The sequence below is a fragment of the Coprococcus sp. AF102-57 genome (assembly GCF_027686195.1).
GTDB lineage: Bacteria > Bacillota > Clostridia > Lachnospirales > Lachnospiraceae > Allocoprococcus > Allocoprococcus comes.
Genome location: NZ_JAQCSY010000003.1, coordinates 141,598 through 199,268, shown reverse-complemented (window position 1 = coordinate 199,268; position 57,671 = coordinate 141,598). Strand labels below are relative to the sequence as shown.

Genomic DNA, 57,671 nt, shown 5'->3' with positions numbered 1-57,671 from the left:
ATACGGACTGCAAACAGATCATAGATCTGATCCACCGTCTTATCCTGGTTCACCATCTTCTTATAAATGCTGAAGAAATGCTTCACACGTCCGTTCACTTCTGCATCAATGTTCGCATTCTTCATATGCGTGGAAACCTCATCCACAATCTGCTGGACAAATTCTTCCCTTTCCGTTTTTCTTGCATTGATCTGCTTTACTAGATCGTTAAAAACCTCCGGCTGGGAATATTTGAGTGCCAGATCATCAAGCTCTGTCTTGATCTTGGAAATACCAAGCCGTTGTGCGATCGGAGCATAGATATCCATGGTTTCTTTTGCTTTTTCCAACTGCTTCTCCGGTCGCATATACTGCAGGGTACGCATATTGTGCAGACGGTCGGCAAGCTTGATGATGATAACACGGATATCTTTTGCCATCGCAAGGAACATCTTACGAAGATTCTCAGCCTGGACCTCCAACTTATCCGCTGAATAGGAAAGCTGTCCCAGCTTTGTGACACCGTCTACCAGAAGCGCCACCTCATCTCCGAATTCCTGACGGATTTCTTCGTCCGTCATCACCGTGTCTTCTACCACATCATGAAGGATGCCGGCAACGATCGTCTCTTTGTCCATCTCCAGTTGTGCCAGAATGATTCCTACCCACAGAGGATGGATAATATACTCTTCTCCGGATTTCCGTGTCTGCCCTTTATGCGCATCTCTTGCAATATGATATGCTTTTTCGATCATAGAGACGTCCGCCGAAGGATGGTACTTTCTGACTCGCTCGATCAGACTTTTATAGAGCAGTTCCGGATTCTGATAATCTTCCACATCCTTTACCGCATGACCATCTACGATCTCCAGTTTTTTATGTGTTGGTTCGATCAGCATCTCCTGCTGGATTCCGATATCGTCTGCCATAGCCTTCCCTTCTTTCTCATTAGTTTCCCGGATACTGGATTACGGAATCTACTTTGTATCCTTTCAGTTTTTCCCGTCCTTTTAATCCCATCAGTTCGATCAGGCAGAGAACTTCTACAACCTCACCGCCAAGTCCTTCGATCAGTTTGATCATTGCTTCTGCCGTACCGCCTGTTGCCATCAGGTCATCTACAATCACAACCTTGTCTCCCGGTTTGATCGAACGCTTGTGGATCTCGATCTCTGCACTTCCATATTCCAGATCATACTTGATCGATGCTGTCTCGCAAGGAAGCTTTCCTTTTTTACGGATCGGCACAAATGCTTTTTGCAGATTATATGCAATCGGCATTCCAAAAATAAATCCTCTGGACTCCGGTCCGATCACGATGTTGAAATCCATGCCTTCAAGCTTATCCTGCAGTTCCCGAATGGAAAGCTGAAGCCCTTCCGGATCTTCAAGAATGCTGGTTACATCTCTGAAAATAATTCCTTTTTCCGGATAATCCGGAATGCTGACAACATATTCTTCAAGTTTTTTCATCTTTCTTCTCCACCTTACCTACAAATATATGCAATATTTATTAGTATAGCATAAAATTGCTGTTTTTCAAATTATTTATAATTTTGGATCACAATCTGTGGCGTACGGACTCCCTGATACTCATTGATATCAGGATAATAGGTAAATGCCATAACAATTCCATGCCCATGTCCGTGCAGTAGACACTCACAGGCAACATCTCCAAATTTTTCACGCACATATTCCACAAAGGTATTCACATCTCCAAAATACATGGCATCCATCCTTGTACCGTGAAGATCCTTCACCTGCAACTTCAGCACATTTTTATTCTTGCCAAGGATTCTCGCACTTTCCACCTGTACCTGTCTTTCTGCAAAGACCGGACGTGCATTTCCTTTGCCAAATGGTTCCAGAACCGCAAGCTCTCCGATAAATTTTTCATTGACACATTCAAACGGGAGCTGCATATCTATGGCAATCTTTTCATTCAGATCCTCTGGTGTGATCCCGGATTTTTCGTTAATCTCCTTACGGAACTGTTCCAGATTCTCCTCTGGCATGGAGAGACCTGCCGCCATCTTATGCCCGCCAAATTTTGACAACAGATGCTTTACCCGGTTCAGTCCTTCATACATGTGCCAGGTCTCGATCGATCTTCCTGAGCCCTTTAAACCTTCCGCGCCCTTCGTCAGCACAAAGACCGGACGGTAATATTTTTCCCGGATCCTTCCTGCCACAATCCCGGCAAGGCTTTCATGACATTCCGGCAGGTAGACCACCAGCACGTCTGCATCCTTAAGTTCACTGTTCTCCACCTGGATAAACGCCTCTTCTACCGCCTGCGCCGTCATATCCTTCCGGCTGTCATTGAGTGCTTTCAGATCACCTGCCAGCAGATCCGCCTCCGCCACTTTCTTTGCCTCCAGAAGCTCCAGGGCACGCTTTGCTGTATCCAGTCTTCCACTGGCATTCATACACGGGCCGATCACAAATCCAATGTGATACGGAGACAGCTTATCTACATTCACACCAGTACATTCCATCAGCGCCTTCAGTCCCAGATTCTCCGTCCGTTTCAGCATATCCAGTCCCTGTTTAACAAAAATACGGTTTTCGTCCACCAGATCCATAACATCACCGATCGTTGCGATTGCCACATTTTCCATCAGATAATCTGCATCTTCCGCATCTTTTCCCATGGCTTCCATCAGAGCCTCCACCAGCTTGTAAGCAACCGCAGCCCCGCACAGCCCTTTGAACGGATAAGTACAGTCCTCCTGCTTCGGATCCACAACCGCATCTGCCTCCGGCAAAATATATCTTCGTTCCCCGCCAATTTCCGTATACGGGACCTCATGATGATCCGTCACCACAACCGTCATTCCCATACTTTTTGCATAGGCGATCTCCTCTGCCGCCGCAATCCCGTTATCACAGGTAATGATCGTATCCACGTCGGCCTCCAGCGCCCGGTCGATCAGGTTCCGGTTTAGACCATACCCGTCCTTCATACGATCCGGAATGTCACTGTCCACATCAGCTCCGAGCATCCGGAATCCCTCCAGAAGAATATAGGTCGACTGGATTCCATCAATATCATAGTCTCCAATGATCCTGATTTTTGCATTTTCTTTTATCTTTTCTCCAAGAACCGCTACTGCCTTGTCCATATCCTTCATCAGCATTCCATCGTACAGATCGGCGATCGTACCGTTTAAATATTTCTCGATCGCATCATCCCCGATCACATCCCGGTTTCTTATCAGGGAAGCCACTCGCGGACTGATATGGAATTTCTCACTGATATGCTGAAAATCCGCTCCTTTTCTCAGAAGTACCCAGTTCTCCATTTTCTCTTTTCCTTTCTTTGGTAGTCAGATAATACAAAGATGCCGGAGGATTCTCCTCCGACACCTCATTTTCTGTCAGTTATTTCTTTTTCGCTGCTTTTTTGCCGCCGATTTTTGTTTTCATTACATACCATAATGCACCGGTGATACATACAGATGAATATCCGCCCCCTGCAATACCAACCATAAGAGGTGCTGCAAATTCTTTAATAGAGCTTACACCCATGATATAAAGAACCGCTACCATGACAAATGTAGTAAATGTTGTGTAAATACTTCTTGTCAGTGTATAAGTGATACTTCTGTTTACAAGCGCTTTCAGATCATCGTTTCTCTTCATGACCCGAAGCTCTTCACGGATACGGTCGAAAATAACGATCGTCGCATTGATAGAATATCCAAGGATTGTCAGCATACATGCGATAAATGTATTACCGACAGATGTTCTTGCAAGTGCATAGAATGTAAGCACAAATAACAAATCGTGTAAAAGAGCAAGAACCGCACTTGATGCGAAACGTACATCTTTGAACCGGAACCAGATATAGATCAGCATACAGATCGCTGAAATGATAACTGCAATGATCGCATCCTGTCTCATCTCGGAGCTTACCGTAGAACTGATATTTTCTGCTGTAATTGTTGATGTGTCTACACCAAATTTATCAGCAAGCGCATTGTTAAGTGCTTCTCTTTCGTCAAGATTCAGCGTCTGTGTCTTGATGATGATCTGATTGCTGTCTTTTACTTTCTGTGCCTGTACATTGTGATCTCCGGTCACATCTTCTACAACCGGAACGATCTTTGAATCAATCTCTTTGATCGAGTAATCTTTATCAAATGTTACGGTTGTAGCCGTACCGCCCTTGAATTCCAGGCTGTAGTTCAGCGCACCTTCACCTTTTCCCGACTGGACTCCCATTGTCACAAAACCTGCTGCGATCACAGCAATTGATATTGCAAAGAAAATGGCTTTCTTTCCGAGGAAGTCGATAATTTTTCTTTCTTTTTTGAATTTCTTCGCATAAAATTTCACATCACGAAGACCAATCGCATACAGAGAGAAAATGATGATTCTGGTAATAACAAGTGCCGTAAACATTGACACAACAATACCAAGTGCCAGTGTCTGTGCAAATCCTTTTACAGAACCTGAACCCTTGAACCAGAGAATAGCTGCAGCGATCAGAGTTGTTACGTTACCGTCAACGATCGCAGACAGTGCTTTGTGGAAACCATTCTTCAGGGAAGTCTTAACACTGATACCTGTTGTCACTTCTTCACGCACACGGGCGAAAATGATAACGTTGGCATCGACTGCCATACCGATTCCAAGAATGATACCTGCAATTCCCGGAAGGGTAAGCGTGATATTAAATGCATTTAAAAGCACCAGGATCAGTCCTGTGTAGATCAGAAGTGCTAGACCTGCTGCAAGTCCCGGAATCAGATATACGAAGCACATAAATACGAAGATGATGGCAAGTCCGATGGCACCAGCCATTAAGCTTGTGCTGATTGCTTCTTCTCCGAGCTGTGCAGCTACTACATTAGAGCGAAGTTCTTCCAGTTCCAGAGAAAGTCCACCGATTCGGATGGTAGCTGCAAGATTGTCTGCTTCTTCATAGCTTGACATCCCTGTGATAACGGCTTCTCCGCCTTCGATCGCCTGATTAACTCTTGGTGAACTGATTGTCTGTCCATCATAAATAATGGAAATCTGTTTTCCTACATTTGCTGCTGTTGCTTCTGCAAATTTGGTTGTTCCTTCTTTGGTAAGCTGCAGAGCTACGACATATTCTTTGTTCTTAGTCGTAGAGTTCTCCTGTGTCTGAGCCTCTGCATTTTTAACATCTGTTCCTTCAAGAACGGTATTGCCATCTGCATCCTGAAATACCAGTGATCCTGGTTTGCCAAGTTCTTCCAGAACTTTATTAGCATCGGATACACCCGGGATCTCGATGTTGATCCGGTCATCCCCTTCCTGATATACACTTGCTTCTGTACTGTACTGCTCTACACGCTTCTGCAGCTTGTAGATCGTATCCTTCATATCTTCTGCTGAAGGATTCTTGTCTTTTGTCTGATAGGTAATGCTGACACCACCGGCAAGGTCAAGACCAAGATTGATATTTCTTGCGGAACCTGTGTGGGAGGAACCAAATCCCTGCCAGCAGGTAAATCCAAGAAGTCCTAAAAGTGCAGCAATCAGAACAAGGCTTACTATTCCTTTACTCTTCTTCATGTCCAAGTCCCTTTCTTAGTTTTCGTCTGCCATTGCAGCCTTTATCATAATCGCGCATTCCACGCGCTTACGTTCCATCTCACATCCCAGATCATAAGAATCATTTAATCCGTCTGCATACTTGTATGCGTTTGCCATACATCCACCACTGCAGTAGAATCTTGCAAAACATTTCTTACATTTTTCTTTTGTATATACGTTGCAGCAACGGAACTCATCTGCGATCTCCGGTCTTGTAATCCCTTCGTTTACATTTCCCATCAGGAAATCTTCATCACCTACAAACTGGTGACACGGATAGAAATCTCCCCATGGCGTAACAGCAAGGTATTCGGTTCCCGAACCACATCCGGACAGACGTTTGTACAGACACGGTCCTCCTTCCAGGTCGATCATAAAGTGGAAGAAATTGAATCCTTCTCCCTTTTTATCTTTCTCGATGATATATCTTGCAAGCTTGTCATACTCATCAAAGATCTGTGGAAGATCTTCTTCGCGGATTGCATACGGATCAGATTCATCCCCGACAACCGGTTCGATCGACATCTGCTTGAAGCCAAGCTCTGCAAAGTGCTTCACATCCTCTGAAAAATCCAGATTGTTTCTGGTAAATGTTCCGCGGATATAGTAGCGTTCCTGATTACGTGAATCTGCAAGCTTCTGGAACTTCGGAACGATCAAATCATAGCTTCCTTTTCCGTTTCTGAAAGGACGCATTCTGTCATTAACTTCCTTACGTCCGTCAAGACTGATGACTACATTGTCCATTTCTTTATTGATAAACTCCTGGATGTCATCATTCAGAAGTACACCATTCGTAGTTACAGTAAAACGGAAATGCTTGTCATGAAGCTTCTCCTGTTCTCTTCCGTATGCGACCAGGTCTTTGACAACCTGCCAGTTCATCAGCGGCTCCCCGCCAAAGAAATCAACTTCCAGATTCCTTCTTGTTCCGGAATTGGCGATCAGGAAATCCAGGGCTTTCTTACCAACTTCATAAGTCATAAGCGCTCTTCTTCCGTGATACTCTCCTTCTTCTGCAAAACAGTATTTGCAGGCAAGATTGCAGTCGTGTGCGATATGCAAACAAAGTGCTTTCACAACTGTCTTACGCTTGATAACCTCCCCGATAAAAGGTTCATATGTATCAACAACAAAAAGCTGTCCATTCTCAGTCAGCTCTGTCACGTCATCCAATATATCTCTGAGTTCTTCTTCGGAATATTTCCCTTCCAGCTCATCTTTCAGCTGGTTCCATGTACTTTCTTCTTTCAGTGTCTGCACTGTCTGATTCTCGTTCATACGGTTCAGACATGCAATAACCTCGTACCCCGGCTCGTCCACTACATGAACGCATCCGCTGTTGACATCAAGTACAATATTATATCCATTGTTCTGGTACTGATGAATCACAACCGGTACCCCTTTCTATCCTTATTTTTCAAATTTTTCCTCATACGTCAAATGACAGCGGCTTTAAAGCCGCTGCCTGCTTGTCATACTTATTCACTACACTTACAAATATCTCTTATTTGCTGTGTTCGCAAGTCTGATTTCCTACTGTACAAGAAGTCTTGCATGCTGACTGACAGGATGTCTGGCATTCTCCGCATCCGCCCTTCTTTACTGTATTGTTCAGAGTCTGTGTATTCAATGTTTTAATGTGTTTCATTGTAATATCCTCCTTCTTTGCTCATTATACGATATAGTATAGCACATATTCCTTGATACCGTCAACGCAAAAATCCAATCTGAAACAAATGGGCAAAATCCAGTTTTTCTTTACAATCCTTACATTCATGCAAGTGTCCGGAGTCATTACTGCTCCTTCCGAAGCTTCTGCTTCCCCCGGATTTAAAAATAAAAGTCCCCATCTCCGCCCCTTCAGGACACCATACCACCGAGCATTCCGCCTGCCCCACAGAGGATCCAGGCGATCATCATCTGCATCCCCCCCTGCACGCTCCGGTAGATCCCTGCTGAAATTGCAAGCAGTAGCAGAAAATAGAGCATTCCAAGCATAAATCCCCTCAGGAATTTCCTTGTCTTCCCCATTTTTCCCATGGCAAATCCACCGGCAAATGTGGAAATTATGTAAACCGCAAGGATCCCGATCCGGACTGTTTTCTCGCTTAAGTCAAACTTATACAGCCCAAAGGACAGCCCGAGTAGCATCAGCATCGTAAGAAAGTAAGAAAGCATCAATGCTTTCACAAGTCTTGTAAAACAGATATTTCCAAACAGCTTTTTTTCCATAAGAACCCCTCCTGTCCTTTTATACTATGAGAGATTCTTATGAAATATTCCTTTACTGTTCCATCTGTCGTCCCAGAAATCCTGCTGCGCAGAGTATCATCTTCTGTTCCAACTCACCGGGTTTTTTCCTGCCGTCCTTTGCCAGGATCACGACAGAACCGATCGCATCTCCGGCGCAGATGATCGGACTTACCACCTGCCATTTCAGTTCTGCATTCTGTCCCGACACGATGACCGTGAACTTCCGATCCATAGAAGATGCCAGAAACTGCTCCCTTCTTGCGATCACTTCCGCAAGCTGTCTTGTGATCAGCTGTTCCTGAAATTCTTTCTTCCCCGGTCCTGCTGCTGCGATCACCTGATCTGTATCTGTGATACACACCAGATATCCAAGCGTCTGTGCCAGACTTTCCGCATATTGGTCTGCAAAATTTCCCATTTCCCCAAGCGGTGAGTATTTTTTGAGAATGATTTCTCCTTCCCGGTCGGTGAAAATTTCAAGTGCATCACCCTCACGGATACGTAGCGTGCGCCTGATTTCCTTCGGAACGACAATTCTGCCAAGATCATCGATCCGGCGGACAATTCCTGTAGCTTTCATATTGATTCTATTCCTCCTGTGTTCCACTTGTTTTCCATATTTTATTCGATATGGGTAGTATGTGGAAATACGCAGAATTTTATTACTCCGTATCCCTGAAATCTTTATTTATAATATCTTTCTTCGATCATATCCAGAAAATCCCTGTTTAAATAGTCTTCCATCTTTTTAAATGTTTCTTCGTTGCGGATCAGTCTTCCCGGCTCCTGATATTCTACCCACGCCATTGCACACCATGTAATTCCCCTGAGACACGTGATCGGAATAAAAATGTTCAGACGTTCTTCGATTCCACTCACATCAAATCTGCCATTTACCGCCTGGATATATTTTCTTGTAAAATCAGCCATCTCTTCTTCTGTCAGAATCACATCTGTTTTCCAGAAAGTTGTCGTTGGTGCAAGGAAATGCCCCAGATCCTGAACCGGATCACCATAAAGCGGCTTTTCCCAGTCAACCAGATAATTGTCTTTTCCTGCGCCATTCATCAGGAAATTTCCCGAATTCAGCTCTGTGTTAATACAGCATCTGTATCCACTATAATCCCGGATCTCATTGATCTTCTCCTGTCCCAGCTCCAGAAGACGCCGGATCTGTACTTTTTTCTTTTCTTCTCCCAGATCAGACTCGTAGTATGTCTGCACCATCTGATTACATTCATCCAGAATCGCCTGCAGTGGATTCGATGGCGATATCAGTCCATCCGTTTCTTTTACCGGAACACTGTGGATATCCGCAAGACATTCTGCCGCTTCCATCAGATTCTTCCGATAATCCAGTGCACTCCCTTCCAGAAACTCCATAACCATCACACCATACGGCAGTTCCTTCTTACTTCCATCTACAAAAACCGGCACTGGCGTCCGTCCTGAATCCGCCAGGAGCTCCAATGCATGATATTCGTATTCAATCTGATTTTCCAGATGCATCTGGCTTCCTGTATTGACACGAAGCACCAGTTTCTTTCCGGTCAGTGGGTGTACGAACCAGTAGTTGATATTATATTCGCCCTGTGCCAGTGGCTGATAGGCAATCTGAATTTCCTTCTGCTCTTCTTTCCCGATCCCGATTCCTTCCAGATAATGTTCTGTCTGTACATATTCTTTTAATCCCTGAATTCTTTCCATCTTATTCTCCCAGCCTTCCCCACTTTTTATCTTTTTCACTCATTCTGTATGGCACATCAAGCTCTGGCCATGCAACGTTGATCGTCGGATCGTTCCAGGCAATCCCGCCCTCATCATCCGGATGATAAAAATCCGTACATTTGTAGCAGAATTCTGCCTGGTCGCTCAGCACCAGAAATCCATGCGCAAATCCTTCCGGAATGTAAAACTGCTTTTTATTCTCTTCCGACAGTTCAATTCCATACCATTTTCCATAGGTGGCACTTCCTTTCCGGATATCCACCGCCACATCAAATACGGTTCCCCGGATCACCCGGACTAGCTTTCCCTGCGGATATCTCTTCTGAAAATGAAGTCCTCTCAGCACTGCTTTTCCAGAACCGGACTGATTATCCTGTACGAACTTCATCGTAAGTCCGGCTTCCTCCATATCCTTCTGATTATAAGTTTCCATAAAATATCCACGCTGATCACCATGCACCGACGGTTCGATCACGCAGAGTCCTTCTATTCCACCTGCATTTTTTTCTATTTTTATCTTTTTATTCTACCACGAAACAGCAGTTAGTTTAATAAAATCTCTCAATTATACCTATAGATTTTATCTATTCCGTTTTTATATATAGATTAAAACAATTATGAAATTTTTGTAAAAACTGTTACAATGTAATCGTAACCTATTTTTGAGAGTAAGGAGGAAAAATGAAAAGAAAATTATTACCAGTATTTCTGTCTTTCGCATTACTTGCGAACGGCTCTCTGACAGCTTTTGCCGCTGATCCGGTTGCTGATGCCGTTACAGAAAGTGATGTGCAGACTACTGTTTCTGAAGATCAGGAAAACCAGGAAGAAGTAACAGTTCCTGAAGGGGAATCTTCTGAAGAAGAAGCTTCTACTGAAGCTGATGATTCTAAAGAAACTTCGGATGTTATTACTGATATCGCTGGTCGCTACACGGAACTTGGCACAGATGGTAATCCTATAGACGGATCAAAAGCCATCGAAAATGCAAAAGCCGGCTCTGGTGTTATCGTAGATGTACGCACACCTGAAAACTACAACAAGGGATATATTGAAGGTTCTATTTCTGCACCAGTATTTACTTCAGATGGTGTTGTTAAGCGTTCCGATGAACCTACCGCTGTAGCTTTCACAGAAACTGTAACCGGAAATTCCGCTCTTGAAGGAAAAGAAATCTATGTTCTCTGCAACAGTGGAAACGCAGGTGCAAAAGCTGCTACCGTTTTATTAAACGCTGCAGGATATTCTCTTGACAACATTCACACTATTACTTACGGAGCAACAGGCCTTGAAGTTCGTTACGCATTCCTTGGAACAAACAACGCTGTAACCGGTGCTGAAGCCGTAGCTGCTGTTGATTCATCTGATGTAGTAATCATCGATGTACGTACAACAGAAAACTATACAAAGGGACATCTGAAGAATTCTATTTCTCTTCCTGTGTTCTATATTAATGAAAAAGGTGAGCAGGCAATTGCAGAAACTAATAAGGATTCTTATGCCGTTTCTTTCGCTGACTATGTAAAAGCCAACATTTCCACTTTCTCAGGCAAAAAAGTATACGTCCTCTGTAACAGCGGTCAAAGAGGTGCAAGAGCCGCCACTGCATTACTTGCAGACAACGGTGTTGACAAAAACACGATCTATACCATCACCGATGGTGCGAAAGATAAAACTGTAAACGGTGCTTTCGTAACTGTAGATGGTTACAAATTTGTATCCGGAAACGATGCCATTAACGCTGCAAAAGACGGAACTGCATACGTTATCGATGTACGTTCTTCAAAAGCACAGGCTAAAACAGGAATTCTGAAAGGATCCATTTCCCAGTCTCTGTTTGACGCCGACAACAAACTTGACACAGCTGAAGCTGAAGCACTTGAAATAGCCTTCAAGGAAGAAATTCCTTCCAAAATAACAGAAGACAAACCAATCTACATCATCTGCAACAGTGGTGCAAGAGGGGCTCAGAAAGCAACCAAACTTCTTGGAGAACTTGGCTATAACACAAGCACCAAAGAAGATGGTAAAGTATACACCATTGAAAATGGTGCAAAAGGCCTGGAACTTCTGTATGCAATGTCTGGAACAGACGGAAATGCCGTAGACGGAAAAACAGCTGTTGCTGCTGTCGGAAAAGACGACGTAGTAATCCTTGACGTCCGTGCGACAGGTAACTATGGAAGTGGACACTTAAAAGGCTCTATCTCAACACCTGTATTCAATGCAAACGGAGTTGCCAAAACTACAGATGACCAGCTTTCCAAAGATTTCACAAAATATGTAACAGACAACAAAGCCACTCTTGAGAAAAAAGAACTCTATCTTCTCTGCAACAGTGGTGCAAGTGGTGCAAGAGCAGCTACTGCTTTATTAAAATCTGCCGGATATAATCTTGCAAAAGTGCATACTATCACTGGTGGTGCAAAAGATGCTGATGTAAAAGCTGCTGCAATCTATGTTTCTGACACTCATGTAATCAATAAAATGGCAGATACAAAGAACTACCTGATTCTTGATGTACGTTCTACAGCTTCTTACACAAAAGGACACTTAAAGGGATCCCTTTCCCTTCCACTTTTTGACAAAGATAACAAACTTCCGGATGATCTCGCAAAAGCATTTACAGAATATGTAACTGCTCACAAAGCAGATTTTGAAGGAAAAACAATTTACGTTCTTTGCAACAGTGGAGCAAGAGGTGCTGCAAAAGCAACTCAGCTTCTCAAAGAAGCCGGAATCACCAACGTATTCACCATCGAAAACGGTGCAAAAAGTGAAGTGATCCAGAAGCATTTTGTAACAGATCCTGTCGCTGATCCTGATACAAAGAAAGACAACAATGGCAAAGATAACAATAAAAACCAGAATAACGGTAAAACCACTACTGCTGCTACAACAAAGACAGGAGATACCGCTCCTATCGCTGCTCTCGCAGTTGCAATGCTCGCTGCTCTTGGCGCAATCATTGCATTCGGTAAGAAAAAAATTGTAAAATAATAATTATTCCCAAAAAGGTTACAAAAGCGGGACGCTGACTAAATTGCCAACGTCCCGCTTTTTCAAATCCATTCATATTCATACGACGTTCAGATCTCGTTGATCTGCTTCTCTTTTATTTCTCCAGATTTCCTTCCACACACCATCTGTAGAAAGATTCGTCATAATTCTCTGAATTTTCAAAGCCACACATTTCCATTACAAGCTGCATATAAGCTGAACGGATTCCTCCGGTACAGTAAGTAATAATATGATCCTCTTTTGAAAGTCCTGCATCTTCAAACATCTTGGTCAGATCTTCATTACTCTTTAATGTACTGTCACTGTTAAATAAATCCGTATAACGGATCTGGATTGCCCCTGGAAGATGTCCCCCATTTGCCTCCCCATACATTGTCTTTCCATTGTATTCTTTATCTGTACGGGTATCCACAATTTTACAGTCGTCATAAATCTCTTTCAGCTCATCCGTATTGATCACATGCGTTTCATCAATCGAATCAATTTCTACCGATACCGGTTTCGGCTCTGCTACTCCTTTGACAGTCTCAACTCCTGCTGCTTTCAGTGCTTTGATCCCGCCATCTACGATTTTCACATCCTCATAGCCTGCCGCGATCAGCTCCCATGCAATCCTGCCATCTTCTCCCCAGCCTTTCTCCGCATTTGAAAAAAGCACGATTTCCTTATCTTTTGCCAGCCCAAGCTCTCCTAATCTTTCGCTCAGGCGCTTTGTATCAAGAATACATCCCCAGTTTGCATCCCCCGCTTCCCCGTCTTCGCAGGTTGCCAGATACTGCCATGTCGTTGCCACTGCACCTTTTACAGTACCTTTTTTCGCCTCATCTTCACCTCTTGCATCCACTACGATGATATCGTCCAGATTTTCTTTCACATAGTCGGCGGTTACTACATACTTTCCTTCAAATGGTTCACTGCTGTCTGATTCCGAATTCTTTGCACCACATCCTGAAAATGACGAAAGCGCAAGAATTCCTGCAAGAAATAATGCTGTTCTTTTCATAATCTTTTCTCCTCGTCTAATCTTCTTTCTTCTAACTATAACATATCTGCAATCTATTCACTAATTGATTGTCCTTATCCCGGATTAAGTATATTCATCTTTTCTATAAATTATTTTTTCAGCAGACGCATGATTTTTCTCATCGGTTCTGTTATTTTCCAGCTGGTTGAATTTGCATATATCTGGATCATTTCATCCTGCTCTCTGATCTTATCCTCATATTTCTTAAGCTGCCCTGTTTTCTGTTCCATCCGTCTGCCAAGTTCATCCAGCTGTTTTTCATAATGCGCGGTCTGCCTTCGCTGTCCTTCTATATATTCCTGCTGCTGTTCAATCGCTGCATTTTGTTTTTCAAGCTGTTCTTTCTGCTGCCCGATATACTCATCTTTCTGTCTGATAATATCTTTATAATACGCCAGTTGCTGGCTTCCTTCTTCAATTTCACTTATAAGCCATGGCGTCTTATACATATGCTCTCCAGTCCACTGATACAAATCAAAAATATCCATATGAAAATGCGCTCTTAAAGTTTCCATTGCATTCTCTTCTCTCATAGCCCTCTCCAGCATTTCCATCCCTGCCGCTTTCAGTCCTGGCTCTTTAGTTGTACATTTCATCAGCCAGAATGCCTTTTCAAATTCCAGTTGTAAATGTGATGTAGAATCCGGATTCTGAAAATCTCCCCTGAAAAACTGGAAAAAATTTTTTTCAGACATCTTTTCAATGTAGTTTTTTCGGATCATAACAGATTCATTAAATGAACGCACCGAATTTTCTCTTGTCGACATGCTGATCTGTTTTTTCCCTTTTATATCCCACTGAAACCGAATCAGCCGTTCCTCCAAAATCGTGATCTCTGACTCACTTACAAGCCGAAGCCACAGGTCATAATCCGCCAGCTGACGATACAAAAGATTGAAATATCCAATCTTGTCCAAAACGGATTTTCTGACCAGCGCCGAAGGATGACAAAGAAAATTCCCAGATTGCAGAAGCGTATGCAGATATTCGTTCTGTGTCGTACACTTTCTGTCAAAAAGTGCTGCCATATCTCTGCATTCTTCCGATATCTCATTGCCGCTCTCATCTACCAGATACACTCTTGTAAAACATGCACCAAGCATTCGGTTCTGTTCCATAACTGACACCTGTTTTTCCAGTTTATCCGGCAACCATGCATCATCGCTGTTCATAAATGCCACATAGTCTCCTTGGCAGTGATCAAGCCCATGATTTGCCGCATAACAGTAAAACGAATTCTGATCCAGTTTAAAATATCTGATCCGTGGATCCTGATAGCTTTTAATCAGTTCTTCTGTTCCGTCGGTCGATCCGTCATCTACGATGACAAATTCAAAATCCGGATACGTCTGACAAAGTACGCTGTCAATCGCCTGTTGCAGGCAAAATCTCCGGTTATAAGTACACATCAAAACGCTAACCATTATTCTACATCTCCAACAACAGTCCATCTCCAGAATGACTGATCATAATTGTATGTATGTTCAAATCCACACATTTCCATTACCAGCTGTGTATATGCCGAGCGGATTCCTCCTGTACAATAAGTGACGATCTCATCATCTTTAGACAGTCCGGCATCCTCAAACATTTTTGTCAGTTCTTCATTGGATTTCAGATATCCTGCATCATTGAACAGATCTGTGTACCGGATATGAATTGCTCCCGGAAGATGTCCTCCCTTTGCTTCATCATACAGAATTGCTCCTTCATATTCTTCATCAGTACGCACATCCACAATTTTGTACTCGTCATAATTCTTCTGTAATTCTTCGGTTGTCATCACATGGGAATAATCAATTTCATCGATTTTTACTTCTGCCGGTTCCGGTTTGGATGCGAGGAACTGTGTCTTGATTCCACTGTCTTTCAACGCCTTCCATCCGCCATCTACCATCTTCACATCTTCATATCCGGCTGCCCGGAGTTCCCAGAGAAGTCTCGCATCATCTCCCCATCCATCTAGGGTCTCACCGATCAGAATAATTTCTTTATCCTTTGTAATTCCAAGATTGCCAAGAGTCTCTTCCAGCTGTTCCGGCTCCTGGATGCACCCCCATTTCTCATCTCCCTGCTTTCCTTCTGTAATACTCCAGTCCTGCCATACTGTAGCAATTGCACCTTTTACAGTTCCAAGGATTGCCTTTTTTTCTCCCCTTCCATCTACAAACAGCGTATTTTCATCTCCAACCTTGCTGATTGCATACTCCGGCTCAACAATCCACTCTCCTACAAAATGATTTTCATCAGATTTCTCTGCCCTACTTTCTGTCTTCTGTTTCTGTCCACATCCTGTCAGACCAATTGTTGCAACAAGCAATACACTGCATAACCACTTTGTTCTTTTTCTCATTTCCTTTTTCCTCCTCTAATCATCACCGTAATAGTAATCTTCCTCATAGTAATCCGGTGGTGCTTCTGTATCCGGCTGCTGCGGTTCTGTCACTGCCTGCGAACCCGAACCACTGTCTCCCGATGAACTGCCGGAATCCGTTCCTGCATTTCCATCTTCCGTTACTTTTATATTTGTTTCTGTATGATTTGTTTCCTCAGATGTCTTATCTTCCGATTTTTCATCCTCTTTTTCAGTTTCGTCTGCTTCCTCATATTTTCCACTGGAAAGCGCATCGTTTATTTCATCATCAATTCCTTTTACCGTCCCGGATACCTGATAATCTGTATCTCCAAACAGGAACTGATGTACCTCGGCAACATTGGATGCCAGTGTATCTGCAATTTCTGTACTTCCCACTCCAGAAAGCATTTTGGAATATCTTACATTTGGAAATCCAAGTGTTTCACCTACTCTATATTTTTGAAAATCTTTCGCATAATTCAGAATTTCAGTAAAAGAAAAATTGGTTGCAATCTGTGGAAAAACACTGTCAGCAATCTTATTGATCGTCGTCAGGTCCATCTGCTGCAGCTTCTGCATGATATTCAGAAGGACGATTCTCTGACGCACTGTACGCTGCGCGTCTCCACCATCTGTATAACGGATTCTCGCATAAGAAACCGCCTGTACTCCATTCAGATGATAGCTACCTCCGACTTCCGGCTCAATCTTCTTATAACTTTTTCCGGTTACTTCAGAAGTCTCCACACAATAATTATTCATGTGGACTACTTCTGCATCAGTCAGCTCCAGATCCATTCCTCCCACCGCATCAATTACATCGACTAAGGCATTAAAGTTCACAGATACATACTTCTCAATGTTCATATCCATGTTCTCATTCAAAAGAGCAACACCCCCATCCGGTCCGAAATAAGAATAGGCTGCATTCGCCTTATTATAACTTCCATCTTTCAGCCGCATAAAAGTATCACGGTACACCGATACCATTTTCACTTCATAAGTTTCCTGATTCAAACTTACGATCATGATCGTATCACTTCGATTTCCTTTATCTAGTGACCCATCCCTAGAATCCAGCCCGAATACTGCCACATTCAGATATCCGCTTTTATGCTCCACCTCTTCTGTAATAGACTCTTTCAACGTTTCTTTTTTTACTTCAATCTTCTGAATTTTGTTCACTTTACTGGCAGCATATCCGAATACGGCACCTGCCGCCCCCAGAACAAGTGTCAACACTACGCAAATAATCACTATTATCTTTTTCTTCCATGACCATCCTGCAATTTTTTTAAGCATCCTCATCATTCCTTCCTCTCCAGTAATTATGATTCATTGTCAGTTTCATGATGAAACTTTTCGGTAATTGTCGGTAATGTTTTCCCATCTGGTAGCCCAGATATTTGCACCCGCTTTCCACAAACAGCTGTATAATCTGCAAATATTTTCTTTCTTTTAAAAGCTTTTTCACAAGTGTGCAAATCAGGTGTATGCCTTCTTTCTCTGACTTTACTTTTTCAAATATTTCTGAATGACATGCCTGCGATACACCCTGGTCAAAATTTCTCCTTATCAGCTCTCTGTAAGTATACTCATGAGAATGAATCACCCGTGCATCTGCTTTATAAATAATCTTCCATCCATTTTGGATTGCTCCTGCTGCAAAGATCAAATCTTCATTGAAGATGGCCGGATGCGGAAATCCTCCCAGTTCCAGATAGACTCCTCTCCGATAGGCAGCACACACATTGGAGCAAAAATAAGTTTTTATTCCCAGTTTTGGCAAATCCTTCTGCGATTTAATCTGGCTTTTTGGGGGATAATTGAAAACTCTCGTATATTTTTCCAACAGACCACAGTTCTGACCCGGTATCTGTCTGGCATAAGCTGCCACAGCATCCGGATGCTCATTTAATACTTCTGAAAGCTTTTCCAAAAGAAACGGATCTGCCGGAACTGCATCCTGGGTCATCATGACCACAATATCTGCATCTGACATCCAGATTCCCTGCTCTCTGGTTCTTCCATGATCAAATTCTTTTTCCAAAATCGGAATCTCTGTAACAGAAACCCGGTCTTTACAAACCGAAACATCCAGCTTTATCCCATCCCTGGTGTGTAACAGAATGATTTGCTCCGGAAGGTGCGTCTGTCTGCAGAGCCTGTACAATACTTTATGCAGTTTTTCTGTCGGTCTGTAGACCGGTATGATCACATCTATCTTCATCTTCCGTCAAAAAATCCTTTAAAAATTGTCAGAATCAATATTTTCATATCAAATATCATTGTCCAGTTCTCAATATAGTAAAGATCATATTCGATCCGCTTCTCAATGGAAGTATCTCCCCGGTAGCCATTGATCTGCGCCCATCCAGTCATTCCCGGACGTACCTGATGTTTTACCATATAACGTGGAATTTCATCCCGGAACTTTTGCACAAACTGCGGTCTTTCCGGTCTTGGTCCCACCAGACTCATCTCCCCTTTCAGCACATTAAAAAGCTGCGGCAATTCATCTATACTTGTTCTGCGGATCAGCTTTCCAACCGGTGTAATCCTCGGATCATTCCTGGTAGACCATTCTGCTTTTTCCTTTTCTTCATCCTGCATGATCATAGACCGAAATTTGTACATATAAAATACCTGGTTATGCAGTCCAACTCTTTCCTGCCGGTAGATCACACTCCCTTCCTCTGTCAAGGCAACCACCAGCACAGTAAGCAGCATGACCGGTGAAAAAAGAATGATTGCAACCGTTGCCCCTATCAGATCAACTGCCCTCTTTGCCACCCTGTTCCGCATGATATTCAGTGGAACTCTGCGGACATGAATCACCGGAATCCCCTGCACATCCTCAATATAAGGCCTGGTAGAAATCACATTTCCAAAATCAGGAATCATTTTCGTGTGTACCCCTGCCTTCTCACAGACATCCACAATCCGCTCCAGTTTTCCATAATCCTCCGCACGAAGCGCAATCACAACCTCATCCAGTTCATTCCCCTCCAGTATTCTTTCCAGTTTCTCTTCATCTTTCAGATGGGCAAACACTTGATATCCCCACTTTGGATTCTCTCTCAGCCTGTCCATATACTGTTCTGCCATCTGACTCTCTCCAATCATCAGGATATGTTTCTGATTCAGTCCCTGCTTTCGCATTTTCCACAAAATTGTGCGAATCAGATATCTCGAAGCAAATTCCAGCGAGATGTTTATAAAGAAGAAAATACACAGCATCTGTCTTGAAAAATGCTCCTGCTTTATAAAATAAAGTACCAGGATAAAGATCATAAATCCAATTCCATTGGCACGGATGATATCCATCAGCTCCTTACGGTAACTTTTTACCCTCCTCGGCATATAAAGCTGAAAAATACTATACAAAAGCAGATATCCAGGGATTATTAAAAACAAAGCTGAAAAATACGTTTTCGCCGGCAGAACCCCTGCGTCCTGCACAAAAAGCCCACTTTTAAATCTCAGATACCATGAGAAAAAATATGTAGCACCAATGATTCCCGCATCCATACATACCTGCGCTTTATTTAACATCCGCTGATTGTTCTTTATCAAAATACCACCATCTTTTCTCTATCCATCTTCTTTTTCACGCAAAGAATAATCACACTTCACCAGTGTAAGATTAGGATTGTACATCGGATCTCCTTTTTCCATGATTTCAGACCAGTTCCGGCGTACATAATCAATCTCACACTGATATCTTCTGATCTTTTCCTCATTATCTTCTGCCCCTCTCGATCTGGATTCATAATGATACAGTTTCACATAAGGATCATACACTACAAGATATCCACATCTGCGTACCTTCAGACAGAAATCAATATCATTGAACGCCACTGCAAGTTGCTCCTCAAATCCACCCACTTCTTCATATACAGAACGCTTTACCATCATACAGGCTGCGGTCACCGCTGACAAATCCTGCTGAGTACTTGCTTTGTGCAGATACCCGGAATAACCTTTTGGAAGTCCCCGGAACATATTACCAGCAATTCCCCGAATCCCAACAATGACTCCAGCATGCTGCACCTGACCATTTGGATAATAAAGCTTTGCTCCGACAATCCCGACTTCTTTTCTCTGGCAGTTCGCAAGCATTTCTCCTAGCCAGTCCTTTCCAATCACTTCTGTATCATTATTCAGAAGTACCAGATATTCTCCATCAGTCTCGCTTACTGCGTAGTTGTTGATCGCCGAATAATTAAATGATCCCTCCCACTTCAGAATCCGGATCCGGTCTGACTCTATTGTTTTATAATAAGCAAATGTTTCCGCTTTTTCGCTGTTATTTTCGATAATTATGATCTCATAATTCTTATAATCCGATCTGGAAATCGATTGTAGACATTTCTCCAAATCTTTTATATGATCTTTATTGGGAATCAGAATGGAAATCTTTGGATTCCCCTGCATCTTATACCGGACACGATAAAACCCTCTATCCAGTTCCGGTAAAACTTCTGCATGTTCACCACATCTTAGCAGATGTGCTTCTATGGCACGCTGTCCAGCCTCAAATGCATAAGTTTTACTGATTGGATTGTCCGCAGTAGAAACCTGATGTACCCTCCAATGATAAAGAATCCTCGGCACATGCGCCATTATCGTTTTTTCCACACAGCGGAAAACGAGATCGTAATCCTGTGCTCCGTCAAAATCACTTCTTAATCCACCTATTTCTTCAATTAGACTTTTTCTTATCACGCAAAAATGACAAATATAGTTATTGGCTCGCAACAGATCCAGATTAAAATCTGGTTTAAAATGCGGCTGAAAATGTTTTTTCAGATCTGCCGTCACTTTATCTTCATCTGAATAAAGAAGTCCGACCTCCGGATACTCATTCAACTTCTTTACCATCTCGTACAATGCATCCGGCGCAAGCAGATCATCTTGATCCAAAAAACCGATATATGTTCCGGTAGCTTCCTTTATCGCTGCATTTGTATTTTCAGAAATTCCTCTGTTTTCTGAAATACCGATCAGGTGAATCGCTTTTTCTTTGAACTCATCCTCTTCCAGAATTTCTTCCATTCTGTGTCTCTCTTCATCTGAAACAGTCATACATAATTCCCAATTTTTATACGTCTGACGGCATACAGACAGAATCATCTGTCTCAAAAATTCTTCCGGTGCCTGATATACCGGCACGACAATACTGATCATGGGTGCATACGCAAATACTTCCTGCCTTTGACTTTCCAATTCCTCTTCTGTTCGTCTGTGATTCTCATACCATTTTTCATAATCAATCTTCTGAATACGGATTCTTTCTTTTAATCGTATCAGAAACTCTTTTGGTCCAAAGTACCGCAGATATACGAATCCTTTTTTTACCCGATACAGAGACATTTTATTGAACATCTCCTATCTCCTCTCCACTTTTGCCAGATGATTCAGTCCAAAATCATTATGATCCAGTGTCAGATTCGGACTGTAATATGGATCACCCTTTTTCAGGAAATCTTTCCACCTTGTCTGAAACAGATTTACTTCTCCGTGGAAACGTTCGATTTTCTCTTCCGTATCTTCATATCCTCTTGACTTGGATTCATAATGAATCAGTTCCGCATATGGATCATATACGATCAGATATCCGGCTTTTCGTATTTTCAGGCACAGATCTACATCATTAAATGCCACCGCAAACTTCGAGTCAAATCCTCCAACTTCTTCATACACCCGTTTTTTCATCATCATACAGGCTGCGGTCACCGCACTCAGATCATGGATCACCTGCGCCCTCGCAAAGTATCCCGGCGAATCTCCGTCTATGCCAAGGAATGCATGTCCTGCCACTCCTCCAAGTCCGATGATCACTCCTCCATGCTGAAGCGTTCCATCTTCGTAATACATTCTCGCTCCGACAGCACCTACATCCTCCCGCATACAATAACTCAGCATTTCTTTGATGCAATCACTGCCGATCATTTCTGTATCGTTGTTCAGGAACAGCAGATATTCTCCAGCCGCATGGTCAACTCCATATTGGTTGATTTCCGGATAATTGAACCCTTCTCCTTTCCAGTACAGAACTTTAACTCTGGAATCCTCATACATGATCCTTCTGTAATCTTTAAAAGTTCTTTTTTTCTGGCTGTTATTTTCCACAATAAGGATTTCTATATTCTCATATGTATTTTTCTCCCGGATCGACCGCAGACACTTGATCAGATCATCGGTATGATCTTTGTTCGGAATAATGATTGATATCTTAGGCGTTTGTTTCACCGGATATTTTGTCCGGTACATTCCCGGATACTTCGTTGGAATGACTTCTGCTTCAATTCCCATTCTTCTGTAATGCGCTCTTACCGCTTTTGCACCTGCATCCACAATATAGGATTTATTGTCTGCACTGCCTGCTGTAGATCCTTCGCATGCTCGCCAGTGATATAGGATTTTCGGTATATGCCGGATCTTATCGGTTTTCTCAACACACCGGAGTACAAAATCATAGTCCTGTGCACCATCGTATTCGCCGTTCAACTTTCCTGCCGCCTGATATAATTCCTTTTTAACAACCACCAGATGACAGAAATAATTTGTTGTACAGAGCATATCCAGATTAAAATCCGATTTAAAATGAGGGAAGAAATACTCTTCTCCATCCATTGTAATCTTATCCTCGTCCGTATAAATAAGCTCTGTATCCGGATATTCATTCAGCTCTGCCACACACTCATACAATGCGTCCGGTGTCAGCAGATCGTCATGATCCATAAAAGCGATATAATCTCCCGTTGCCATATCAAGTGCCACATTTGTATTATCCGAAATATGCAGTTGTTTTTTATTGTCCTTCACCCGGATTCGGCTATCCTTCTTTGTGTATTCTTCCAGAATCCCTGCAATCGACGAATCTTCCCCGCTTCCATCTGAAAGACAGAGCTCCCAGTTCTGATAGGACTGTCCTCTTACAGAATCCAGCATTTCCCGCAGATATCTTTCCGGTGTCCGGTAAAGAGGAACAACAATCGAAATCTTCGGCATCCGGGTAAATTGCTTTCTCTTCTGCCGGTACAGTCTGATCCTGGACGGCTCATGTCTTCGCAGCCATTCTTCATACTCTGTACCGTTTTTCCCACTCAATTTGTCACCCGCCCTGATAAACGCTGCACGGATTCCAAACTGACGATAATAGATTCTGACTTTGCGAAAATCATCCAGCATTTTCTGACGTCGCAGTTTTCTTTTGAGATTCATGATCTCTTCCGCATTTTTCTCTTCTTCTTCAAAGCATACTTCCAGTTTTCGCGGAATACCTTCCTCATAAAATGCCTTAAACCCGGCAATCTCTTCCTTTTTACATTCCGGATACTCTCGCAGCACATCCAGACGCCGGATTTTTTCTTCTTTCATCTCCAGTTCATTCTGATTCTCGTCCAGAAATCGAATCGATGCATTTTTCCTGCTATAATACCATCCCTCGACTGAAAATCCTTTTTCTTCAGTATTCACCTTATCTATGCTGTTTGCCAGCCATTTCTCCAGGTTCTTCAATTCACTGACTGCAAAGGTCTTCATCAATTCTTCTTTTCCACGATACGACTGCAATACTTCCAGTCTGGACGCTTCTCTCCAGTCTTTCGGAAGATGTATCCAAAGAAAAAACTGTTTGGTTATAAGTCTTTTTCTTATCTTACGGAACTTCAACGGATGAAGACGGATTCCATCCGTTGTATAAAATAGTTTCTTTTCATCCAGCCGGATTTCAATCCGGTTTCCATCTGGTCTGTTATCCAGAAAATATCCCGTAATAAGTAATCTGTCTTTTTCTTTTACATGAAACCGACATGTTGCGATATAAAAAGCATTTTCCATTTTTCAAATCCTCTCACTTCCACACTATCTGGAAAATAACCAGTTCAAAAAATGAAAGAAAACACAGATATACAATACTAACAGCAGAAATACGCAAAATGTTTCTATATCAAACCGATATGTAACCGTCTTTAAAATTAAAGTTCCTTCACTTTCTTCACTATTTATTTTCAAATTTGTTCCTTCTTCTGATGTCTTTTCTGCATAAAGTGCAAGAAAATCTTTCTCAAACACTACTTTATACGCCTTCCCTCTGCATCTGCTGACCGTATTAAACGAAAATTCATTGAATTTGCCCGTTTTGATTTCTCCTGCTTTCTTCACAGATTTTGCGACAATTCCTCCATTTTCACAATCCTGAAGATAAACTCGAATCTCTGCTTCTGGATCTTCCTGCAAATTCTGACATTTCACCTGAATTCCATCCAGCGAATCTTCCTCACAGATAAACTCCTGTGTTATCTGACTCTGTGATCCGTCCAGCATGATATACTGATCATTTTCAACCGTCCGGTCATAAATCGCATGGGTCTTATGAATATGTCCATAAATAAATGCAATCAGAATCAGTATAATGACTGCTGCCATCTTTTTTATTTTTTTCATTTTTCCCTCTTATTCTGCTTCCTGATATTCTCTGCACAACTCATCTGCATCCCCGATACTACGAACTCTTCCATGTTCCAGCCATACAATCCGGCTGCACAGATTTCTCACCTGCTCCATATTATGCGAAACAAACAAAATCGTAGCTCCATTCTCCTTCATCCGGTTAATTCTTGCTTCACATTTCTGCTGAAAATGGAAATCGCCTACCGATAATACTTCATCCACGATCAGAATATCCGGCTGTCCGATTGTTGCTACCGCAAACGCGAGACGCGAAAACATTCCTGATGAAAAATTTTTCACCGGTACATCCATAAACTGGTCCAGTTCTGAAAACTCTACAATCTCTTCATAGTGCTCCTCCAGATATTCCCTGGTATATCCAAGCAGCGTCCCGTTCAGAAATACGTTCTCCTTCGCAGTCAGGTCAAAATCAAACCCTGCTCCCAGTTCGATCAGCGGCGCGATCACACCGGAAGTCTTAACGCTGCCACAGGTTGGTTTCATGACACCGGCAATGATTTTCAACATCGTACTTTTTCCACTTCCGTTTACACCGATCAGTCCCAGTGTTTCTCCTTTATAGACTTCAAACGACACATCCTGCAGTGCCCAGAAATCCTGATAGGTAATCTTTTTCTTTACTCTCTGTATAAAATATTCCTTAAATCCATCAAATTTCTCTGATGCCAGACTGAATTTGATGGAAACATCTTCTACTTTTACAATTACTTTTTTCTCCATCCTTACTCCTACAAATCAAAGATAAAACCATCCTGATGCTTATAAAAAACCCAGCATCCCACTCCAAGACACAGTACAGCTTCTGCTGCTGTCACCAGAAGCATCACCAGACCTGGAAGTATGCCATAGATCACAACATTCCGGAACATGATCAGAATACTGGTCAGAGGGTTTATCATTACCAGATGGTATAACCATTCCGGCAGAATCGACATTGGATAGATAACCGGTGTCAGATACATCAGCACTGCCATCAGCACCGAATACAAGTGCAGAACATCCCTGTATTTCACCGCAATCGTCGCCAGAATCAGTCCAATCCCCAGAGCCAGAACCACCAGCAAAAAAAGTGGCACAACTGAAAGAAGCATTGTCCAGTGAAGTTCCGCACGCATACCGATCATAATCAGAAATAACGCTGCACAGGATGCCATCAGATTGATCAGACTGGAACACACCCTTGACATCACGAATACATATTTCGGTACATACACCTTCTTTATCAGAGATGCACTCCCGATAATTGCTGACATTGCATTTGTCGTAGCGTCATTGAAAAAGTTAAAAATAACCTGCCCACATAACAAATACAACGGAAAATTCTCTATATCAAATTTAAACAGATTTGAGAAAACGATGGATAAAACCGTCATCATAAGAAGTGGATTCAGCAGTGTCCATAAAACCCCCAGTATGGAACGCCGGTATTTCACCTTCACGTCTCTTGAAACCAGTTCTTTTAAAAACGGCTTAAATTTGACAAAATTTTGAATATAAACTGACATATTTTCTTCCCCTTTAAATTATAATTATATTATTTTTTCAGTCTTTATTCAATCAAATCCCTTACACTTATCATTGATTTTCTCTATTTCTTTTATTGATTTTCCGAATAAGTAAAGGAGTCTGCATAAAGCAGACTCCCTAACGGACATCCTTATATAATTTTGCAATCTCTTCTGCCGGAACACCATCCCGGTACATGGCTCTCAGCCGGTTCATAAGCCACATTACTTTCAGCTTTTCGATTGTATTTCCGCCAAATCTTCTGTCTGAAGTATAAATCCTGTGTCTTGTCATCCCAAGCGGAATCCCTTTTTCTTTGAGGATCAGTGAAAACTGATAATCCTCCAGAATCGGCATCTCTGGAAATTTTCCCACTTCAAAAAACAACTTCCGGTCAATAAAAATCCCCTGGTCTCCAAACATTACTTTTCTGTCTTTAATCCTGTGATTGGAGATCACCCTGCAGGTGAACATAAAAAAGTTATATGAATGAAATGCAATTCCAAAACACCCTGCCCGGTATTTTTTCATTACAGTCTCAATCTCTTCTAATGCTGTAGGTGGAACTTCACTGTCGCAGTGCAGGAAAAAAAGTACATCTCCACTGCTTTCTTCCGCTCCCATGTTCATCTGCTTTGCCCTTCCTTTCGGGGACTGAATCACCGGATACCGGTCCTTCAAAAGTGCTAGTGTTCCATCCGTGCTTCCCCCGTCTACAAACAGAATCTCACATCTTTCATTCAGCGGCTCCAGTGTCTCCATCAGCCTTTCAATTGTCGATTCTTCATTGTATGTTGGTATAATAATTGATATTTTCATCTCTACTTCACGGTTTCAATTTCTACGTTCATCCAGGTATCATACAGATTTCTCCGGAACTCGTCCGCATCTCTGATCACCGGGATCTTGAGGGTGCAGTTCTTTTTTGCTTCATCCTCTGCCAGAATCATTCTTCCCTTTGTAAGCTTTTCTGTTGACAGCTGCATGTCCACTATCTGTGTCTCAAAAAGTTCCGGATGCATCATGTAAGCCGCAGCGATCGCATCCCAGTTATAATATCCGGGAATTCCATATTCATCCCAGTTATTGTCAAACCAGTAATCCGTCTCATTCTTGATCAGCCTTACAACTCCCTTACTCAGATCCGAAAGTTCTCTTTCATACTCTTCTCTTGTAAAAAGTACCTTCAGGCAATTATTACCCGTAATAACCGCAACATCCGTTCCACTGGTAAGTGTCGCATAAGTTGCCAGCGGATCACAGGAGAAATTAAGTTCATCCATTTCCCGCTTTGCAAAGATCAGCGGTTCTGTTGCTCCTCCCATCAATACGATACTCTTCACCTGATGAAAAAACTCAGGATTGTGTTTCCAGGCTCCATAAAGATTTGTCACGGAACCCGTAACCAGAATTTCCAGCTCCCCGGCATATTTTTCTGCCATCTCGGCAAGATAATGTGCCGCTTCACTTTCGGTTTCTCCAGGTGTTGCTCCACCTTTGTAAACGCGCAACTCGTCATGCCCGATTTTCTTTACAAACTTCTTTGTATTTTCGTAAACCTTCTCCAGCGTATTGTTCCCATAAGTTGTCGTCACTCCCAGGACCTCTGCTTCCGGATCCCCCAGAAGATACAGCAGTGCCAGTCCATCATCTACATCACACCCATTAATTCCAAACGTACAGTCACAATCATGAATTATTTTTCGCATACCATTCTCCTTTTATCACTTCTGAAACAAAATCCCCTGTCTTTCATCAATTTTGATGCCAACCAGTTCTCCTGTTTTTACCCCCAATTTCATCCAGTCACGGTGAAGCATCCATACTGTCAGCTTTCCATCTGCATACTTCAACAGGATTTCTGCTGTTTCCCCCTCAAACATAACTTCTTCAATCTGATACATTCTTTCCGTCTCATCTACGGTCAACGTTATCGCCGATGGTCTGACCATCAGTTCATACTCTCCTTCCGCTTTCTGCGTCTCAAATGAAACTGCCCGGCTTACGAATCTGCCATTCTCCACTTTCCCCAAAATATAATTTGTCTGTCCCATATAATCTGCCACCGCTCTGGACTCTGGATGGTAGAACATCCTCTCCGGCTTATCATACTGAAGCACTTCTCCAGCTTTCATCAGAGCGATCCGGTCAGACACCTTCATCGCTTCTTCTTTATCATGCGTGACCATAACGACCGTAAGCCCCATCTCATGATGCAGCTTTCTTACCAGATCTGCCATCTCGCACCGCAGATTCTCATCCAGGCTTGAAAATGGTTCATCAAGAAGAAGAATTTTCGGATCTGCCGCAAGCGCTCTTGCCAGCGCAACCCTCTGACGCTGTCCACCGGACATTTCCCGGATCTTACGCTTCTCAAATCCTTCCAGCTGGACAGCTTTTAACAGTTCTCCTACCTGCGCCTGCTTATCTTTTTTCGGGATTTTTTTCAGATCCATCGAAAAGCTGATATTCTGTTCTACCGTCATATGCGGAAACAGTCTGAGATCCTGAAAAACAATCACGGTTCCTCTTTTTTCCGGTGCAAGATTTGTAATCGATGTGTCATCGATCCGGATATCCCCTTCCTGCGTTTCAAGAAGACCTGCAATGCTTTTTAACAGTGTTGTCTTTCCGCAGCCTGAGGCGCCAAGAAGCGAAACAAATTCTCCCGTTCTAATCTCCAGATTTATATTCTTCAGTATTCTTGTCTTTTGTAAATCTACACAAAGTTCTTTAATTGTAAGACTCATGTGCTCCTCCTGCCTAATAATATTCTACTTCCTGTGCCTTTGTAAAACGTCCCACGATCCATTCCAGTATTCCAAACACCAGAAGCATGATCACCAGGAATATCACACTGTAAATGCTGGCAAAATTACGTTCTCCGCTTCCGAGATATGGAACCATGACGATCGCAAATGTTTTGACATTTCCCCCGCCGATCATCAACGTCAGGAAATACTGACTGAATGAAACAACAAATGCCATCGAAAACGCAGAAAGCATGACCGGAAACAGATTCGGAAGTGTCACTTTAAAAAACGCCTGAAGCGCACCAGCCCCCAGAACTCTTGCCTGCTCCTCCAGCTTTACCCCCATTGCTCTTGTTCCATCCTTCATCAGTGTCACTGCATATGGAAGAGAGCAGATCAGATGGACAATAATAACCCCCAGAACAGTTCCGCTAAGTCCACACTTAATAAATGTAATCTGAACCCCCATCGCAAACACGGTTCCCGGAACAAGAAACGGAAGCATCGACATAAATGAAAACAGCCGCTTTCCAAAAAAGTCATAGCATTCCAGCGCCCTCGCCGTCATTGTTCCGATCACAACCGACAGGAACGCGACCGAAGCCGATATGAAAAGACTGGACATACAAAGTCGCACAAGCTGCTGCCTGTTTCTCAGTATTCCATTCACCGCTCTCATCGAAAATTTCTGCGGGATAAGTGACGGCCATGCCCATCTCTCTGTCCCTACCCAGACAAGGATCGTAAGAATTGGTACAATCACTAGGAAAATAAAAATGCCTATGATCAGACCTTCCCAGATGTTCTTTTTTCTTTTCATCTTCCTGTTCCTCCTAACCTGCCAGCTTCTTCGTGCTCCGGCGAAGTAATATGTAATATAAAACTGCTGCAATCAGAGAGATCACGATCAGGATTCCATTGATCGCCATCGCATACGGTCGCGCCCGCAGATCAGGCTTGGTATATTCCAGATAAGCCAGAACCGGCAGCGCCTTTGGTATCGTTGCTCCAAGTATGAATGGCAGCTCATATGCTCCAAGTGCAAATACAAAGATGATCAGGAAACCACTGAGCACTGTATTCATACATAAAGGAAGCGTTACTTTCATGAAGGCCTGAAGTTTATTCGCTCCAAGATTGGTCGCTGCTTCTCCAAGACTGCCATTGATATTCGCCATCAGAGCAATCACAAAATAGATTATGAATGGAATTTCCTTCCACAGATAGGCAAGAATTACGCCAAGTCCATATCTGTCATAGATCAACATCGGAAACTGCTGCTGATCCGTAATCAGTCCTGCATTTGCAAGGATTCTCGCAAGGATTCCATTTTGCGAAAGAATGTTTACAATAAAGAGTGCCACAACAACATGGGGAACAATGATCGGAATCTGAACAATCCGCATAATGATTCCGCGCACTTTTCCGGCACTCACCAGAACTGCACACAGAAATGTTCCTGTTACTGTGGCAAGAAAAGCCGACATAAATGCAATGTACAGACTATATTTTAATGACTGCAAAAGATCCGGTCTTGTCAGTACCTCCTTATAATATTTCAGCGTCGGTTCCGTTAATCCAAAAGCTGGAATCACCCCTAAACTTTGGATGATTCCAGTTCCCAGACCAATAATAAAAACTACGCCTAATATAAGTTGCGGCACCAACAGTATATAAGGTGTCATTTTTTTCTTCATTTTATTTTCCTACTACTTCCTCTGCCCAGATCTCTTCGATGATCGGTACAAGTGCGGAAGGCATTTCCGGAAGACGTTTTGATAAAAGTTCATCCTGAGAGATTACTCCCTTACCGATTTCAACTTTATCAAATGCTTCTTTCTGTGTATCGTTTAATTTGTTGTAATCTACAACCGGAATAGTACGGATCTCAGCAAAACGGTCTGCCTGTACTTCCGGATCAAGCATCTCATTTATTGCCACCTGTGCTCCTGCTACATTTCCTGAGTTTGCTGCAATTGCAATGTAGTTTGTATTTCCAATTGTTCCTTTATCGAACTGGAAAGACTGAGATGTCTCTGTGTAAGTACCATTTTCAATGTTGGTAGCTGTTGAGTATGCACCATAAGAGATATCCATCACAACTTCTCCGTCAGAGTACATATTGGTCAGCGCTGTAGAATCCTTCGGGAAAGTCTTTCCTTCGTTCCACAGGTATGGATTCAGTTCACGAAGATATTCAAGAGCTGGCTCAATTGCTGCTTTTACAGTCTCTTTATCAGCTTCCATATCCATGAACTGTTCATATCCACAGATATCGTAAATCACATTACGAACAAATGCACTTCCTGTAAAGTCAGGTAATGCAGGATAAGTTACTTTTCCTTTGTTCGCTTTGCAGAACTCCATGAACTCATCTGTGTTTGTCGGAAGATCCGGTGTTACTGCTGTATCTGCGATCATAACAAGCTGTGCTTTTCCGTATGGAGCTTCATATCCCTCAATCGGAAAGCAGAAGTCTGCATTTGTCTCTTCATCATCTGTATCAATATAAGACTGGAAGTTCGGAAGTTCTTCTGCAAACGGTCCGTAAAGCATGTTGTTTTCTTTACAGGTCTTGAAGTTTTCTCCATTAATCCAGATCATATCGATATCGCCATCTTTTTTATCTGTTGAAATTTCACCGGAAAGCTGACTTAAAATCGCATCAATATCCATCGGTACACGTTCCAGTGTGATGTCATATTTTTCTTTCAGACGCGGTGCATAGTAGTTATCAAGCCAGTCATTTAAGCTATCATCTCCGCCCCATCCGTAAAATGTAACGGTTGTACCCTTGGCTGCATCCACCATTTCATCGAAGCTCATATCCTCTACGGCTTCGGTTGTCTGCTTGGTTTCTTTGTTGTCTGCTTTTTCTGTCTTTGCGCTGTTTCCACATGCTGTTAAGGAAAACGCCATCACAGTACTTAAAAGCAGCGCTGCAATTCTCTTTTTCATTAAAATTTTCCTCCTTCATTTTCTCCGTCCTTCATTATAACAAATTATTAACAAAAAGCACGCTGTTTTTCATTCCTGCTTTGTTGTTGCCCCTCAACACTTCGTTTAGCTATTGTATTTTTCTATATACTTATAGAATTTTTCTACCGATGATTCCATTGCTCTGTCCTTCAGCGTAAGAAGACCGATTTCCCAGATCATATCATCTTCTGCGAAAGGAATCATGACCAGCCCCTCTGTATTCATATCTTCATGGACAAAGTCAATCGTCACAGAAATCCCTCTCTTCAGCCGGCACATTTTATAGCAGAGATCAAATCCATTTGTCTCAAATACAATATCCGGTTCAAATCCCCGGTTCCAGCATCTGCTCTGAATAAACTCATTGAGTTTAAAACTGCTGTTTTCAAGATAAAGAGGCTCGCCTTCCAGATCCAGAATAGTTGCTTCTCTTTTTTTCGCCAGAGAATGTCCTTCATAGACCAGAAGCCCCAGACTGCATTTTTTTAAACTTTTCATATCAAAACAATCTCCTGCAAATGGTCCGATCGACAATGCCACATTCCCTTCTTTGTCAAGCAGCATTTTCTCTACGATCCGATCCGGATATTCCATATAAGAAAATGTCACATTCGGATATTTCTTCTGAAATTCCAGAATACAGTCTGGCGTCAGGTAACGCAGGATATCATAGGCAACCAGAAGTTCTACTGTCCCTTCCTCACTCGCACGTATCATATCAATTTCTTTTTTCAATTTATCATATTCGCTAAGAACCGTATTCGCATAATCATACAGCCTCTGTCCGCTCTCTGTCAGTTCTATCCCGGAGGCAACCCTGTCAAGCAACGTACATTCCAGTTCATTTTCCAGATTTTTCAGTACACGGCTGAGTCCCTGTGGTGACATAAAAAGCTCTTTTGAAGCCCTCGCAAGACTTCCTCTTAGACAAATCATCCGAAATTCCTCTAATTCTTTAATCGTCATTCTTTTCCCACGACTCCCCTATTTAAATTTACATTTTGCCCGATTCAAAATAGGTGTTTTCCCAAGAGGTACCTTTTCATCGATTCCCATAATAAGCGGTAGCAAATGCTTTGCATCTTCATATCCTCTCCTTCTGAAACTACAGATGCACGAAGCACAATATGTATAAAGTTCCGGCTCCCTCGATGCTTTTACACGGTCTGTCAGTGCCTGTGCCACATCCGCTTCTTTTCCAGCTGCGCATCCACCAAGCCCGCAACACTGTACATCTCTGAATGCATCTTCTACCTTTCCGACAAGGAATGGCTTCATATCATATTCAAACTTTCTGTCTTTTCGGTCCGGACATGGATAATACATTGGAATCCTTTCTTTTTGATAAATATTTCCAATTTTAAGCTCTGCCATTTTTTCGTAAACACTGATAATCTCCGCATCCAGTCGTCCTTTTAAAAAATAATAGCAGTTCGGACATGCCATGATCACCTGTTCTACTCCTGACTCTTTTAATTTCCAGTTGATTCGCTCAATGATCCCCGCTGCCTCTGAAACAAGTCCCAGTTCTTCAATCGGTTTCCCACAACAGTCATATACAACTCCCACATCATATTTTGCGAATTCTTCCACCAACTTATCTGTCGTTTTCGGAAAAAAAGACGGAAAATTACATCCCGTAAAAAAAACTGCTTTCTTTTTTGAATGGCGGTAATTTGCAAATTTATACGGATTCTTTTCTAAGAGCAGTCCGTCATATGAATTATCAAGAAGCTTCCCACCTCCGTCTTCAACCAATTTTCTCCGACTGTCAAGTGCAATCTCTTTTCCATCAATTCCTTTTGGACAGACACACCCGCAGGTTCCACACAAGAAACAATGATATGCCAGCTCCGGTTTTTCTTTTAATACCGGCAGATCAATTCCGTATTTTTCCAGAAACAGACAACTTCTGGTACATTTTCCACAATGGATACATGCATCCAAATCCCACTTATTCATAATTTTTATCCAGCTTTCCTTTCAGTCCCAGTTCCAGATAATCAATCGTAATTGGACAGTTACAAATTGCTCCCTTTTCAATATCCTCATACAGGTGGTACAAATCTCCCTTATCATCCACATCATAATACATCTGACCTACCGCCGTAGAGAGCTTCTCATTTCTCATGTGCTGTAAGGTATCATAAATAACTGTATTCGTTCCGTATCGTTCAATTTTCCATATAGAATCATATTCTTTTTTCATTCCGATCAGATAGTACCCTCCATCAAATGTAGGATGAATCACAATATCTTTTCCCCCAAGATTATCAAATGCATTTTTCAGTGTTTCCGGATGAATCTGCGGAATATCTGTCCCGATCAGAATTACTTTCTCATACCCCATTCTCAGTACGATTCCAATCGCATTCTTCATCCTTTCACCAAGATCATCACCAAATTGTGGAAGACATACTGTCTCATTATCAAGAACTTGCTGTAGCAGCTTCTTTTCATCCTTTGGTGTAAAAAACACGAAAATATCCGCATCCACCTGCTTTGCTTTTTCATATATATCCTTTACAAAGCAGGCATGTAGACGCGCGCACTCTTCCCCAGTTAGAAAAGGCATCAGCCTGGTCTTTGTCTGTCCTGGTATCGGCACCCTCGTAAATAAAATAAGTGCATCTTTCATCTATAATATTTCCTCCAACATTTCAATCACACTTTCCACTACTTTAGGACAAAAATCCAGCATTCTGCCACTCGAAAGTGCTTCTTCAAGCTGTTCCGGAAGCGATACATCATAGCCTAATAACTCTTTGCAACTGTTTGTTGCAAACTTTTCCAGAAACAATGCTCTAAATTCTGCATATTTGTTCATCATTTCTTCTTTTTGCCGAAGCAGAGTATTCACATCCCAGTGTCCATATTTTAATCCAACAGCCATGATTGCTCCGGTAAATGCACCGCATGTATCCCCATGCATCATTCCACCTCCAAAACAAGCCGAGACTTTATTCGCCATCTCTTCCGTAATCCCAAGTCTCTCTGCGAAATAAGACAGAACGACCTGAGAGCAATCATATCCTTTTATAAATTTTTCCCGAATCATACTTTCTTCTATCATTTTTCTCTCTCCTTTGTCATCTTACATCACTTTTTCATTCTAACATCAAACCAGTCCTATTTCTATAGATTGTCTTATCGTATTTAACTATAATTTGCTTGTCTTATTTATAAATCAAATAATTCGTGCCTTTTACAAAAAAATCCCTCATCTGTGGTTTCCCGCAAATGAAGGATTTCTTTTACTTTATTCAATTCTTACAGTAATCCACCGATTGATAAGAATAACGGTGCAAATACAAGTGAAACAATTGTCATAAGTTTGATCAGGATGTTAATAGACGGTCCTGATGTATCCTTGAACGGATCACCTACTGTATCACCAACAACTGCTGCTTTGTGAGCTTCGCTTCCTTTTCCGCCATGATGTCCTGTTTCGATGTATTTCTTAGCATTATCCCATGCTCCACCAGCATTGGACATGAAGATTGCCATAAGTACACCTGTAACAAGTGCTCCGGAAAGTAATCCACCGAGGGATTCCACACCAAGAACGATACCAACGATCAACGGTACTACGACTGCCATCACACCCGGAAGCAGCATTTCGTGAAGAGCTGCTGTGGTAGAAATTGCAACGCATGATGTATAATCCGGTTTTTCTTCACCTTTCATAATGCCCGGTTTTTCACGGAACTGGCGTCTTACTTCTTCGATCATCTTGTATGCAGCCTTTGATACAGACTCCATAGTAAATGCGGAGAAGAGGAATGTAAGCATACCACCGATAAAGATACCGATGATTACTCTGTAGTCAAGAAGGTTGATTGCTTCAAGACCAACTGCCTGTGCATAAGATACGAAAAGTGCAAGTGCGGTAAGGGCTGCTGATCCGATCGCGAATCCCTTACCCATAGCTGCAGTTGTATTTCCTACTGAGTCAAGCTTATCTGTGATTTCACGAACAGATTCATCCAATCCTGACATTTCTGCGATACCACCTGCATTGTCTGCGATCGGTCCGTATGCATCAACGGCAACTGTGATACCTGTTGTAGAAAGCATACCTACTGCTGCAAGTGCGATTCCGTAAAGTCCTGCAACTGAGTAAGATACAAAGATACCTACACAGATCAGGAGAAGCGGGATTGCTGTAGATTTCATTCCTACCGCAATACCACTGATGATTGTAGTAGCTGCACCAGTCTCTGACTGTTCTCCGATTCCCTGAACCGGTTTGTAGTCTGCTGATGTGTAGTACTCTGTGATGTTACCGATGATCACACCAACAACCAGACCTGCGATAACGGCAATTGCCGCACTCATCTTTCCGAAGAGTACATTACTCAGTACAAGTGCTACAACAATAACTACGATAGAAGCTGCATAGCTTCCCTTTGTAAGAGCTTTCTGCGGATTCGAATTCTCATCACCTTTTACAAAGAAGGTTCCGATGATAGAAGCGATCAGACCACATCCTGCGATCGCAAGCGGATAAAGTACTCCGGATACAGCTCCTGCTGCTGCTCCAAGAGTCAGTGCTGATACAAGTGAACCAACATAAGATTCAAAAAGGTCAGCTCCCATACCTGCAACGTCACCTACGTTATCACCTACATTGTCAGCGATAACAGCCGGGTTACGCGGATCATCTTCCGGGATACCTGCTTCTACTTTACCAACAAGGTCTGCACCAACGTCTGCTGCTTTGGTGTAGATACCACCACCAACACGGGCGAAAAGTGCGATTGAAGATGCACCAAGGCTGAATCCTGAAAGCACATCTACGTTCTTTGTAACAATGTACACAAGGCTTACGCCAAGTGCTCCAAGACCTGCTACGCACATTCCCATAACGGCCCCGCCAGAAAAAGCAATTGATAATGCTTTATTCATTCCGCTTTCTTTTGCTGCGTTAGCAGTTCTTACGTTCGCTTTTGTAGCGACTGTCATACCACAGTATCCTGCAACTGTTGAGAAAAGTGCTCCAATTACAAAGCATACTGCTGTTACCCAGCTGATACCAAATCCGATCAGTACAAAAAGCACTACTACAAAAATGACCAGAATCTTGTATTCAGCCATGAGGAAAGCTCTTGCGCCCTCCGCGATTGCGCCTGCAATCTCTTTCATGCGGTCCGTACCTGCATCCTGTTTTCCTACTTTACCAGCAAGATATGCTGCAAATAATAAAGCAATAACAGCTGCAATCGGGACCAGATACATGTAATTATTCATTTCTTGTTCCTCCCTGAATTATTGTACCTCTAAAGACAATATCATAAAAAGAACAAGAATGCAAAACAATTTTTTAAATTTTCAATAAGTTTTATTTTGTTTATCTATAAGTGTGGTCTTTCTCTATTTTTTTAATTTGTATCTCACCGTCCACATTCCACCGGGATTTACACAATATCAAGATATGTTTTTTCCCGAGGTGCCGGAAAAGCAGCATCTAATCTGGCATATTCCTCCGCTGTCAAATGAACCTTTCCCGCCTCCAAGTTCTGCAGTACATGTTCTGCCTTTCCACTTCTTGGAATGGCAATCACATCCATTACTCAGTTTTATCTCCTTTTTATTCATGATTTCCACTCCCTGCATTTTGTTTTTCTGTTCCTTACTGTCTGTTTTTACTATCTTATGATATGAGTGTCAAAAGTAAATTTTGCCACTCACTGATGTAACCGGATTGCCCCATTGCTATGCAATTCCCGCAATCCTCGAACACCTCAAACTCCCATAAAATAGCGTATTCACACCATTTTATTCCGTTTTCGGTGTTCAACGTGTCAATAAGTATCAATTGCTTATTTGTGCGAACACAAACGCAATTGATACTTTTGACACTTACATCATATTATAGGAAATATCCCACTTTTTGCAAATGTTATAAGGGACATATTTTTATGTTTATTTATTCTTTTTATTATTTCTTATAACATTCTTTTTTCCTTCAATCCATGATACACTGGATTTATCATAAAATAAATTCAATGATAAGGAGATTAGAAATTATGAAAGTTGTAGTTGCAATTGATTCATTTAAAGGAAGTCTCACTTCGATTGAAGCCGGAATGGCTGCAAAGGAAGGAATCTTAAAAGCACACCCGGATGCGAATGTTGTCGTAAAACCACTTGCAGATGGTGGTGAAGGCACCACAGATGCCCTGATTGCAGGACTTGGTGGTGAGCGTATTGATCTTACAGTGACTGGTCCTCTTGGTACTCCGGTAAATGCACATTACGGATATCTGGCAGAAAAAAATACTGCCATCCTCGAAATGGCTGCCGCTGCCGGAATTATCCTGGTAAGAGAATCCGAAAAAAATCCACTTACTGCAACCACTTACGGTGTCGGTGAAATGATCGCAGATGCCATGGAACGCGGTATCCGCAATTTCATTATTGGAATTGGAGGAAGCGCAACAAATGATGGTGGAATTGGAATGCTTAAGGCACTTGGCTATCAATTTTTCGATGAAAATGGACAGGATGTCGGCGAAGGCGGACAGGCGCTTGACCGGGTATCTTCTATTATAATAGAAAAAGCTAACCCAATTCTCAAAGAATGCAGTTTTCATATTGCCTGTGATGTAACTAATCCACTTTGCGGAAAGAACGGAGCTACCTATATTTATGGTCCGCAAAAAGGTGTCACACCGGAAATAGCAGAAGAACTGGATCAGGCAATGAATCATTATGCTTCTGTTACCTCCAAATTTCTTCATAATGATTATGCATCTGCAGAAGGTGCCGGTGCTGCAGGGGGTCTTGGCTTTGCATTTCTCAGTTATTTAAATGCTACGCTGACTCCTGGAATCGATCTGATTCTTAACGCTGTCGAACTGGAAAAAGAATTAGAAGATACAGATATCACTGTTACCGGCGAGGGACGCCTCGATCACCAGACCGCTATGGGAAAAGCTCCTGTCGGTGTGACAAGACTTGCAAAAAAATACGGCTCCAAAGTCGTTGCTTTTGCCGGAAGCGTCACCCCGGAAGCAACAGCCTGCAATGCGGCCGGAATCGATGCATTCTTCCCGATCGTCCGTGGAATCACAACACTAGACGAAGCAATGGATCCCAAAAATGCAAAATCAAATATGACAGCAGCTGTGGAACAGGTATTCCGTCTGTTATAGTTCTAACATTATTTACAAATTTCAGAGAGTGTTTTTGTATAGTTTTTACAGAAATACTCTCTTTTCTTTATGATTTTCTTCTTTTCCTACACTGACCATCAACAACACAACGATCTACGACCTGACAGATCTTCATTTCAACATGATATTTTTCTGTCAATTTATACTTTTTCAGCAATTGTTTTATTTCATATTTTGAAATCTTTCATTCATATATTGCATTTTTGTGAATCATATACATTTTCCAGTTCTTCTTTTATGCAATCTTCCCCTTGTACTTTTCCACCTTGTTCCTCTCTCCAAATAATGCTACAATTCTTAAATAAGTGGTAATGATACCGTTCTCTTTATCCTGTTAAATGCAGGATAAGCATCTGCATCATTCCCGCAACTTCTTTTCCAGAATCGGAGGATGTTTAAAATGAAGTTAGACAAATCACTTGCCTTTCAGGTAGTAAACACGATCAAAGACACCTGCGGACAGGATATCAATTTTATCGATAAGCAGGGAATGATTTTTGCGAGTACCAACGCCGACCGGATTGGTACGTTTCATGCCATCGGTCACAAAGCCGCCCAGACAGAACAGACAATCGAAGTTTTTTCAGATGATGATTTTCCCGGAACACAAAAAGGAATCAATATGCCACTCTATTATCACGGCAGTTTTCTTGCAGTGATCGGAATTACCGGAGAACCGGACCAGGTCCGCCAGTACGTCCATCTTGCCGACCGGATTACCCATCTGCTGATCCGTGAAAAAGAGCTAAACCGACTGAGTCGCTCTCTGGAAGATAAAAAACACTTTGTTATCGATGCCCTGATCCGGAATGAGATTGCTGATCCGGATTATCTGGACACCTGCCTTTCGGATCTGCAGGTAAATCCAGGGACAAAGAAACGGCTTCTGATCATCCAGTCATCACCAGATGGACACAACAACTCTTCTTCCCTTGAACAGAAGATCATCGGACTTTTCGGCACGCTTGGTATTACTCTTTATACCTTTTATTATCCAAATGAATATCTTGCCGTGCTGGAAAACTCCGGCAAAGCCGCTCTCTATCAGATACTGGCTGATTTTACCGCAAACTGTGGAGCTTTGCTCTCCATTGCAGTCGGAAAGAAATGTCAGCTTTTCCAGCTTTCTCTTTCTTACCAGTCTGCACTCACTGCGCTGAAATACTGCCGGAGTTCAGAAAACGGGATTGCTTTTTTCGATGATATGACACTGGAAATTCTGCTCTCTTCCATCTCGGAGCAGGAAAAAAATGCTTATCTGCAAAAAACGATCTCTGCACTTTCTGATGAAGAAAGAAATCTGCTTCAGACTTACTTTGAAGCAAATATGTCTCTTCTCGGAACCAGCCAGAAGCTGTTTCTTCACAAAAACACAGTGCAGTACAAGCTGAATCATATTTACCAGAAATGCAGGTTGAATCCGCGTGTTTTCAAGGATGCGGTGCTTTTATATCTTGCCTTGCAGTTGTGATATTTTTAAATCCCAGGCAAGGATTCCTGTGCACACATCTTCCATATCCTTGTACAGGTTTGCCTATATAAGAAAATATTCTTGACAGATAAGTTTACTTACAGATTTTCGTCAAAAAACAGGACAGCCTTTCCTTCACCCTCACAACGGGTATTAAAAAGTCTGTCCTATCTTTTTTTATTCTTTATTTCTCATCAGCTATTCATCATACTTTGCTTCCACGCCATATTTCTTCATCCTCCGCCAGAGCGTCGTCGTACTGATCCCCAGCTCTTTTGCCGCAAGGTTCCGGTTTCCGTGACACCTTTCCAGAATTTCTGACAGATCAATACTCCCTGGCTGCCGATTATTTCAATTGTATTTAGCAATATGCCTTTTTTGCCTCGTCCATTCTCCGGAAAAACTCACTGTAAAATTCTTCCGTCTGATACGGAGTAAGGTAAAATCTCTGCAGTACATCCATGCTGACCGCTTTCGCACTCTCCGGATGTGCTGCAATGTATTCCTGTAACTGAATCAGTAATCCATGCCATCTGGCAATATACGTTTCATACTTTTTCAGTTCCGGTGTATCAAGCCATTTTTTAACCTTTACTTTCGCCCGGTTCTCTTTCTGACATTCATGTACCTGAAGAAAATAGCGGAAACCATTTTCCTCATAATATCTTCCAAGCGGGAAAAGCCTACAGATTCCCGGACGAAATGGATGAATCCCACATCTTCCTTCCTCTGTCAGAAAACCACAGCCATCTTCCGCTCCTGCCATCTTCAGATTCGGCAAAATGATTCCGTCTACCACATTCAGTTCAATCTTTCCTGCAAGCAAAGTCTCAAAAACCGCTCCTGTTCCCCTGCTGATCCGGACAATATCCAACGGATCCAGCACAATCGAGCTTCCCATCCCCGTACAACAGGCGTGGCATCCCTCACAATCGCCACAGTCCGCTTTTACCAGATCATTGCTGGTATATAATTTTCCATCTGAAATTTCTTCCATTGTCACCTGTCTTTTCATATCATTCTCCTTTCCTATACTCCTTCCAGTGTAAACGGTGGAATAAAGCTCTCCTTTGCCGTATCCCCTTCCTGTATAAACGCCTGCATCACACCAAGCGAGATCGCATAGTCCACCAGTTTCTCATACGCATACTCTGGCACTTTCCGGTTCAGCTCCGGATATTTTACCGCATCCAGACTCTCCAGTGGCGTATACTGGCTCATCAGGCTCATATAAATCCGGTTTCCATAAGTCTCATGCAAATATTTCACCACTCTTTTTCCATCCGCAAGACATCCCGGCAAAAGCAGATGACGCACGATCACGCCACGCTTCATCATTCCGCACTCATCAAATGCCGGCTCTCCTGTCTGTCTTACCATCTCAGCAAGAGCCGCCTTCGCAACCTCCGGATAATCCTCCGCCATCGAATATTTTTTCGCATGATCTGTATTTAAATATTTGAAATCCGGCAGGTAAATATCCACCAGACCATCCAGCATTTTCAAGGTTTCCACTCTCTCGTAACCGCCCGTATTATATACAATCGGCAAGTACATTCCCTGCTTCTTTGCACTCTGAAGCGCCCGGATGATCTGCGGCACAAAATGCGTCGGCGTCACAAGATTGATATTATTCGCACCTTTCCCCTGCAGTTCCAGAAAGATCTCCGCCAGCCGCTCTTCTGAGATCACTTTGCCAACCTTGCTTCCCGCAATCTCATGGTTCTGACAGAACACACATCTTAAAGTACATCCCGTAAAAAAGACCGTCCCTGATCCTTCCTTTCCGGAAATACAGGGTTCCTCCCACATATGAAGCGCCGCTCTCGCCGCCCGGATCTCCCCTGTCTCTCCGCAAAAACCTGTCTTCCCATTCTCCCTGTCCGCCTCACACATCCGCGGACATAATGTACAGCCACTCATCCTATCGCTTAACCTCTCATCTATCCCTGATTCATTCCTCTCAGTATACCGCACTTTTTGAAAAATAGCCACCCAAGTTTTCCTCTTCCAGAGATTGAAAATTCTTTCCCCATCTGCTACAATAAAGTGCAGACAGGCATTTTGCCTCAAGTTTGGAGGAATATACAATGAGTAAAATTGATGAAGTAAGAAGCGCTATGGTCGCAGCCATGAAAGCAAAGGATAAGGACACAAAAGAGACATTATCTGCTCTTCTTGCAGCCCTTAAGAACAAAGCCATCGACAAACGTGCCGATCTTACCGAAGAAGAAGAAGTTCAGGTTATCTTAAAAGAGATCAAACAGACAAAAGAAACTCTGGAGATGACTCCTGCTGATCGTACAGACATTATTGAAGAATGCGAGAAACGTATCGCTGTTCTTGAGCAGTATGCTCCGAAGATGATGGACGAAGCTGAGATCAAAGAAGTAATCGCAGGTGTCCTTTCCGGTCTTGGAATTGATGCTCCGACACCAAAGGATAAAGGACGTATCATGAAAGAACTGATGCCGAAAGTAAAAGGAAAAGCTGACGGAAAGCTTGTGAATGATATTCTCACAGGAATGATGGCTTAATAGCAGATATTATGAATGCAGGGTTCCGGATTGGTTCCCTGCATTTATATATAGTCGAATATACTCTGTATTGCGTCTGTTACATTAATTACATCTGCCATTTTTACACGATCTATTATTTTATACCCCCTGACTCTCAAGTCTAACATTTTCATTTGTTCACATTGGATATAACCTTTATTTTCATCCATTTCAACATAAATGTGAAGTGGGCTTTCTGTACTCTCTCCTAATATTGGACAGCCAATTATTTCTCCCGACTGATTAAAAAAATTTTTACTTGCAACAAATACAGGATCCTTAATTTTTTCCACTTTTAAAACAGCCCCCTGCTGTATCTCCATTTTCTACCACACCTCTCTTCCTTCCGGCTTATCCCATTCATATTCTCCATCAAGATTTAACTTACCACCAAACTTTTCAGCTCTTTCTTCTAATTTTTGATGCCTGAAGGTCTTAACAAGCATAATCATACCATCCGATACTTTTACTTCCAGCATATCATTTATTTCTACATTGGCCTCTTGTAAAATATCTTTTGGAAGTCTGATTCCCTGACTATTTCCCCATGCTTTTACCTGTGTTTGCATAAAATTCACCTCCATATAATGTATATACTTAGTATATACATTATTCTGAAAATAATCAAATAATTTTCTCTCCTAATCACACTCTTCCTCAAAATATGTTATAATTCATAAGCATCAGTCTTTTACAAAATCACAATTACCAAAAGGGGATTTACTTACTATGAATAAAAAAGAAGTTACTGAAATCAAAAAACAGTTCACCCCATCCAACTGTGCGATCACCCGCATCTGCGGATGCTATGTAGATGGTGAAAAAGAGAAAAAAACGGAGATGAAAGATGCTTTCCTTTCTCTTCCGGAAGAGGAAATGTTCAAGTATTTTGACATTTTCAGAAAGTCCTTGTCCGGTACGATCGGAAAAAATCTTCTGAATATGGAATTTCCTCTGGAGACCGAATCGGAAGGTGGTACACAGGAATTTCTTCTCAAATTAAGAAACAGCCGGCTTACTGACGACGCTCTTCTGGAAGAATTCTATAATCGCGTCATCGATTCCTATGATTATGCCGAGAACTATCTGATCCTGCTCGTCCATGCAGCCTACGATATTCCGGGAAAATCAACGGACGGAAGTGAAATGTTCGATGCATCCGATGAAGTCTATGATTACATCATGTGTACCTTCTGTCCGGTCAAGCTTTCCAAGCCAGGACTCAGTTATCACGCAGAAGAAAACAGCTTCCATGAGCGTATCCGTGACTGGATCGTAGAGATGCCGGATGCCGGTTTCCTCTTCCCTGCTTTTAATGACCGCAGCACCGATATTCACAATCTGCTTTATTATTCAAAAAATGCAGAGAATCTCGGAAACGGTCTGACCGATCTGCTTCTTGGATGTGTTCCGCCACTCACCGCCGGAGATCAGAAAGAAACTTTCCGTACACTGATCGAAGAAACGCTCGGTGATGACTGCGACTACGATACAGTCAAAAATATCCACGAAAACTTGAATGAAATGATTGAACAGAATTCTGAAAATCCGGAACCACTCGCCCTTGACAAAGCAGAAGTTAAATACCTCCTTGCAAAAAGCGGTGTCGAAGAAGAAAAGTTGGAAACATTCGATACGCAGTACGATTCCGCTGCCGGAGAGCACAGTACACTCCTTGCCTCCAATATTGCAAACCTCAAAAAATTCGAGATCAAAACTCCGGACATCACCATTCAGGTAAACCCGGAATGCGCAGATCTTGTAGAAACACGTATTATCGATGGTCAGAAATGCCTGGTCATTGTCGTTGACGACCGCGTTGAGATCAACGGAATCAGTGCAAAGACTGCCGTATCCGGAGGACTTCCAAAGTCTTCTACCCCTGATGCATCTGATGAATCCAAAAGCGATACATCCGAAAATGAAATAGATGTTCCATTCTAAATGCCTTACATATTATACGAAAGACATTTTTATTGAATGTCTTTCGTAATATTTCCTTATTTCTTTTCAGTTTTACAATGTATACGAAAAATGCAGGTAATCCTCTCGACTACCTGCATTTTCCTATACGCAATTTTCTATTTTCACTTACACCGTTTCCCGGCTCTTTTTCACCTTTCTCTTAAATCACCGTTCCTCCACCGGTCGTCACAAATCCAACTCTCAGAATTGCTTTCACAAAACTCCACATTCCATTGATTACTGCAGAATTCAGCAGACTGATCGGCACATCCAGAATTCCTGTTCCAAGTAACAGAAGCAGAATCCACATACTATACGGTCGGATCTTCCAGTAAAACTCTGCTACCCTCGGAAAGATCTCAGCAAGAATATTCGATCCGTCAAGGGGCGGAATCGGAATCAGATTGAACACACCAAGTCCAATATTCAGCACTGCTCCATAATAAGTAAGCACATAAAGATAATTCAGAATCAACCCACTCGATCCGTACTTATACAAAAGCCCGTGCAGAATCATACAGACAAACGCAAGCAAGAAATTCATGACTACTCCCGCTGCTGCCACAAGAATCGTATCTCTTTTTTTATTCTTATAATTCCTGGTATTGATCCTTACCGGCTTTGCCCATCCCACATGAAATACAAGCAGACATAACGTTCCCCACACATCCAGATGCTTAAATGGATTCAAGGTCAGTCTTCCGTCATATTTTGGTGTCATATCCCCGAGTTTATATGACACATATCCATGTGCAAATTCATGCAACGAAACAGCAAATAGTGTGGCAGGGGCAACGTAAATGAGTGTCTGAAAAAACTGATACATCGCCCTGGTCAGTCCTGTATTCTGAAACAGCATAATATCCTCCCGATTTTCTTAGTAACGTCTATTATAGTCCCAAGAGAAAACGGATTCAAGAAAGATTATGTAAATTTTTTCTAAAGATTGTACAGAAAAAGTCATTATCCAATCCATAGATAATGACTTTTTTATACCATTTATTTTGCTTTTTTATTCTGTCTGTCCATGTAGATCTTTCTCCCCATAAAAATCAGTGCCGACAGAGCAAACAGGATCAGCAGTCCTGTCACCAGAAGCTTCGCTCCTCCTGTCAGCATTCCTCCAACATAAGAATATACAATCGTTGCCGGAAGCTGTCCTACACCAGTTGCCACAAAAAAAGATATAAACGACATCGAAGTAAGTCCTGCTGCATAACTTACAATATCAAACGAAATAAACGGAAGCAAACGACAGATCAGAACTGTATTCTTTCCATATTTTTTAAAAAATGTATCTATCTGCTGCATTCCAGCTTTACTCGTAAGCTTTTCTGCCACATCACGTCCAAGTATTCTTGCAATGAAAAAACATACCGCTGCTCCTGCCATCGCACTGCTCCATGACAGAATAGCTCCCTGCCACCATCCAAAAAGATTCGCATTTGCAAATGTAATCAGAAATGCCGGAAGTGGCGCTGCAATCGACTGAAAAATCATAAGCAAAAATGAAATCAATGCCGCATATGCCCCATAAGATGCTACAAAGTCTCTGACCACTGCAAAGTCTCCACTAGCAAACATCTTAAATACCTGATTCATCACATGTTTTACGGACGGAAATACATAATAACTTCCGATTGATACAATAATCAAAACGATCACTACTATTTTCCCCACCCAAATATTTTTCTTTTTTTCCATACTTTTTACTCCTTATTCCTTATTTTCTTCCAGGTCATCTTTCAGGTAACGTTTTTTCAGGATTATCCCGATTATCGTGACTACAACTGCCAGCACTACTGCTATTCCAATATAAAGCAACCTATTCTCCTTATCCGCAAGGCCTGCTGTACCAACCGTATACATCGCTGTACCAGGTAGCATAAATATCAACGAACCAATTGCATACGTACTAAAACGGATATCTGTAATACCATACGCAAAATTCTGCAGATTAAATGGAAATACCGGAACCAGACGTGTAATCATAAGAACAAATAATTCATTACAGCCAGTATCGTCAAACAACCATTTTTTCAAGATACGGTTTTTTGCAACCACTGGTCCAATACTGTCTTTCAAGAAAAAACGTCCTGCAATAAATGCAAGAACCGCCCCGATCGTTGTTGCCAGAGAACAACAAATCGTACCGATTACTGGTCCAAAGAGAAGTCCTGCCAGTATCGCAAACGTCACTCCCGGAAGCGCAAGCACCACACACCCAACAACTGTCAATACCATATACAATAGAATTGCCAGAGGAAGATTATTCTGCACTATCCGCTTCATAAATTCAAGATTTTCTGCAGTACTTATGTAAGAAGACCAGTCAAAAATATGATTCAGGATCACAATCAAAAGGATGATTCCCCCAAATATCCATAGCTTCTTGTTTTTCATCTCTTTTTCCTTTTCCCCTTTTTGAATTTTGCTATCTAATGTTATCACATTTTCCCTTCTATCTCAAATACATTTATACTATAATTGTATATCCTTATCGTGTTTTTCTATAGCAAAAAGCAGCCCTTGATGGACTGCTCTTTACGCTTTCTGAATAACTCAGATTATTTACCTTCTTTTTCGTATTCTGTAATTCTTGCCACCTTTGGCATAGAACGGGATTCCGGATCGAAAGTTACGCTTAAGTACTCTTTTACGAGGCATTTTGCGAGCTCAATTCCTGTAACCTGTGCACCAAGTGTGATAATGTTGGCATTGTTACTGAGCTGTGCTCTCTGAGCCTGATATACATTGTTAACCAGTGCTGCATAAGCTCCCGGAACTTTGTTGGCAGCAATGCTTACCCCGATACCTGTTCCGCAGATCAGGATTCCTCTTGCAATTTTCATTTTCTCTTTTTTATTTTCGATTATTCTTGTGTTTTGTTTTCGTTTTCTTTCGTTTTTGCCGGTTTTCTCTTTATCTGCAACTGCAGGTTCACCCCAAACGGATTGACTGCAACGCCAAATGCTTCCGGTGAAAGAATTTCCGGAATCTTACTTCCTTCTACAACAGCGGTTTTCAATGTCACACCCTTGTTCAGGTTCTGGAATTTCTTAACTTCCTGCACATCCGTAAAGATTGGCTGATACACTTTCCCATCTTTCTGTTTCAGAATCGGAATTCCTTTGTCCTCCTGAACAGTCACAATATAACGCCCCTCCTGATAATGGGCAAGCATTTCTTCGTTCAGTTCTTTTAACTCATCCGTCATCTCCGGTTTATCCGGCTTTCTCATCTGTTGCATAAAATACGCTGCAGTCAGCACCAGTTCCGGATTCTCTACACGTATTTTTCCTTCTGGCAGTTCTTCATCCTTCGGTCTCGTGATCAATTCGTCAAGCTGCACAGTAATCTGTCCGTCCAACCCTTTGTCCACCAGAATACAGTTGACTCCCATCGGAAACAGCCCGGTAAAAAATGACAGGCGGGAATTTTCATCCACCTTGACAAGCTGCATTGGATTTCCCTCCTTCTGAAGCTTCATAGCCTCTTCTTTCGCTTCCGCTTCTGTGTAGTAAAGAAGGATCTCATCATCAAATGTCTCCGGATCGCAGACCACATATGGCATTCTTGTACAGGATGACATCAGTACATAAATTGCCTCTGTAGTACGCAGTTTATTTAAAGTTTCGATTTTCTGATTTGTATTACTCATTCTAGTATATCCCTTTCCTATTTCTCCATATAACAAGAATTATACCCGTCTGTCCGAAAGAAGTCAATTTATACTCCCTTATTCCACTTGATTATCTTCGTATTTTCCTATATCATATGTGTTTAGTGGCTGTTTTTACAATATTTTTACTCTTTTATCAGAACAGAAAGGAATGAGAAAATGAATCAGGAAAATACATCTGCACCTGCAGAAAACAAAATGGGTACCATGCCCATCGGAAAACTATTATTTAATATGTCTCTGCCTATGATGATTTCTATGCTGGTACAGGCTTTGTACAACATCGTAGACAGTATTTTTGTCGCTAAATTATCGGAAAATGCACTGACCGCCGTTTCACTTGCCTTTCCACTCCAGACACTGCTTATTGCAGTTGGAACCGGAACCGGTGTCGGCATGAATGCACTCCTTTCCAAATCACTTGGAGAGAAAAATTTCAAAAAAGCAAATGCAACTGCAAGCAACGCTGCCGTTTTATATTTTTTCAGCTATCTCGTATTTTTCATTCTTGGCTTTACGATCGTCCGTCCTTTTTACGCAAGTCAGATTGGAAATGCTGACCAGGAGATCATGGAACTCGGAATTGAGTACTTAAGCACCGTCATGATTTTTTCTTTCGGGCTGCTTGCACAGGTCTTCTTTGAGCGTCTTCTTACTTCAACCGGAAGAACCATCTTCAGTATGACTTCCCAGCTGACAGGGGCAATCACTAACATCATTCTTGATCCAATCCTGATCTTCGGACTTCTCGGAGCTCCGAAAATGGGTGTGACCGGAGCTGCTGTTGCAACCGTGATCGGACAATGTGTTGCCGCACTTGTCGCCGGATTTTGTAACCACCGGTACAATCATGATGTGAAACTGAAGTTTCATGGATTCAGACTCGATTTCCATATTATCGGCACCATTTATGCAGTTGGAATTCCAACGATTATTATGCAGTCCATCGGATCGGTTATGACTTACTGCATGAACCGCATCCTGATCGAGTTTTCATCAACCGCAACTGCTGTATTCGGCGTTTACTTTAAGCTACAGAGTTTCTTCTTCATGCCGGTATTCGGTCTCAACAATGGGATTACTCCGATCATTGCCTACAATTATGGTGCCGGTCAGAGAAAACGTATGCTCAAGACGATCAAACTCAGTATGCTGGTTGCCTTCTGCCTCACCTTCATCGGATTCCTCTGCTTTGAAGGAATCCCACAGATACTTTTGGGTATGTTCAATGCATCGGACGAGCTGCTCACCATCGGAGTTCCTGCCCTGCGGATCATCGGAATCCACTATCTGATCGCATGGTTCTGTATTGTATCAGGAACAGTATTTCAGGCTCTTGGAAAAGCATTTTTCAGCATGATCGTCTCCATTATGCGTCAGTTATTTGTACTGATCCCTGCCGCATATATCCTTGCAAAACTTGGCGGTCTTCATGTAGTGTGGTGGTCATTCCCGATTGCGGAGGTCATTTCACTTATGGTATCCTCCTTCTTCCTGGTACGGATCAACCGGACGATCATTTCCAGGGTTCCAGAGGGAAAGCTTTAGTAGAACTGTGCTCGGATAATTCCTCTGATAGCGAAAAAGAAGATTTTCACGTGTCGATTCAGATCCGCGAAAATCTTCTTTTTATTTTAACTTTATCTTACATAAATCCCTGTATGGATTCGTCCTCGCAAGCCCAATCTCAACCGCTTCACCTGTAGGATATTGCTTTTTCTTCCAATTCCGGTCTCTTGGTTGTGATAAGTCCAAGAACAACCTTCTTATCTCCTGAAACCTTTGCAAGTGGTGCAAATCCACCGGATCTTTCATCATCATACTCCAGATAATATGCGTAGAACTAACAAAGTCTCAACCTATCATTACTGCTTTTTTGAATTAATCACTTTCTTCTTCGTAATAATCTCATCCCCTTAATAATTCTCTTCATGTACTTCAAAATAGCTCTGTGGATGATTACATACCGGACATACTTCAGGTGCCTTAGTTCCTACCACAATATGTCCGCAGTTACGGCATTCCCATACTTTAACTTCACTCTTTTCAAAAACTTTAGCAGTTTCAATATTCTTAAGAAGTGCACGATATCTTTCCTCATGGTGCTTCTCAATCTCACCTACTGCCCTGAATTTTGCTGCAAGCTCAGGGAATCCTTCTTCCTCAGCTGTTTTAGCAAAGCCTTCATACATATCTGTCCACTCATAATTTTCGCCTTCTGCCGCTGCCGCCAGGTTTTCCTTTGTATCACCAATTCCTGCTAATTCCTTGAACCACATCTTTGCATGTTCTTTCTCATTATCTGCGGTTTTTAAAAACAATGCTGACATCTGCTCGTAGCCTTCCTTTTTCGCTACAGAAGCAAAATAGGTATACTTATTTCTTGCCTGTGATTCCCCTGCAAATGCCTCCTGTAAATTTTTCTCAGTCTGTGTTCCTACGTATTTGTTTGCTGCCATTTCTTTTTCCTCCGTTTACTTTACTATTTTTTCAAAATCTGATGCTGGGTGCTTACATAAAGGACATATAAAATCATCCGGTAATTCTTCTCCTACATATTCATATCCACAAATTCTGCAACGCCATATTGTCTGCCCATCCTCGGTTTTTCCGACTGCCTGTGGCTTAGGTTTAATATTATTCTGGTAATAATCATATGTGACAGAAGGAACATTACTTAAAACTTCCATATCTGTTATCTCACCGATAAACATTGTATGTGATCCTAAGTCCTCCGTTTTATTAACTGTTACAGAAATGTATGCATTTGTACCTTCTGTAATATAATAAATACCATTTGTACCCCTAGCACACTTTTCAAATGCTTCAAATTTATTGGTATCCCTTCCTGATTGGAAGCCAAAATGTTTGAACAATTCAAACTGTGCCTTCTGACTTAAGACTGATACTGTGAATTTTCCAGTTCTCTGAATCATGTCATGCGTGTAATTTGCTTTATTGACGCAGATACTTAACTGGTTCGGTTCTGAAGCTGCCTGAATGGCTGTATTAATAATACATCCATTGTCTCTTCCCTGGCAGTCAGTACAAACAATCCATAACTCAACTTATACATTGCTTTCCTATCCATTTTTTTCCTCCTTTACCTTCTCCCTGCATTTTGGGCAAATACCTTTAAATGAAATATCATAATCCAAAAATTCGATTCCATGAGTGTTATGAATTCTTTCCAGTAAATCCGGTATTTCATCCATATCCACATCTGAAACCTCACCGCATTTTACACACCTGACATGGTAATGATTTTTCAATGTAAAATCGAACCTATTCGTTCCATCCGGAACTTCAACCTTCCTTAGCGAACCCTCATCTACCAATATATCAAGATTTCTATATACAGTTCCTTTTCCGATTGCAGGATATGCTTCTTTTATAAATTCGTACACTTCATTTGCTGTAACATGTCTTCTCATTTCGTATACGGCATTTCTTACAAGATCTTTTTGAATGGTATTTCTCCTACTCGTCATCAGTCCTCCTTGTTAGGATTTATTCTTAATAAGGATTGTATATCATTATTATTCTATTGTCAATAAAATTAGTAATAATTCTCATTATTACAAAAAGATGCCCGTGCTGAGCATCTTTAATCTAAATCATTGTTCTATTTTTCGTTCAAAAACATATTCAGTATCTGATGATAAATCAGACCGGAATGAATAACCAAGTCTGTCGAATTTCTTAATATCCTCAGGATTTTCAATACTGTTTTCAGCCATGAACCTAACCATTTCACCACGAGCCATCTTAGCATATGTACCTTTTGTCACCAGTTTATCTCCTGATAATTCACAAAATGTAATCGTAATGTATCTATCCCGTTGTGTCAGATATTTTTCTATACATTTAGAGTATTCTTTCGATGCCAGATTGATTATAACCCTGCTGTTATCAATCACTGAGCGGTACAATAAATCTCCCCAATACTCATATAGATTTTTTGTTTCTCCTATTCCAACCTTCGCCTGCATTTCCAAACGATAAGGCGTCACACCATCTCTTGGTTTTAACACACCATAAAATGCAGATATTATTCTCAAATGATTTTGCACATACTCGAACTGACTGTCCTCCAACACGGATGGTGCCATATATTGAAAAGCAATTCCTTCATATGATAAAACAGCCGGACTGAGCATCTGATAAAGATTCATATTTCCCAATCTATTGAAATTTTGTTCTGCAATCTTGTCATTACATTTCCAAATGCCTTTCAGTTCCTCTTTTGACTTACTTTTCAACCAACTTTGTATCTCTGTCGTCTTTTCAATAAATTCAGGCAATGCATCCGGTTCTATACTGTCAGTATCTGTAATCATCTTTTTAGCAGGGGATAATATTATCTTCATTAATCTAATTCCTTAAGCATATTTTCAGGGTCATCTGCAGCCTTGACTTTATCATTTGCCTTTATAATAACCCCTTGTTCATCAATAAGATATGTGGTTCTTACTACTCCCATAGATACTTTGCCATAATTTTTCTTTTCTTTCCATACATCATAAGCTGCAATAACTTTTCGCTCTGGATCTGCTAAAAGTGTAAATGCCAATCCATATTTTTCCTCAAATCTCTTGTGAGACGCTACAGAATCCTTACTGACTCCAAGAATAACTGCATTTTTTTCGGTAAACTGAGGGTATCTTTCGGAAAAACCACATGCCTGCTTCGTACATCCCGGTGTATTATCCCTTGGATAAAAATACAAAATCACTTTTTTTCCTGTATAATCCGATAATCTATGTATTTTCCCATTTTGATCTGGCAACTCAAAATCAGGTGCCTTAATTCCTACTTCCAACATTATTTATTCCTCCCTGTCTGTAACTTTCTCTTTCTTTGCCTTTTCTTTCCTATTCCCAGTAATCATTTTATGACCTGTATATATCGCCATTACCATACATAACATAGAACTTAAAGCAAAGTATTTATGACTTGATTTTAGCTTTTTATATCCAGTGTAATAAGTCCCAAACATTGTAATTAATGCTCCAACTGACCAATATTTATGTGCTTTCATGTAATTCCTCCATTTTTTCAGTGTATTCAATTGTAATTATACTCTACCACATTCCTATGTCAATTTGATAATAGCGCATTCCTATAAAATTTTCAGAATATCATGGTTAAATCTATGTATTGTTATCCTATAATTTTTCTTTGAAAAAATCTAACCAAAAGCTTACCTTCAGAAAATTACAATTTAATCTCTTTGCCATCTAAGATGCTCATACAACGCTGTCATGAATGTCCATTTATTCCGGTCACAAACTGGTTTCTCAAAAGAAGAAAAATATCACTGAATCAAATAATAGTGAGAATAGTTAAACAAAAAAACTGAGCTTTATTCATCAAAGACAAAGTTGCTGGAGAATATTTTTCTCTCCAGCAACACTTTCTTCATCTTTAAGCCATTGAAACACAATACTGTCCAATCAACTTCGTCCAACTATTATATTTATTCTTTTCACACACCTTTCGGCAAATTTCATTTTCCATCAGTACACAGAACTGAACATCTTATCATAATCAAGTGCCCAAACAGCACCATTCACATGGTTTTCCACTGCTTTCTGATCTATGTGCTTTAAGCGTGTGACCATTTTTTCAATTTCTCCATTTCCCAAGTTACCGATATTTTTACAGATAAACCGAAAGAAATTCAATGTTGCATATTCGTCATGCCAATGGAACTCTTCTGGATTGTTTTTAATTTTACTGGCTCGCTGCTGTTCTTTGATTATCTGAGCAGCTACACCTTTCATCGAATCTTCGTATCTCATATTATTCACCTACTCTTCCTCAACGCCCAGTGACGGATGTCCACGTATTAGTGTCTGCTTGCCATCATTTGCTATATACGCCGGAGCTTCTCTCTTTGCGATAAACTCCTTTGCATGTTGTCTGATTGTATCCAATCCTTCTTCGTTTATGTAATCAATATCCTTCTGCTTCAGAGGGAAACTGCTTCGAAACTTGGAATTATCCAGTCGTTCAAATAACTGCCAACACGCATCACTCCCGGAATTCTATTTTCAGAGCAGAGTACCTGCACCCGTCGTTTCGACAGTCCCCATTTTTCAGCTGTTTGACTGATTGAAAGATATTCCATGCCTTCATCTCCATATTTTAGTGAATTCACGATCAATCATATTTCTATTTTTAAATTATAATCATAAGTGCGAATAAAGTCAATTTCAGCTACCACCTTAGTTTTCTTTCTCTTCATCTTCTAACATATCTACTCAGCTAATTGAAGCATACTTATTTCAAGAAAAAGAGCATATGGATTTGATTCCATACACTCTATGTTACATACCTTAAAATCGTTTTTATAACTTCATCAATCACAATCGGCTTTGACAAATGTGCGTTCATTCCTGCATCCAGTGATGCCTGAACATCTTCTGCAAATGAATTAGCTGTCATTGCTATAATAGGAATATTTTTTCCATCCGGTCTGTCATTCATTGCCCTGATTGCTTTTGCTGCTTCATAACCATTCATTTCAGGCATCATGATATCCATCAGGATTACATCAAATGTGCCTTCTGGATGATTTCTGAAAATCTCAACAGCATTCTTTCCATCCACAGCTCTTTCTACATTCATCCCGAACTCTTCCAACTGCACGGCAGCAATTTCTGCATTCAGTTCATTATCCTCTGCAAGAAGGACATTCACACCTGTAAGATTTACCTTTTCAGAAAAACCTGTGTCTGACTTATTACATTCCTTATTTGTAATTTCCAAAGGAATATCCACAGTAAATGTAGTTCCCTCCTGCTTTTTACTCTGCACAGAAATGGTTCCACCCATCATATCTACATACTTCTTTACGATAGCCATCCCCAGTCCAACTCCATGGTACTGCGTTCTCACATCGGAATCTTCCTGTGCAAATTCCTCAAAAACTTCTTTTGTAAATTCCTCACTCATGCCAATACCAGTATCCGAAATGCGGTAACGCATATTTATATATCCATCCCCGCCCTTTTCCTGACACCGGGCTTCAAACGCAATCGTCCCTCCATCCGGAGTGAATTTCACGGCATTGCTCAGAATATTGACCAGCACATCACGCAGGCGTGCAGGATCCGCAAGTACATTTGGAATCTTTACTTCTTCACGCTGAATCTTAAAGTTGATATCCCTGTTCGTAAGAAAGCCTTTTGTAATATTCAATGCAGAATCTGTAATGTTTTTCACATCCGCCGGTACCGGATTGTATTTCACTTTTCCACTTTCGATACGGGTCAGATCTAATACATCATTGATCAGCGACAGTAAATGCTCTGAGCTTTCGTCAATCCTTTCCAGACAATTTTTCACTTCGTCTGACGGATTGTTTTTCATTGCAATACCGGTAAATCCTATGATTGCATTCATCGGTGTCCTCATATCATGGGACATATGTGACAGAAATGTTGTTTTTGCCTTGTCTGCAGCCTGTGCATGCTCTGCCAGTTCCGCCATTTTCTCAGCTTTCTCCTGGGCCGACTTCTGAGCTTTTTTTCTTGCACTGAGACGCACCATTGTCACAGCCATAGTAGTCAGCAGCCATCCAAAAATAAGAAGAATCCAAACAGTAACAACAGGATGCAGACGGATCCAGTCAACAAATGTCAGATCTGTTGCTTTGTATGTGGTATACCGTGCTGCTAGATCTTCGACAAGATTTTTTGGCATGGCATACATTGCTTTCGTCAGGATGCCAGCCAGTGCATGATTCTCTGTTGATGATATTACCATGCGGTAGGTGTATGTAGGCTGTTCCAGCAAAGTATATGTCAGGGTGCCTGTGGTGTCACTATTCACAAACGCCTGTGCCATATAATAGTAGACGAAGGCAGCATCTGCTTTACCCTCACGGACAGCTTCCATCATTTCCTGTCGGGTACTGCACATCAGTTTTTCTGCGCCGGGTGCCATTGCATCTTCAATTGAATTTGATGCTGTCTGGTCAACCGTAGTAACAACATTGATTTTTCCATCAAAGTCACGCCGTGTCACCCTTGCCATCTGCATTGTAATGAAAGGTGCAGTAAGCCCCCATTTTTTCGTCTCAGCATAGTTATCTGTTTCCAGGCGTGCATCGATACTCATATCTGTGGTTTCCGTATTTTTCTGATAAGCAATATACTCATCTCTGGTGGCAGGTGTAAGAAACTCATAGGAAATCCCGGCATAGTCTGCAATTTTCCGGAAGTAATCCGGGATAATCCCCTTTATCTCACCATTTTCATTATAAGAATATGGATAACGGGTCGGATCACACAGAACACGAATTGGGTTGTCCTTGGAATATTGTGCAATAATACTTTTTTCTTGCTCCGTATATTCCAGATTCTTAGTTTCTATGCTTTCATAATTTTTATTGTAAAGCGTCGTTTTCCAGTCACCCTCAACTGCATTCATCTGGTCGATTGCATAATTGATCTCATTCAGCAATTCTGTATTGCCCTTTTTAACAATGACATAGAAATCGCTGCTGCCAAATTTATCCACGATTCGCTCATTGTTTGTTTTTCTCAGAGAACTGGTAACAATCGCATCAACTTTTTCGCTCTGAAGGGCTTCCTCCATCTCTGCGGTCGTATCAAAATAAGATGGAACATATGTAAATCCTTTGTTGTCTGCAAAATCCGCAAACTCTTCATTCCGGGTGTTTCCGTTCAAAAGCGCCACACGCATACCGTTGTAAGTGCTGTAATTGCCGTCCACAATCGTGCTGTTGTCACTGCGGACGGTCAGCATCCCATAATTGGTTCCGATCGGACGTGAAAAATCAAACTTTTCTTCTCTGTCCGGTGTTTTGCGGGCAGATGTTACCATGTCGATCTCGCCATCTTCAAGCATCTGCTGCATATCATCCCAGCTCTGATCGTATCCGACATATTCGTAATCTACATCCCAATAACGAGCCATCAACCGGAGGAAATCATAGCCATAACCGCTGCGGTTCCCCTCTTCATCCATCATATGGTATCCATCCATGGCAAAGAAACCGACTTTGACAGTTTCATGCTGCGAACTATCCTCGGCCGCATATGCAGTCTGGGGAGAAAATATCATACACACGCATACAAAAACCAGTAACACTGCCACATATTTCTTTGCTCTCGAAATCATATTAAATCTC

At 41.7% G+C, this 57,671-nt stretch carries 55 protein-coding genes and 4 pseudogenes (1 of these 59 running past the window's edge); 6 read left to right on the top strand and 53 right to left on the bottom strand.

Annotated features, from left to right (window positions below):
- From PGZ10_RS03490 to rfbC, 10 genes are all read right to left on the bottom strand, one after another.
- On the bottom strand, nucleotides 1–908 hold the beginning of the coding sequence (locus PGZ10_RS03490) for a RelA/SpoT family protein (RefSeq protein ID WP_173826203.1). Its footprint begins 1,417 nt before the window's first position; 908 of the gene's 2,325 nt are visible here — the first part of the coding sequence; its start codon is at nucleotides 906–908; its stop codon lies off the left edge, out of view.
- Between the two features lie 19 nt (nucleotides 909–927).
- Nucleotides 928–1,452 carry an adenine phosphoribosyltransferase gene (locus PGZ10_RS03485; RefSeq protein ID WP_022221132.1) on the bottom strand — a complete coding sequence of 175 codons (525 nt, stop codon included), beginning with the start codon at nucleotides 1,450–1,452 and terminating at the stop codon, nucleotides 928–930.
- Nucleotides 1,453–1,523: 71 nt separating this feature from the next.
- The gene (gene recJ, locus PGZ10_RS03480) at nucleotides 1,524–3,284 is read right to left on the bottom strand and encodes a single-stranded-DNA-specific exonuclease RecJ (RefSeq protein WP_270540697.1); all 1,761 of its coding nucleotides are present in this window, start codon (nucleotides 3,282–3,284) and stop codon (nucleotides 1,524–1,526) included.
- Between the two features lie 79 nt (nucleotides 3,285–3,363).
- Entirely contained in the window at nucleotides 3,364–5,529 is a 2,166-nt protein-coding gene (gene secD / locus PGZ10_RS03475) for a protein translocase subunit SecD (protein ID WP_117823006.1), read from the bottom strand.
- Nucleotides 5,530–5,544: 15 nt separating this feature from the next.
- Nucleotides 5,545–6,942, bottom strand: a complete 1,398-nt coding sequence (scfB, locus tag PGZ10_RS03470; RefSeq protein ID WP_117558972.1) for a thioether cross-link-forming SCIFF peptide maturase — start codon at nucleotides 6,940–6,942, stop codon at nucleotides 5,545–5,547.
- 115 nt (nucleotides 6,943–7,057) lie between these two features.
- Entirely contained in the window at nucleotides 7,058–7,201 is a 144-nt protein-coding gene (gene scfA, locus PGZ10_RS03465; RefSeq protein WP_008369659.1) for a six-cysteine ranthipeptide SCIFF, read from the bottom strand.
- A 212-nt stretch (nucleotides 7,202–7,413) separates the two neighbouring features.
- A complete protein-coding gene (locus tag PGZ10_RS03460; protein ID WP_008369690.1) occupies nucleotides 7,414–7,785 on the bottom strand; it encodes a TIGR04086 family membrane protein in 372 nt (123 codons plus the stop codon).
- A gap of 52 nt (nucleotides 7,786–7,837) precedes the next feature.
- Nucleotides 7,838–8,386, bottom strand: a complete 549-nt coding sequence (gene spoVT / locus PGZ10_RS03455; RefSeq protein ID WP_022220492.1) for a stage V sporulation protein T — start codon at nucleotides 8,384–8,386, stop codon at nucleotides 7,838–7,840.
- A 104-nt stretch (nucleotides 8,387–8,490) separates the two neighbouring features.
- Nucleotides 8,491–9,513: an aminoglycoside phosphotransferase family protein gene (locus tag PGZ10_RS03450; RefSeq protein WP_117823002.1), complete on the bottom strand. Its 1,023-nt coding sequence runs from the start codon at nucleotides 9,511–9,513 to the stop codon at nucleotides 8,491–8,493.
- Nucleotide 9,514: 1 nt separating this feature from the next.
- A complete protein-coding gene (gene rfbC / locus PGZ10_RS03445) occupies nucleotides 9,515–10,009 on the bottom strand; it encodes a dTDP-4-dehydrorhamnose 3,5-epimerase (RefSeq protein WP_442872532.1) in 495 nt (164 codons plus the stop codon).
- Nucleotides 10,010–10,215: 206 nt separating this feature from the next.
- Between rfbC and PGZ10_RS03440 the strand changes: the two genes are divergently transcribed.
- On the top strand, nucleotides 10,216–12,534 hold the full coding sequence (locus PGZ10_RS03440; RefSeq protein ID WP_270540696.1) for a rhodanese-like domain-containing protein: 2,319 nt from the start codon (nucleotides 10,216–10,218) through the stop codon (nucleotides 12,532–12,534).
- Nucleotides 12,535–12,649: 115 nt separating this feature from the next.
- Here PGZ10_RS03440 and PGZ10_RS03435 read toward each other — a convergent pair whose 3' ends face one another.
- From PGZ10_RS03435 to PGZ10_RS03325, 23 genes and pseudogenes are all read right to left on the bottom strand, one after another.
- Nucleotides 12,650–13,558, bottom strand: coding sequence for a sulfurtransferase (locus PGZ10_RS03435; protein WP_117555931.1), 909 nt, complete (start codon nucleotides 13,556–13,558; stop codon nucleotides 12,650–12,652).
- A 110-nt stretch (nucleotides 13,559–13,668) separates the two neighbouring features.
- Nucleotides 13,669–15,003, bottom strand: coding sequence for a glycosyltransferase (locus PGZ10_RS03430; protein WP_270246932.1), 1,335 nt, complete (start codon nucleotides 15,001–15,003; stop codon nucleotides 13,669–13,671).
- Nucleotides 15,003–15,932 (bottom strand): rhodanese-like domain-containing protein, encoded by a 930-nt coding sequence (locus tag PGZ10_RS03425; protein WP_270246930.1) that lies wholly within the window; start codon nucleotides 15,930–15,932, stop codon nucleotides 15,003–15,005. Before PGZ10_RS03425 ends, PGZ10_RS03430 begins: the two co-directional genes overlap by 1 nt.
- 15 nt (nucleotides 15,933–15,947) lie before the next feature.
- Nucleotides 15,948–17,237 carry an LCP family protein gene (locus tag PGZ10_RS03420; protein ID WP_243002752.1) on the bottom strand — a complete coding sequence of 430 codons (1,290 nt, stop codon included), beginning with the start codon at nucleotides 17,235–17,237 and terminating at the stop codon, nucleotides 15,948–15,950.
- The gene (locus tag PGZ10_RS03415) at nucleotides 17,230–18,165 is read right to left on the bottom strand and encodes a glycosyltransferase family 2 protein (protein ID WP_270540694.1); all 936 of its coding nucleotides are present in this window, start codon (nucleotides 18,163–18,165) and stop codon (nucleotides 17,230–17,232) included. Before PGZ10_RS03415 ends, PGZ10_RS03420 begins: the two co-directional genes overlap by 8 nt.
- The gene (locus PGZ10_RS03410; protein WP_270540693.1) at nucleotides 18,162–19,511 is read right to left on the bottom strand and encodes an undecaprenyl-phosphate glucose phosphotransferase; all 1,350 of its coding nucleotides are present in this window, start codon (nucleotides 19,509–19,511) and stop codon (nucleotides 18,162–18,164) included. The genes PGZ10_RS03415 and PGZ10_RS03410 overlap by 4 nt, the downstream gene beginning before the upstream one ends.
- A gap of 18 nt (nucleotides 19,512–19,529) precedes the next feature.
- On the bottom strand, nucleotides 19,530–21,323 hold the full coding sequence (locus PGZ10_RS03405; RefSeq protein WP_270540691.1) for a glycosyltransferase family 2 protein: 1,794 nt from the start codon (nucleotides 21,321–21,323) through the stop codon (nucleotides 19,530–19,532).
- 3 nt (nucleotides 21,324–21,326) lie between these two features.
- The gene (locus PGZ10_RS03400) at nucleotides 21,327–23,783 is read right to left on the bottom strand and encodes a glycosyltransferase family 2 protein (protein ID WP_270540689.1); all 2,457 of its coding nucleotides are present in this window, start codon (nucleotides 23,781–23,783) and stop codon (nucleotides 21,327–21,329) included.
- Between the two features lie 24 nt (nucleotides 23,784–23,807).
- The gene (locus PGZ10_RS03395; protein WP_270540687.1) at nucleotides 23,808–24,389 is read right to left on the bottom strand and encodes a hypothetical protein; all 582 of its coding nucleotides are present in this window, start codon (nucleotides 24,387–24,389) and stop codon (nucleotides 23,808–23,810) included.
- 9 nt (nucleotides 24,390–24,398) lie between these two features.
- On the bottom strand, nucleotides 24,399–25,136 hold the full coding sequence (locus PGZ10_RS03390) for an ABC transporter ATP-binding protein (protein WP_022221069.1): 738 nt from the start codon (nucleotides 25,134–25,136) through the stop codon (nucleotides 24,399–24,401).
- An 8-nt stretch (nucleotides 25,137–25,144) separates the two neighbouring features.
- Nucleotides 25,145–25,921 (bottom strand): ABC transporter permease, encoded by a 777-nt coding sequence (locus PGZ10_RS03385; protein WP_117555911.1) that lies wholly within the window; start codon nucleotides 25,919–25,921, stop codon nucleotides 25,145–25,147.
- A gap of 139 nt (nucleotides 25,922–26,060) precedes the next feature.
- Nucleotides 26,061–26,738: pseudogene (locus PGZ10_RS03380) on the bottom strand (TIGR04283 family arsenosugar biosynthesis glycosyltransferase); the annotation flags it as partial.
- A gap of 5 nt (nucleotides 26,739–26,743) precedes the next feature.
- Nucleotides 26,744–27,631, bottom strand: a complete 888-nt coding sequence (locus PGZ10_RS03375) for a nucleoside hydrolase (RefSeq protein ID WP_270540686.1) — start codon at nucleotides 27,629–27,631, stop codon at nucleotides 26,744–26,746.
- A gap of 15 nt (nucleotides 27,632–27,646) precedes the next feature.
- Entirely contained in the window at nucleotides 27,647–28,672 is a 1,026-nt protein-coding gene (locus PGZ10_RS03370) for an ABC transporter ATP-binding protein (protein ID WP_173826249.1), read from the bottom strand.
- A 13-nt stretch (nucleotides 28,673–28,685) separates the two neighbouring features.
- Nucleotides 28,686–29,495 (bottom strand): ABC transporter permease, encoded by an 810-nt coding sequence (locus PGZ10_RS03365; RefSeq protein ID WP_270540684.1) that lies wholly within the window; start codon nucleotides 29,493–29,495, stop codon nucleotides 28,686–28,688.
- A gap of 13 nt (nucleotides 29,496–29,508) precedes the next feature.
- Nucleotides 29,509–30,372 carry an ABC transporter permease gene (locus PGZ10_RS03360; RefSeq protein WP_117822970.1) on the bottom strand — a complete coding sequence of 288 codons (864 nt, stop codon included), beginning with the start codon at nucleotides 30,370–30,372 and terminating at the stop codon, nucleotides 29,509–29,511.
- 1 nt (nucleotide 30,373) lies between these two features.
- Nucleotides 30,374–31,633, bottom strand: a complete 1,260-nt coding sequence (locus tag PGZ10_RS03355; RefSeq protein WP_270540682.1) for an ABC transporter substrate-binding protein — start codon at nucleotides 31,631–31,633, stop codon at nucleotides 30,374–30,376.
- Between the two features lie 105 nt (nucleotides 31,634–31,738).
- Complete coding sequence (locus tag PGZ10_RS03350) at nucleotides 31,739–32,620, bottom strand: LysR family transcriptional regulator (RefSeq protein ID WP_117822966.1); 882 nt, start codon at nucleotides 32,618–32,620, stop codon at nucleotides 31,739–31,741.
- Nucleotides 32,621–32,638: 18 nt separating this feature from the next.
- A complete protein-coding gene (locus PGZ10_RS03345; protein WP_022221076.1) occupies nucleotides 32,639–33,616 on the bottom strand; it encodes a (Fe-S)-binding protein in 978 nt (325 codons plus the stop codon).
- Nucleotides 33,609–34,292, bottom strand: a complete 684-nt coding sequence (locus PGZ10_RS03340; RefSeq protein WP_022221077.1) for a TIGR04282 family arsenosugar biosynthesis glycosyltransferase — start codon at nucleotides 34,290–34,292, stop codon at nucleotides 33,609–33,611. The genes PGZ10_RS03345 and PGZ10_RS03340 overlap by 8 nt, the downstream gene beginning before the upstream one ends.
- Nucleotides 34,293–34,727 carry a C-GCAxxG-C-C family protein gene (locus PGZ10_RS03335; protein ID WP_117555895.1) on the bottom strand — a complete coding sequence of 145 codons (435 nt, stop codon included), beginning with the start codon at nucleotides 34,725–34,727 and terminating at the stop codon, nucleotides 34,293–34,295.
- 197 nt (nucleotides 34,728–34,924) lie between these two features.
- Entirely contained in the window at nucleotides 34,925–36,904 is a 1,980-nt protein-coding gene (locus tag PGZ10_RS03330) for a sodium-translocating pyrophosphatase (RefSeq protein WP_055247759.1), read from the bottom strand.
- A 167-nt stretch (nucleotides 36,905–37,071) separates the two neighbouring features.
- Nucleotides 37,072–37,224, bottom strand: a complete 153-nt coding sequence (locus PGZ10_RS03325; RefSeq protein WP_270540681.1) for a hypothetical protein — start codon at nucleotides 37,222–37,224, stop codon at nucleotides 37,072–37,074.
- 459 nt (nucleotides 37,225–37,683) lie between these two features.
- Between PGZ10_RS03325 and PGZ10_RS03320 the strand changes: the two genes are divergently transcribed.
- Nucleotides 37,684–38,811 (top strand): glycerate kinase family protein, encoded by a 1,128-nt coding sequence (locus tag PGZ10_RS03320; RefSeq protein ID WP_270540679.1) that lies wholly within the window; start codon nucleotides 37,684–37,686, stop codon nucleotides 38,809–38,811.
- A 421-nt stretch (nucleotides 38,812–39,232) separates the two neighbouring features.
- The gene (locus tag PGZ10_RS03315) at nucleotides 39,233–40,303 is read left to right on the top strand and encodes a CdaR family transcriptional regulator (RefSeq protein WP_330587334.1); all 1,071 of its coding nucleotides are present in this window, start codon (nucleotides 39,233–39,235) and stop codon (nucleotides 40,301–40,303) included.
- A gap of 198 nt (nucleotides 40,304–40,501) precedes the next feature.
- On the opposite strand, the gene PGZ10_RS16740 is transcribed toward PGZ10_RS03315, so the two are convergent.
- The 3 genes from PGZ10_RS16740 to PGZ10_RS03300 are packed head-to-tail and all read right to left on the bottom strand — an operon-like array spanning nucleotide 40,502 to nucleotide 42,226.
- Complete coding sequence (locus PGZ10_RS16740) at nucleotides 40,502–40,615, bottom strand: helix-turn-helix domain-containing protein (protein ID WP_243034366.1); 114 nt, start codon at nucleotides 40,613–40,615, stop codon at nucleotides 40,502–40,504.
- A 49-nt stretch (nucleotides 40,616–40,664) separates the two neighbouring features.
- Nucleotides 40,665–41,318, bottom strand: coding sequence for a YkgJ family cysteine cluster protein (locus PGZ10_RS03305; RefSeq protein ID WP_270540678.1), 654 nt, complete (start codon nucleotides 41,316–41,318; stop codon nucleotides 40,665–40,667).
- 14 nt (nucleotides 41,319–41,332) lie between these two features.
- A complete protein-coding gene (locus tag PGZ10_RS03300) occupies nucleotides 41,333–42,226 on the bottom strand; it encodes a radical SAM protein (protein ID WP_270202793.1) in 894 nt (297 codons plus the stop codon).
- 167 nt (nucleotides 42,227–42,393) lie between these two features.
- Here PGZ10_RS03300 and PGZ10_RS03295 point away from each other — a divergent pair, with 167 nt between their 5' ends.
- Nucleotides 42,394–42,840 carry a GatB/YqeY domain-containing protein gene (locus PGZ10_RS03295; RefSeq protein ID WP_008369771.1) on the top strand — a complete coding sequence of 149 codons (447 nt, stop codon included), beginning with the start codon at nucleotides 42,394–42,396 and terminating at the stop codon, nucleotides 42,838–42,840.
- 44 nt (nucleotides 42,841–42,884) lie between these two features.
- Here the strand turns inward: PGZ10_RS03295 and PGZ10_RS03290 are convergent, their stop codons facing one another.
- The gene (locus PGZ10_RS03290; protein WP_022221087.1) at nucleotides 42,885–43,184 is read right to left on the bottom strand and encodes a type II toxin-antitoxin system PemK/MazF family toxin; all 300 of its coding nucleotides are present in this window, start codon (nucleotides 43,182–43,184) and stop codon (nucleotides 42,885–42,887) included.
- Between the two features lie 3 nt (nucleotides 43,185–43,187).
- Nucleotides 43,188–43,430 carry an AbrB/MazE/SpoVT family DNA-binding domain-containing protein gene (locus PGZ10_RS03285; RefSeq protein ID WP_044998617.1) on the bottom strand — a complete coding sequence of 81 codons (243 nt, stop codon included), beginning with the start codon at nucleotides 43,428–43,430 and terminating at the stop codon, nucleotides 43,188–43,190.
- 160 nt (nucleotides 43,431–43,590) lie between these two features.
- Here PGZ10_RS03285 and PGZ10_RS03280 point away from each other — a divergent pair, with 160 nt between their 5' ends.
- Nucleotides 43,591–44,805: a DUF4317 domain-containing protein gene (locus PGZ10_RS03280; RefSeq protein WP_270540677.1), complete on the top strand. Its 1,215-nt coding sequence runs from the start codon at nucleotides 43,591–43,593 to the stop codon at nucleotides 44,803–44,805.
- Between the two features lie 181 nt (nucleotides 44,806–44,986).
- On the opposite strand, the gene PGZ10_RS03275 is transcribed toward PGZ10_RS03280, so the two are convergent.
- From PGZ10_RS03275 to PGZ10_RS03255, 5 genes are all read right to left on the bottom strand, one after another.
- On the bottom strand, nucleotides 44,987–45,685 hold the full coding sequence (locus PGZ10_RS03275) for a site-2 protease family protein (RefSeq protein ID WP_227119682.1): 699 nt from the start codon (nucleotides 45,683–45,685) through the stop codon (nucleotides 44,987–44,989).
- A 140-nt stretch (nucleotides 45,686–45,825) separates the two neighbouring features.
- Nucleotides 45,826–46,530, bottom strand: a complete 705-nt coding sequence (locus tag PGZ10_RS03270; protein ID WP_117834345.1) for a TVP38/TMEM64 family protein — start codon at nucleotides 46,528–46,530, stop codon at nucleotides 45,826–45,828.
- Nucleotides 46,531–46,542: 12 nt separating this feature from the next.
- Nucleotides 46,543–47,229 carry a TVP38/TMEM64 family protein gene (locus tag PGZ10_RS03265; protein ID WP_117555980.1) on the bottom strand — a complete coding sequence of 229 codons (687 nt, stop codon included), beginning with the start codon at nucleotides 47,227–47,229 and terminating at the stop codon, nucleotides 46,543–46,545.
- A 164-nt stretch (nucleotides 47,230–47,393) separates the two neighbouring features.
- Nucleotides 47,394–47,678 carry an RpiB/LacA/LacB family sugar-phosphate isomerase gene (locus PGZ10_RS03260; protein ID WP_082421164.1) on the bottom strand — a complete coding sequence of 95 codons (285 nt, stop codon included), beginning with the start codon at nucleotides 47,676–47,678 and terminating at the stop codon, nucleotides 47,394–47,396.
- Between the two features lie 20 nt (nucleotides 47,679–47,698).
- Entirely contained in the window at nucleotides 47,699–48,487 is a 789-nt protein-coding gene (locus PGZ10_RS03255; protein WP_055261386.1) for an SseB family protein, read from the bottom strand.
- Between the two features lie 180 nt (nucleotides 48,488–48,667).
- Between PGZ10_RS03255 and PGZ10_RS03250 the strand changes: the two genes are divergently transcribed.
- Complete coding sequence (locus PGZ10_RS03250; RefSeq protein ID WP_173826266.1) at nucleotides 48,668–50,056, top strand: MATE family efflux transporter; 1,389 nt, start codon at nucleotides 48,668–48,670, stop codon at nucleotides 50,054–50,056.
- Between the two features lie 166 nt (nucleotides 50,057–50,222).
- Here the strand turns inward: PGZ10_RS03250 and PGZ10_RS16735 are convergent.
- The 10 genes and pseudogenes from PGZ10_RS16735 to PGZ10_RS03195 form a co-directional block, all read right to left on the bottom strand.
- Nucleotides 50,223–50,345 (bottom strand): annotated as a pseudogene (locus PGZ10_RS16735) (5-methyltetrahydropteroyltriglutamate--homocysteine methyltransferase); the annotation flags it as partial.
- A gap of 79 nt (nucleotides 50,346–50,424) precedes the next feature.
- Entirely contained in the window at nucleotides 50,425–50,967 is a 543-nt protein-coding gene (gene rbr, locus PGZ10_RS03240; protein ID WP_117649977.1) for a rubrerythrin, read from the bottom strand.
- A gap of 15 nt (nucleotides 50,968–50,982) precedes the next feature.
- Nucleotides 50,983–51,599, bottom strand: a pseudogene (locus PGZ10_RS03235) (flavin reductase).
- Nucleotides 51,592–51,999, bottom strand: coding sequence for a Fur family transcriptional regulator (locus PGZ10_RS03230; protein ID WP_117822940.1), 408 nt, complete (start codon nucleotides 51,997–51,999; stop codon nucleotides 51,592–51,594). The pseudogene PGZ10_RS03235 and the gene PGZ10_RS03230 overlap by 8 nt, the downstream one beginning before the upstream one ends.
- Before the next feature lie 126 nt (nucleotides 52,000–52,125).
- Complete coding sequence (gene yaaA / locus PGZ10_RS03225; protein WP_118217956.1) at nucleotides 52,126–52,878, bottom strand: peroxide stress protein YaaA; 753 nt, start codon at nucleotides 52,876–52,878, stop codon at nucleotides 52,126–52,128.
- Nucleotides 52,878–53,333, bottom strand: a complete 456-nt coding sequence (bcp, locus tag PGZ10_RS03220; protein ID WP_270540676.1) for a thioredoxin-dependent thiol peroxidase — start codon at nucleotides 53,331–53,333, stop codon at nucleotides 52,878–52,880. The genes yaaA and bcp overlap by 1 nt, the downstream gene beginning before the upstream one ends.
- A gap of 3 nt (nucleotides 53,334–53,336) precedes the next feature.
- Entirely contained in the window at nucleotides 53,337–53,549 is a 213-nt protein-coding gene (locus PGZ10_RS03215) for a DUF6219 family protein (RefSeq protein WP_117649891.1), read from the bottom strand.
- Nucleotides 53,550–54,027: 478 nt separating this feature from the next.
- A complete protein-coding gene (locus PGZ10_RS03210) occupies nucleotides 54,028–54,312 on the bottom strand; it encodes a hypothetical protein (protein WP_330674216.1) in 285 nt (94 codons plus the stop codon).
- Between the two features lie 33 nt (nucleotides 54,313–54,345).
- Nucleotides 54,346–54,519, bottom strand: a pseudogene (locus PGZ10_RS03205) (DUF4186 family protein); the annotation flags it as partial.
- A 316-nt stretch (nucleotides 54,520–54,835) separates the two neighbouring features.
- Nucleotides 54,836–57,661: a hybrid sensor histidine kinase/response regulator gene (locus PGZ10_RS03195; RefSeq protein WP_270540675.1), complete on the bottom strand. Its 2,826-nt coding sequence runs from the start codon at nucleotides 57,659–57,661 to the stop codon at nucleotides 54,836–54,838.
- Nucleotides 57,662–57,671: the final 10 nt, after the last annotated feature.

Coding starts and splice junctions, on each gene's coding strand:
- PGZ10_RS03485 (WP_022221132.1), bottom strand. CDS start 1,452: ATGAAAAAACTTGAAGAATATGTTGTCAGCATTCCGGATTATCCGGAA.
- recJ (WP_270540697.1), bottom strand. CDS start 3,284: ATGGAGAACTGGGTACTTCTGAGAAAAGGAGCGGATTTTCAGCATATC.
- secD (WP_117823006.1), bottom strand. CDS start 5,529: ATGAAGAAGAGTAAAGGAATAGTAAGCCTTGTTCTGATTGCTGCACTT.
- scfA (WP_008369659.1), bottom strand. CDS start 7,201: ATGAAACACATTAAAACATTGAATACACAGACTCTGAACAATACAGTA.
- PGZ10_RS03460 (WP_008369690.1), bottom strand. CDS start 7,785: ATGGAAAAAAAGCTGTTTGGAAATATCTGTTTTACAAGACTTGTGAAA.
- spoVT (WP_022220492.1), bottom strand. CDS start 8,386: ATGAAAGCTACAGGAATTGTCCGCCGGATCGATGATCTTGGCAGAATT.
- PGZ10_RS03450 (WP_117823002.1), bottom strand. CDS start 9,513: ATGGAAAGAATTCAGGGATTAAAAGAATATGTACAGACAGAACATTAT.
- PGZ10_RS03440 (WP_270540696.1), top strand. CDS start 10,216: ATGAAAAGAAAATTATTACCAGTATTTCTGTCTTTCGCATTACTTGCG.
- PGZ10_RS03435 (WP_117555931.1), bottom strand. CDS start 13,558: ATGAAAAGAACAGCATTATTTCTTGCAGGAATTCTTGCGCTTTCGTCA.
- PGZ10_RS03430 (WP_270246932.1), bottom strand. CDS start 15,003: ATGGTTAGCGTTTTGATGTGTACTTATAACCGGAGATTTTGCCTGCAA.
- PGZ10_RS03425 (WP_270246930.1), bottom strand. CDS start 15,932: ATGAGAAAAAGAACAAAGTGGTTATGCAGTGTATTGCTTGTTGCAACA.
- PGZ10_RS03420 (WP_243002752.1), bottom strand. CDS start 17,237: ATGCTTAAAAAAATTGCAGGATGGTCATGGAAGAAAAAGATAATAGTG.
- PGZ10_RS03415 (WP_270540694.1), bottom strand. CDS start 18,165: ATGAAGATAGATGTGATCATACCGGTCTACAGACCGACAGAAAAACTG.
- PGZ10_RS03405 (WP_270540691.1), bottom strand. CDS start 21,323: ATGTTCAATAAAATGTCTCTGTATCGGGTAAAAAAAGGATTCGTATAT.
- PGZ10_RS03400 (WP_270540689.1), bottom strand. CDS start 23,783: ATGGAAAATGCTTTTTATATCGCAACATGTCGGTTTCATGTAAAAGAA.
- PGZ10_RS03395 (WP_270540687.1), bottom strand. CDS start 24,389: ATGAAAAAAATAAAAAAGATGGCAGCAGTCATTATACTGATTCTGATT.
- PGZ10_RS03390 (WP_022221069.1), bottom strand. CDS start 25,136: ATGGAGAAAAAAGTAATTGTAAAAGTAGAAGATGTTTCCATCAAATTC.
- PGZ10_RS03385 (WP_117555911.1), bottom strand. CDS start 25,921: ATGTCAGTTTATATTCAAAATTTTGTCAAATTTAAGCCGTTTTTAAAA.
- PGZ10_RS03375 (WP_270540686.1), bottom strand. CDS start 27,631: ATGCGAAAAATAATTCATGATTGTGACTGTACGTTTGGAATTAATGGG.
- PGZ10_RS03370 (WP_173826249.1), bottom strand. CDS start 28,672: ATGAGTCTTACAATTAAAGAACTTTGTGTAGATTTACAAAAGACAAGA.
- PGZ10_RS03365 (WP_270540684.1), bottom strand. CDS start 29,495: ATGAAAAGAAAAAAGAACATCTGGGAAGGTCTGATCATAGGCATTTTT.
- PGZ10_RS03360 (WP_117822970.1), bottom strand. CDS start 30,372: ATGAAGAAAAAAATGACACCTTATATACTGTTGGTGCCGCAACTTATA.
- PGZ10_RS03355 (WP_270540682.1), bottom strand. CDS start 31,633: ATGAAAAAGAGAATTGCAGCGCTGCTTTTAAGTACTGTGATGGCGTTT.
- PGZ10_RS03350 (WP_117822966.1), bottom strand. CDS start 32,620: ATGACGATTAAAGAATTAGAGGAATTTCGGATGATTTGTCTAAGAGGA.
- PGZ10_RS03345 (WP_022221076.1), bottom strand. CDS start 33,616: ATGAATAAGTGGGATTTGGATGCATGTATCCATTGTGGAAAATGTACC.
- PGZ10_RS03340 (WP_022221077.1), bottom strand. CDS start 34,292: ATGAAAGATGCACTTATTTTATTTACGAGGGTGCCGATACCAGGACAG.
- PGZ10_RS03335 (WP_117555895.1), bottom strand. CDS start 34,727: ATGATAGAAGAAAGTATGATTCGGGAAAAATTTATAAAAGGATATGAT.
- PGZ10_RS03330 (WP_055247759.1), bottom strand. CDS start 36,904: ATGAATAATTACATGTATCTGGTCCCGATTGCAGCTGTTATTGCTTTA.
- PGZ10_RS03325 (WP_270540681.1), bottom strand. CDS start 37,224: ATGGATGTGATTGCCATTCCAAGAAGTGGAAAGGCAGAACATGTACTG.
- PGZ10_RS03320 (WP_270540679.1), top strand. CDS start 37,684: ATGAAAGTTGTAGTTGCAATTGATTCATTTAAAGGAAGTCTCACTTCG.
- PGZ10_RS03315 (WP_330587334.1), top strand. CDS start 39,233: ATGAAGTTAGACAAATCACTTGCCTTTCAGGTAGTAAACACGATCAAA.
- PGZ10_RS03305 (WP_270540678.1), bottom strand. CDS start 41,318: ATGAAAAGACAGGTGACAATGGAAGAAATTTCAGATGGAAAATTATAT.
- PGZ10_RS03300 (WP_270202793.1), bottom strand. CDS start 42,226: ATGAGTGGCTGTACATTATGTCCGCGGATGTGTGAGGCGGACAGGGAG.
- PGZ10_RS03295 (WP_008369771.1), top strand. CDS start 42,394: ATGAGTAAAATTGATGAAGTAAGAAGCGCTATGGTCGCAGCCATGAAA.
- PGZ10_RS03290 (WP_022221087.1), bottom strand. CDS start 43,184: ATGGAGATACAGCAGGGGGCTGTTTTAAAAGTGGAAAAAATTAAGGAT.
- PGZ10_RS03285 (WP_044998617.1), bottom strand. CDS start 43,430: ATGCAAACACAGGTAAAAGCATGGGGAAATAGTCAGGGAATCAGACTT.
- PGZ10_RS03280 (WP_270540677.1), top strand. CDS start 43,591: ATGAATAAAAAAGAAGTTACTGAAATCAAAAAACAGTTCACCCCATCC.
- PGZ10_RS03275 (WP_227119682.1), bottom strand. CDS start 45,685: ATGCTGTTTCAGAATACAGGACTGACCAGGGCGATGTATCAGTTTTTT.
- PGZ10_RS03270 (WP_117834345.1), bottom strand. CDS start 46,530: ATGGAAAAAAAGAAAAATATTTGGGTGGGGAAAATAGTAGTGATCGTT.
- PGZ10_RS03265 (WP_117555980.1), bottom strand. CDS start 47,229: ATGAAAAACAAGAAGCTATGGATATTTGGGGGAATCATCCTTTTGATT.
- PGZ10_RS03260 (WP_082421164.1), bottom strand. CDS start 47,678: ATGAAAATTGCAAGAGGAATCCTGATCTGCGGAACAGGTATCGGGGTA.
- PGZ10_RS03255 (WP_055261386.1), bottom strand. CDS start 48,487: ATGAGTAATACAAATCAGAAAATCGAAACTTTAAATAAACTGCGTACT.
- PGZ10_RS03250 (WP_173826266.1), top strand. CDS start 48,668: ATGAATCAGGAAAATACATCTGCACCTGCAGAAAACAAAATGGGTACC.
- rbr (WP_117649977.1), bottom strand. CDS start 50,967: ATGGCAGCAAACAAATACGTAGGAACACAGACTGAGAAAAATTTACAG.
- PGZ10_RS03230 (WP_117822940.1), bottom strand. CDS start 51,999: ATGACGAGTAGGAGAAATACCATTCAAAAAGATCTTGTAAGAAATGCC.
- yaaA (WP_118217956.1), bottom strand. CDS start 52,878: ATGAAGATAATATTATCCCCTGCTAAAAAGATGATTACAGATACTGAC.
- bcp (WP_270540676.1), bottom strand. CDS start 53,333: ATGTTGGAAGTAGGAATTAAGGCACCTGATTTTGAGTTGCCAGATCAA.
- PGZ10_RS03215 (WP_117649891.1), bottom strand. CDS start 53,549: ATGAAAGCACATAAATATTGGTCAGTTGGAGCATTAATTACAATGTTT.
- PGZ10_RS03210 (WP_330674216.1), bottom strand. CDS start 54,312: ATGAGATACGAAGATTCGATGAAAGGTGTAGCTGCTCAGATAATCAAA.
- PGZ10_RS03195 (WP_270540675.1), bottom strand. CDS start 57,661: ATGATTTCGAGAGCAAAGAAATATGTGGCAGTGTTACTGGTTTTTGTA.